This is a genomic window from Pseudomonas brassicacearum, from assembly GCF_003732175.1.
GTDB lineage: Bacteria > Pseudomonadota > Gammaproteobacteria > Pseudomonadales > Pseudomonadaceae > Aquipseudomonas > Aquipseudomonas brassicacearum_G.
The window spans coordinates 230,687-285,777 of sequence record NZ_MOBI01000013.1 but is presented as its reverse complement, the minus strand read 5'-3'; the positions used below and the strand labels follow the sequence as shown (position 1 = coordinate 285,777).

General features: G+C 59.0%; 56 protein-coding genes and 2 tRNA genes (2 of these 58 running past the window's edge). 34 read left to right on the top strand and 24 right to left on the bottom strand.

Going from position 1 to position 55,091, the window contains the following annotated elements; all coding sequences use genetic code 11:
* Window positions 1-1,327: the 3' portion of an NAD(P)/FAD-dependent oxidoreductase gene (locus BK658_RS12185; RefSeq protein ID WP_123582489.1), read on the top strand. The gene continues 287 nt to the left of window position 1, outside the view; only the last 1,327 of its 1,614 coding nucleotides appear in the window; its start codon lies off the left edge, out of view; the stop codon is at window positions 1,325-1,327.
* Between the two features lie 126 nt (window positions 1,328-1,453).
* Here the strand turns inward: BK658_RS12185 and BK658_RS12180 are convergent, their stop codons facing one another.
* Window positions 1,454-2,548, bottom strand: a complete 1,095-nt coding sequence (locus BK658_RS12180; protein WP_123582488.1) for a PLP-dependent cysteine synthase family protein — start codon at window positions 2,546-2,548, stop codon at window positions 1,454-1,456.
* 277 nt (window positions 2,549-2,825) lie between these two features.
* Between BK658_RS12180 and nhaA the strand changes: the two genes are divergently transcribed.
* From nhaA to BK658_RS12165, 3 genes are all read left to right on the top strand, one after another.
* A complete protein-coding gene (gene nhaA / locus BK658_RS12175) occupies window positions 2,826-4,013 on the top strand; it encodes a Na+/H+ antiporter NhaA (protein ID WP_123582487.1) in 1,188 nt (395 codons plus the stop codon).
* A gap of 121 nt (window positions 4,014-4,134) precedes the next feature.
* The gene (locus BK658_RS12170; protein WP_123582486.1) at window positions 4,135-5,358 is read left to right on the top strand and encodes a colicin E3/pyocin S6 family cytotoxin; all 1,224 of its coding nucleotides are present in this window, start codon (window positions 4,135-4,137) and stop codon (window positions 5,356-5,358) included.
* 7 nt (window positions 5,359-5,365) lie between these two features.
* On the top strand, window positions 5,366-5,620 hold the full coding sequence (locus BK658_RS12165; protein WP_123582485.1) for a colicin E3-like toxin immunity protein: 255 nt from the start codon (window positions 5,366-5,368) through the stop codon (window positions 5,618-5,620).
* Window positions 5,621-5,710: 90 nt separating this feature from the next.
* Here the strand turns inward: BK658_RS12165 and BK658_RS12160 are convergent, their stop codons facing one another.
* The gene (locus tag BK658_RS12160) at window positions 5,711-6,175 is read right to left on the bottom strand and encodes an outer membrane lipoprotein (RefSeq protein ID WP_123582484.1); all 465 of its coding nucleotides are present in this window, start codon (window positions 6,173-6,175) and stop codon (window positions 5,711-5,713) included.
* A gap of 168 nt (window positions 6,176-6,343) precedes the next feature.
* Between BK658_RS12160 and BK658_RS12155 the strand changes: the two genes are divergently transcribed.
* A complete protein-coding gene (locus BK658_RS12155; protein WP_123582483.1) occupies window positions 6,344-6,580 on the top strand; it encodes a hypothetical protein in 237 nt (78 codons plus the stop codon).
* Window positions 6,581-6,583: 3 nt separating this feature from the next.
* Here BK658_RS12155 and pdxH read toward each other — a convergent pair whose 3' ends face one another.
* The 5 genes from pdxH to dinG form a co-directional block, all read right to left on the bottom strand.
* Window positions 6,584-7,231 carry a pyridoxamine 5'-phosphate oxidase gene (pdxH, locus tag BK658_RS12150; RefSeq protein ID WP_123582482.1) on the bottom strand — a complete coding sequence of 216 codons (648 nt, stop codon included), beginning with the start codon at window positions 7,229-7,231 and terminating at the stop codon, window positions 6,584-6,586.
* Between the two features lie 40 nt (window positions 7,232-7,271).
* Window positions 7,272-8,306: an OmpA family protein gene (locus BK658_RS12145; RefSeq protein WP_123582481.1), complete on the bottom strand. Its 1,035-nt coding sequence runs from the start codon at window positions 8,304-8,306 to the stop codon at window positions 7,272-7,274.
* A gap of 143 nt (window positions 8,307-8,449) precedes the next feature.
* The gene (locus BK658_RS12140; RefSeq protein WP_123582579.1) at window positions 8,450-9,595 is read right to left on the bottom strand and encodes a serine hydrolase domain-containing protein; all 1,146 of its coding nucleotides are present in this window, start codon (window positions 9,593-9,595) and stop codon (window positions 8,450-8,452) included.
* A 168-nt stretch (window positions 9,596-9,763) separates the two neighbouring features.
* Window positions 9,764-12,151: a beta-galactosidase gene (locus BK658_RS12135; RefSeq protein WP_123582480.1), complete on the bottom strand. Its 2,388-nt coding sequence runs from the start codon at window positions 12,149-12,151 to the stop codon at window positions 9,764-9,766.
* 94 nt (window positions 12,152-12,245) lie between these two features.
* Window positions 12,246-14,390 (bottom strand): ATP-dependent DNA helicase DinG, encoded by a 2,145-nt coding sequence (dinG, locus tag BK658_RS12130; protein ID WP_019692164.1) that lies wholly within the window; start codon window positions 14,388-14,390, stop codon window positions 12,246-12,248.
* A 99-nt stretch (window positions 14,391-14,489) separates the two neighbouring features.
* Here dinG and BK658_RS12125 point away from each other — a divergent pair, with 99 nt between their 5' ends.
* Window positions 14,490-14,954, top strand: a complete 465-nt coding sequence (locus BK658_RS12125) for a CopD family protein (protein ID WP_123582479.1) — start codon at window positions 14,490-14,492, stop codon at window positions 14,952-14,954.
* 130 nt (window positions 14,955-15,084) lie between these two features.
* On the opposite strand, the gene BK658_RS12115 is transcribed toward BK658_RS12125, so the two are convergent.
* A complete protein-coding gene (locus tag BK658_RS12115) occupies window positions 15,085-15,843 on the bottom strand; it encodes a collagen-like protein (RefSeq protein ID WP_123582477.1) in 759 nt (252 codons plus the stop codon).
* Complete coding sequence (locus BK658_RS12110) at window positions 15,836-16,114, bottom strand: DUF1145 domain-containing protein (protein WP_123582476.1); 279 nt, start codon at window positions 16,112-16,114, stop codon at window positions 15,836-15,838. Before BK658_RS12110 ends, BK658_RS12115 begins: the two co-directional genes overlap by 8 nt.
* A 253-nt stretch (window positions 16,115-16,367) precedes the next feature.
* On the opposite strand from BK658_RS12110, the gene BK658_RS12105 reads away from it, so the two are divergent.
* From BK658_RS12105 to BK658_RS12090, 4 genes are read left to right on the top strand one after another with little or no spacing between them, the layout of a single operon-like run.
* A complete protein-coding gene (locus tag BK658_RS12105) occupies window positions 16,368-16,865 on the top strand; it encodes a DUF6231 family protein (protein WP_123582475.1) in 498 nt (165 codons plus the stop codon).
* A gap of 4 nt (window positions 16,866-16,869) precedes the next feature.
* Entirely contained in the window at window positions 16,870-17,346 is a 477-nt protein-coding gene (locus tag BK658_RS12100) for a YchJ family protein (RefSeq protein ID WP_019692159.1), read from the top strand.
* 45 nt (window positions 17,347-17,391) lie between these two features.
* A complete protein-coding gene (locus tag BK658_RS12095; RefSeq protein WP_123582474.1) occupies window positions 17,392-17,877 on the top strand; it encodes an LEA/WHy family protein in 486 nt (161 codons plus the stop codon).
* 5 nt (window positions 17,878-17,882) lie between these two features.
* The gene (locus BK658_RS12090; protein ID WP_123582473.1) at window positions 17,883-18,092 is read left to right on the top strand and encodes an SEC-C metal-binding domain-containing protein; all 210 of its coding nucleotides are present in this window, start codon (window positions 17,883-17,885) and stop codon (window positions 18,090-18,092) included.
* 116 nt (window positions 18,093-18,208) lie between these two features.
* Here the strand turns inward: BK658_RS12090 and BK658_RS12085 are convergent, their stop codons facing one another.
* Entirely contained in the window at window positions 18,209-18,766 is a 558-nt protein-coding gene (locus BK658_RS12085; protein ID WP_123582472.1) for a cysteine hydrolase family protein, read from the bottom strand.
* Between the two features lie 208 nt (window positions 18,767-18,974).
* On the opposite strand from BK658_RS12085, the gene BK658_RS12080 reads away from it, so the two are divergent.
* From BK658_RS12080 to BK658_RS12055, 6 genes are all read left to right on the top strand, one after another.
* The gene (locus BK658_RS12080; RefSeq protein ID WP_123582471.1) at window positions 18,975-21,425 is read left to right on the top strand and encodes a penicillin acylase family protein; all 2,451 of its coding nucleotides are present in this window, start codon (window positions 18,975-18,977) and stop codon (window positions 21,423-21,425) included.
* Between the two features lie 241 nt (window positions 21,426-21,666).
* Window positions 21,667-22,446 (top strand): transporter substrate-binding domain-containing protein, encoded by a 780-nt coding sequence (locus tag BK658_RS12075; RefSeq protein ID WP_071551559.1) that lies wholly within the window; start codon window positions 21,667-21,669, stop codon window positions 22,444-22,446.
* A 58-nt stretch (window positions 22,447-22,504) separates the two neighbouring features.
* Complete coding sequence (locus tag BK658_RS12070) at window positions 22,505-23,233, top strand: ABC transporter permease (RefSeq protein WP_019692154.1); 729 nt, start codon at window positions 22,505-22,507, stop codon at window positions 23,231-23,233.
* Window positions 23,230-23,940 (top strand): ABC transporter permease, encoded by a 711-nt coding sequence (locus BK658_RS12065; protein WP_123582470.1) that lies wholly within the window; start codon window positions 23,230-23,232, stop codon window positions 23,938-23,940. The genes BK658_RS12070 and BK658_RS12065 overlap by 4 nt, the downstream gene beginning before the upstream one ends.
* 27 nt (window positions 23,941-23,967) lie before the next feature.
* Window positions 23,968-25,086, top strand: coding sequence for a succinylglutamate desuccinylase/aspartoacylase family protein (locus BK658_RS12060; protein WP_123582469.1), 1,119 nt, complete (start codon window positions 23,968-23,970; stop codon window positions 25,084-25,086).
* A gap of 13 nt (window positions 25,087-25,099) precedes the next feature.
* Entirely contained in the window at window positions 25,100-25,864 is a 765-nt protein-coding gene (locus BK658_RS12055; RefSeq protein WP_123582468.1) for an ABC transporter ATP-binding protein, read from the top strand.
* A gap of 142 nt (window positions 25,865-26,006) precedes the next feature.
* Here BK658_RS12055 and BK658_RS12050 read toward each other — a convergent pair whose 3' ends face one another.
* Window positions 26,007-26,225 (bottom strand): hypothetical protein, encoded by a 219-nt coding sequence (locus BK658_RS12050; protein WP_123582467.1) that lies wholly within the window; start codon window positions 26,223-26,225, stop codon window positions 26,007-26,009.
* A gap of 107 nt (window positions 26,226-26,332) precedes the next feature.
* Window positions 26,333-26,899 (bottom strand): dCTP deaminase, encoded by a 567-nt coding sequence (gene dcd / locus BK658_RS12045; protein WP_103315463.1) that lies wholly within the window; start codon window positions 26,897-26,899, stop codon window positions 26,333-26,335.
* 354 nt (window positions 26,900-27,253) lie between these two features.
* Between dcd and BK658_RS12040 the strand changes: the two genes are divergently transcribed.
* The 5 genes from BK658_RS12040 to BK658_RS12020 all read left to right on the top strand — a co-directional run bounded on the left by BK658_RS12040 (window position 27,254) and on the right by BK658_RS12020 (window position 32,392).
* Complete coding sequence (locus BK658_RS12040) at window positions 27,254-27,463, top strand: cold-shock protein (RefSeq protein WP_002554837.1); 210 nt, start codon at window positions 27,254-27,256, stop codon at window positions 27,461-27,463.
* Between the two features lie 196 nt (window positions 27,464-27,659).
* Window positions 27,660-27,974, top strand: coding sequence for an MGMT family protein (locus tag BK658_RS12035; RefSeq protein ID WP_259740077.1), 315 nt, complete (start codon window positions 27,660-27,662; stop codon window positions 27,972-27,974).
* Between the two features lie 43 nt (window positions 27,975-28,017).
* Window positions 28,018-29,580 (top strand): AmpG family muropeptide MFS transporter, encoded by a 1,563-nt coding sequence (locus tag BK658_RS12030; protein WP_123582465.1) that lies wholly within the window; start codon window positions 28,018-28,020, stop codon window positions 29,578-29,580.
* A gap of 125 nt (window positions 29,581-29,705) precedes the next feature.
* Complete coding sequence (locus BK658_RS12025) at window positions 29,706-31,421, top strand: proline--tRNA ligase (protein ID WP_123582464.1); 1,716 nt, start codon at window positions 29,706-29,708, stop codon at window positions 31,419-31,421.
* 17 nt (window positions 31,422-31,438) lie between these two features.
* Entirely contained in the window at window positions 31,439-32,392 is a 954-nt protein-coding gene (locus BK658_RS12020) for a hypothetical protein (protein WP_123582463.1), read from the top strand.
* A gap of 90 nt (window positions 32,393-32,482) precedes the next feature.
* Here the strand turns inward: BK658_RS12020 and dinB are convergent, their stop codons facing one another.
* A complete protein-coding gene (dinB, locus tag BK658_RS12015) occupies window positions 32,483-33,544 on the bottom strand; it encodes a DNA polymerase IV (RefSeq protein WP_123582462.1) in 1,062 nt (353 codons plus the stop codon).
* Window positions 33,545-33,843: 299 nt separating this feature from the next.
* Here dinB and BK658_RS12005 point away from each other — a divergent pair.
* The 5 genes from BK658_RS12005 to BK658_RS11985 all read left to right on the top strand — a co-directional run bounded on the left by BK658_RS12005 (window position 33,844) and on the right by BK658_RS11985 (window position 39,305).
* A tRNA-Met gene (locus BK658_RS12005) sits at window positions 33,844-33,920 on the top strand.
* Between the two features lie 222 nt (window positions 33,921-34,142).
* Window positions 34,143-34,219 (top strand) — tRNA-Met (locus BK658_RS12000).
* A gap of 278 nt (window positions 34,220-34,497) precedes the next feature.
* Complete coding sequence (gene mprF / locus BK658_RS11995) at window positions 34,498-37,140, top strand: bifunctional lysylphosphatidylglycerol flippase/synthetase MprF (protein WP_123582460.1); 2,643 nt, start codon at window positions 34,498-34,500, stop codon at window positions 37,138-37,140.
* Window positions 37,140-38,435 carry a virulence factor family protein gene (locus tag BK658_RS11990; protein WP_123582459.1) on the top strand — a complete coding sequence of 432 codons (1,296 nt, stop codon included), beginning with the start codon at window positions 37,140-37,142 and terminating at the stop codon, window positions 38,433-38,435. The genes mprF and BK658_RS11990 overlap by 1 nt, the downstream gene beginning before the upstream one ends.
* Before the next feature lie 543 nt (window positions 38,436-38,978).
* Window positions 38,979-39,305 carry a DUF3077 domain-containing protein gene (locus BK658_RS11985; RefSeq protein ID WP_123582458.1) on the top strand — a complete coding sequence of 109 codons (327 nt, stop codon included), beginning with the start codon at window positions 38,979-38,981 and terminating at the stop codon, window positions 39,303-39,305.
* Window positions 39,306-39,364: 59 nt separating this feature from the next.
* Here the strand turns inward: BK658_RS11985 and BK658_RS11980 are convergent, their stop codons facing one another.
* On the bottom strand, window positions 39,365-41,206 hold the full coding sequence (locus BK658_RS11980; RefSeq protein ID WP_404943177.1) for a potassium transporter Kup: 1,842 nt from the start codon (window positions 41,204-41,206) through the stop codon (window positions 39,365-39,367).
* A gap of 385 nt (window positions 41,207-41,591) precedes the next feature.
* On the opposite strand from BK658_RS11980, the gene rimO reads away from it, so the two are divergent.
* From rimO to tsaA, 5 genes are all read left to right on the top strand, one after another.
* Window positions 41,592-42,926 carry a 30S ribosomal protein S12 methylthiotransferase RimO gene (gene rimO / locus BK658_RS11970; RefSeq protein WP_103315472.1) on the top strand — a complete coding sequence of 445 codons (1,335 nt, stop codon included), beginning with the start codon at window positions 41,592-41,594 and terminating at the stop codon, window positions 42,924-42,926.
* A 115-nt stretch (window positions 42,927-43,041) separates the two neighbouring features.
* Window positions 43,042-43,515: a GNAT family N-acetyltransferase gene (locus BK658_RS11965; protein ID WP_123582455.1), complete on the top strand. Its 474-nt coding sequence runs from the start codon at window positions 43,042-43,044 to the stop codon at window positions 43,513-43,515.
* 82 nt (window positions 43,516-43,597) lie between these two features.
* Window positions 43,598-44,308 carry an rRNA pseudouridine synthase gene (locus tag BK658_RS11960; protein WP_123582454.1) on the top strand — a complete coding sequence of 237 codons (711 nt, stop codon included), beginning with the start codon at window positions 43,598-43,600 and terminating at the stop codon, window positions 44,306-44,308.
* 67 nt (window positions 44,309-44,375) lie between these two features.
* Entirely contained in the window at window positions 44,376-44,843 is a 468-nt protein-coding gene (locus BK658_RS11955; protein ID WP_123582453.1) for a YehS family protein, read from the top strand.
* 2 nt (window positions 44,844-44,845) lie between these two features.
* Window positions 44,846-45,544, top strand: coding sequence for a tRNA (N6-threonylcarbamoyladenosine(37)-N6)-methyltransferase TrmO (gene tsaA / locus BK658_RS11950; protein WP_123582452.1), 699 nt, complete (start codon window positions 44,846-44,848; stop codon window positions 45,542-45,544).
* Window positions 45,545-45,655: 111 nt separating this feature from the next.
* Here the strand turns inward: tsaA and fpr are convergent, their stop codons facing one another.
* The gene (gene fpr, locus BK658_RS11945) at window positions 45,656-46,435 is read right to left on the bottom strand and encodes a ferredoxin-NADP reductase (RefSeq protein WP_003189055.1); all 780 of its coding nucleotides are present in this window, start codon (window positions 46,433-46,435) and stop codon (window positions 45,656-45,658) included.
* A gap of 136 nt (window positions 46,436-46,571) precedes the next feature.
* Between fpr and BK658_RS11940 the strand changes: the two genes are divergently transcribed.
* Entirely contained in the window at window positions 46,572-47,498 is a 927-nt protein-coding gene (locus BK658_RS11940) for a LysR family transcriptional regulator (RefSeq protein WP_123582451.1), read from the top strand.
* 124 nt (window positions 47,499-47,622) lie between these two features.
* On the opposite strand, the gene BK658_RS11935 is transcribed toward BK658_RS11940, so the two are convergent.
* The 3 genes from BK658_RS11935 to BK658_RS11925 all read right to left on the bottom strand — a co-directional run bounded on the left by BK658_RS11935 (window position 47,623) and on the right by BK658_RS11925 (window position 49,696).
* Window positions 47,623-47,985: a diacylglycerol kinase gene (locus BK658_RS11935; RefSeq protein ID WP_123582450.1), complete on the bottom strand. Its 363-nt coding sequence runs from the start codon at window positions 47,983-47,985 to the stop codon at window positions 47,623-47,625.
* A 75-nt stretch (window positions 47,986-48,060) separates the two neighbouring features.
* Window positions 48,061-48,711 (bottom strand): response regulator transcription factor ErdR, encoded by a 651-nt coding sequence (erdR, locus tag BK658_RS11930; protein WP_071551583.1) that lies wholly within the window; start codon window positions 48,709-48,711, stop codon window positions 48,061-48,063.
* A gap of 226 nt (window positions 48,712-48,937) precedes the next feature.
* Window positions 48,938-49,696, bottom strand: a complete 759-nt coding sequence (locus BK658_RS11925) for a tRNA-uridine aminocarboxypropyltransferase (RefSeq protein ID WP_123582449.1) — start codon at window positions 49,694-49,696, stop codon at window positions 48,938-48,940.
* 190 nt (window positions 49,697-49,886) lie between these two features.
* Between BK658_RS11925 and BK658_RS11920 the strand changes: the two genes are divergently transcribed.
* Window positions 49,887-50,312 (top strand): PA3611 family quorum-sensing-regulated virulence factor, encoded by a 426-nt coding sequence (locus BK658_RS11920; protein WP_123582448.1) that lies wholly within the window; start codon window positions 49,887-49,889, stop codon window positions 50,310-50,312.
* Window positions 50,313-50,320: 8 nt separating this feature from the next.
* Here the strand turns inward: BK658_RS11920 and BK658_RS11915 are convergent, their stop codons facing one another.
* Window positions 50,321-50,515, bottom strand: a complete 195-nt coding sequence (locus BK658_RS11915) for a hypothetical protein (protein ID WP_123582447.1) — start codon at window positions 50,513-50,515, stop codon at window positions 50,321-50,323.
* Between the two features lie 507 nt (window positions 50,516-51,022).
* On the opposite strand from BK658_RS11915, the gene BK658_RS11910 reads away from it, so the two are divergent.
* Window positions 51,023-52,141, top strand: coding sequence for an LOG family protein (locus tag BK658_RS11910; RefSeq protein ID WP_123582446.1), 1,119 nt, complete (start codon window positions 51,023-51,025; stop codon window positions 52,139-52,141).
* A 42-nt stretch (window positions 52,142-52,183) separates the two neighbouring features.
* Here BK658_RS11910 and recX read toward each other — a convergent pair whose 3' ends face one another.
* The 5 genes from recX to BK658_RS11885 form a co-directional block, all read right to left on the bottom strand.
* Window positions 52,184-52,651, bottom strand: a complete 468-nt coding sequence (recX, locus tag BK658_RS11905) for a recombination regulator RecX (RefSeq protein WP_054595967.1) — start codon at window positions 52,649-52,651, stop codon at window positions 52,184-52,186.
* An 8-nt stretch (window positions 52,652-52,659) separates the two neighbouring features.
* Complete coding sequence (gene recA / locus BK658_RS11900) at window positions 52,660-53,712, bottom strand: recombinase RecA (RefSeq protein ID WP_054595966.1); 1,053 nt, start codon at window positions 53,710-53,712, stop codon at window positions 52,660-52,662.
* Between the two features lie 83 nt (window positions 53,713-53,795).
* A complete protein-coding gene (locus tag BK658_RS11895) occupies window positions 53,796-54,296 on the bottom strand; it encodes a CinA family protein (RefSeq protein WP_123582445.1) in 501 nt (166 codons plus the stop codon).
* A gap of 82 nt (window positions 54,297-54,378) precedes the next feature.
* Window positions 54,379-54,915 carry a lysis system spanin subunit gene (locus BK658_RS11890; protein WP_123582444.1) on the bottom strand — a complete coding sequence of 179 codons (537 nt, stop codon included), beginning with the start codon at window positions 54,913-54,915 and terminating at the stop codon, window positions 54,379-54,381.
* Window positions 54,897-55,091, bottom strand: partial view of a glycoside hydrolase family 19 protein gene (locus BK658_RS11885; RefSeq protein WP_123582443.1) — the final stretch only. It continues 369 nt past the right edge of the window; the window shows 195 of its 564 coding nt (coding positions 370-564); its start codon lies beyond the right edge, outside the window; it ends in the stop codon at window positions 54,897-54,899. The genes BK658_RS11890 and BK658_RS11885 overlap by 19 nt, the downstream gene beginning before the upstream one ends.

The following is a 55,091-nucleotide window of genomic DNA, read 5'->3' as shown; positions in this document are numbered from 1 at the left end:
GAGCCAACGGCCGATCGTGGTCGGTTTCGGCCCGTGCGGGATTTTCGCCGGGCTGCTGCTGGCGCAGATGGGCTTCAAGCCGATCATTCTCGAGCGCGGCACAGAAGTGCGTCAGCGCACCAAGGACACCTGGGGTCTGTGGCGCAAAAGCGTGCTGAATCCCGAGTCCAACGTGCAATTCGGTGAAGGCGGCGCGGGGACATTCTCTGACGGCAAGCTGTACAGCCAGATCAAGGATCCCAAGCACCACGGCCGCAAAGTCCTGCACGAGTTCGTCAAAGCCGGCGCGCCGGAAGAGATCCTCTACGTCAGCAAACCGCACATCGGTACGTTCCGTCTGACGGGCGTCGTCGAAAACATGCGTGAGCAGATTCGTGCGCTGGGCGGTGAAGTCCGCTTCCAGCAAAAAGTCTCTGACGTGCTGATCGAAGACGGCCAGTTGACCGGTATCGAACTCGCCAGCGGCGAACAGATCCACTCGAAACACGTGATTCTTGCCCTCGGCCACAGCGCCCGCGACACCTTCCGCATGCTCCACGGCCGTGGCGTGTTCATGGAAGCCAAGCCGTTTTCGGTAGGTTTCCGTATCGAACACCCGCAATCGCTGATCGACAGCGCGCGCCTGGGCAAATACGCCGGTCACCCGAAACTCGGTGCCGCCGACTACAAACTGGTGCACCACGCCAAGAACGGTCGCTCGGTCTACAGCTTCTGCATGTGCCCGGGCGGTACGGTGGTGGCGGCGACTTCCGAGCCGAACCGTGTGGTAACCAACGGCATGAGCCAGTATTCGCGTAACGAACGTAACGCGAACTCCGGGATTGTTGTGGGCATCACCCCGGAAGTCGACTATCCGGGCGGCCCATTGGCAGGGATCGAGTTGCAGGAGCGTCTGGAGTCCCACGCCTTTGTGCTGGGTGGGAGCAACTACGAAGCACCGGCGCAACTGGTCGGCGATTTCATCGCAGGCAAGCCATCGACGGCGCTGGGCAGCGTCGAACCCTCCTACAAACCCGGGGTTGCGCTGGGCGATCTGGCGCTGGCGTTGCCGGCGTTTGCCATCGACGCCATTCGTGAAGCCTTGCCGGCTTTCGAGAAGCAGATTCGCGGCTACTCGCTGCACGACGCGGTGCTGACCGGGATCGAAACCCGCACGTCTTCGCCGCTGCGGATCACCCGTAACGAGTCGATGCAGAGCCTGAACGTCAAAGGCCTGTTCCCGGCCGGTGAAGGCGCCGGTTATGCCGGCGGGATCCTGTCGGCGGGTGTCGACGGGATTCGTATTGCCGAAGCGGTGGCGCGGGATATCCTCGGTATCGAGGCTTAACACAGTAGATCGTTCCCACGCTCTGCGTGGGAATGCCTCACCGGACGCTCTGCGTCCGCTCTTGGGACGCAGAGCGTCCCTGGCTGCATTCCCACGCGGAGCGTGGGAACGATCAATCCGCAGCGATCAGATATTGGCGCGCAACACGCTGGTCGGCAGCAGTTCACCGCGCTCGACACTGGCCGCAACGGCCGCGATCAAACCACTCAACTCATACCCCTGAGCCTTCAGCCAGTCCTGATCGTAATAGGTGGTCGCGTAGCGTTCGCCGCCATCGCACAGTATCGCCACGATCGAGCCACTCTCCCCCGCTGCCACCATTTGCTGCGCCGCCATCAAGGCGCCGATCAGGTTAGTCCCGCTGGAACCACCCACCCGCCGCCCCAAGCGCTGTGCCAGGTAATGCATGGCCGCCAGTGACAGCGCGTCCGGCACTTTGACCATCGCATCGATGACCTTCGGCAAGAATGACGCCTCGACCCGTGGCCGGCCAATGCCTTCGATCCGCGAACCGCAATCCAGACGCAAGCTCGCGTCGCCGGTCTGGTAATACTCGAAGAACACCGAACGCTCGGCATCGGCACACAACACGCGGGTGCAATGCTGGCGATAACGCACGTAGCGCCCCAGAGTGGCCGTCGTACCGCCGGTGCCAGGGCTGGAAATCAGCCAGCTCGGTTCAGGATGACGTTCGAAACGCATCTGCTGAAAGATCGACTCGGCAATGTTGTTGTTGGCTCGCCAGTCAGTGGCACGCTCGGCATAGGTGAACTGGTCGATGAAATGGCCGTCGTGCTTCCGGGCCAAGCGCTCGGACTCGGCGTAGATCTGCGTCGGATCTTGCACCAGATGGCTTTTGCCACCGTAGAACTCGATTTGCGCAATTTTTTCCCGGGAGGTCGTGGCCGGCATCACGGCAATGAACGGCAAGCCGAGCAAACGCGCGAAATACGCCTCGGAGATCGCCGTCGAGCCGCTGGACGCCTCGATCACCGGCGCCCCAGGCTTGAGCCAACCATTACACAGTGCGTAGAGAAACAACGAACGCGCCAGCCGATGTTTGAGGCTACCGGTGGGGTGACTGGATTCATCCTTGAAGTACAACTCGATGCCCGGCAATCCCGGCAGTGGCAAAGGGATCAGGTGCGTATCGGCGCTGCGCTGGAAGTCGGCTTCGATGATCCGGATGGCTTCGCGAGCCCACTGACGGTTGTCGCTCATGGTCTTTTTCTCATTGAATCGAATAGGCGTAAGGAAACCTGGCGGTGACAACAGGCAATGGATTGACCGTGTCGGAAGGCTCAATCAACAAGCTTAGGAAAAAACCCGCATAACGCACAGGTACAGCTGAGGCCCAATACGTCAGCCAACTGCTAGGCTCAGCGCCACAACCTTGGTTGTAACGACATATAACAAAAAAGAATATAACTTTTGTTTTAACAACTAACCGTACGGGTTAGGGTGGTCCACCTTTTGAATCGATAGATGGAGAGCGACCTTGCCTCTGCGTAGCACTTTCACGCGTTTCTTTCAGTTGGAAGCTGCCAGCGGTCTGTTATTGATTGCCGCTGCAGCTCTTGCCCTGATTATCAACAACTCACCGCTGTCCTGGCTCTATAACGGCCTGCTGGACACTCCCGTGGTTGCCCAGATCGGCGCCCTGAAAATCGCCAAGCCGCTGTTGTTATGGATCAACGACGGCCTGATGGCGATGTTCTTCCTGTTGATCGGCCTTGAGGTCAAACGCGAAATCCTTGAAGGCCATCTGTCCAAACCATCGCAGATCGTCCTGCCGGGCGCAGCGGCCATCGGCGGCATGGTCGTGCCAGCGCTGATCTACTGGTTCCTCAACAAGGACAACCCGTCAGCCCTGGGTGGTTGGGCGATCCCGATGGCCACTGATATCGCTTTCGCCCTCGGCGTGCTCGCCTTGCTGGGCAAGCGTGTACCGGTCTCGCTGAAGCTGTTTTTGATGACCCTGGCGATCATCGATGACCTGGGTGCAATCATCGTCATCGCGATCTTCTACTCCGGCGCATTGTCGACGCTGTCGTTGATGCTGGCCGCTGCCTGTCTGGTGGCGCTGGTGGCGATGAATCGGCTAGGCGTGGTCAAGCTCGGCCCCTACATGATCATTGGCCTGATTCTATGGGTATGCGTACTCAAGAGCGGTGTCCACGCCACACTGGCCGGAGTAACACTGGCGTTCTGCATTCCGCTACGGACCAAAAACGCTGAACCGTCACCGTTGCTGAGCCTGGAGCACGCGCTGCACCCTTGGGTGGCCTTCGGTATCCTACCGCTGTTCGCTTTCGCCAATGCCGGTGTTTCACTGGCTGGCGTCAACCTTGAGAGCTTCACCCACCATGTACCGATGGGCATTGCCGCCGGTTTGCTACTGGGCAAGACCGTCGGGGTCTTCGGCCTGACCTGGCTAGCCGTCAAAACCGGCATCGCAGCCCTCCCCGCTGGCGCCAATTGGGGTCAGGTACTCGGCGTGGCGATCCTTTGCGGTATCGGTTTCACCATGAGTCTGTTTGTCGGCTCCCTGGCCTTTGTGCCGGGCAGCAGCGAATACGCCGGTATGGACCGCATGGGCATTCTCACTGGCTCGATCCTCGCCGCACTGATCGGTTACGCGGTGACCGCAGCGGCCAGTAGCAAGAGCGCCGCGCTGACCTCTTGAACATCAAAGACAGAACCCAGGTACATCCAGGACTAGTCCTACAGCCACGATAAGCCACGTTCGATAACGTCGTGCAGCCCTTCACAGGGCTGCCGATGGACAAACCGAACAAGGACAATCAGTGGCTGGCAACAAGGACATCCCCAGGGTTCCCAACCCACCGTCAGGCGATGGGCATCACATTACCCATCGCTACATGACTGCCACCGAACTGGCAGAACGTGACGCAAGACAAAAATCCTACGACGACATGCTCGCAAGGCAAGCGGCCTTCGAAAAGCATCGCCAGCTCGCCGTAAAACCGCCCCCTCCTATCCGGGCCGGATGCGTCTTCGCCAAGTCCTGCAAGCTGCCGAATGCAATCATCGATTACTCGAGCCCTTCGGGAGCCGTCCCCACCGATAGCCTGAAAGACTACGGCGAGCTGATCCTTCTCGGCGCGCGCGAGGCGGATGAATCTGGCCGGGTACCCCTTCAGAAAATCAGTGGCAGCGCACTACCCGCCGGCATTGGCAGCCTGGCCCTTGGTGGCTCGGCCTTTGGCTCTACTGTCGCAGTCACGGCGGGCACGATTGCCGGCACCCTGCTCGGACTGGTGGCTTTGATCTGGCCATCAAATCTGGGCGACAGCTCGCTCTACACCGAAGACCAGTTGCGCGACCTCAAACAAGCTCGCACTCGTGTCCGTCTGCGAATCGAGCAACTGGCCGACGGCAGTCTCAAGGGCTACGCCTTCTACACCGGCAAGAACCGCGACTGGGAGATGGTCGACGTCGTTCAATTCAGCCAACGCGACAGCCGGCAAGTCGCAGATCTCGGCGAGGGTATCGAACTGATCTGGACACCGGCCATGGATCCCTCCAGCACCTTGGGCATCCCGGCCTTGGAAGCGGCGCCACCGGCACCGCACATCTGGGTCTTTCCCCCGACACCCGCCGCCGACAGCATCATCGTCAACCCGATCTACCCGCCTGAGTACAAGGATTTCATTCTGGTGTTTCCGGCGGATTCGGGGGTGGCGCCGGTTTATATTGTGGTGAGTGTTACCGGAAGACGGATTCCCAACCCAGATCACGACTATCACTCTGCGCCTGAAACAGAGGAAATTACTGGTTTTGTGGGTTTGAAAGCAGCGAAGAAGAAAACCCCACGACAAGGAGGCGGCGGGCTTCGAGAGCGTTGGATTGATACCAAAGGTCGTACAATTTATGAATGGGATTCTCTTCATGGCGAGCTTGAAGCCTACCGCGCAAGTGATGGCAGCCACCTGGGCTCATTCGACCATTTAACTGGCGAGCAAATTGATCCGCCCAAAAAGAACCGCAGCATTAAAAAATACTTGTGAGGACTGCATGGGGCTGAAAATCAGGTTGGACTGGTATGACAAGCAAACGGAAATCGCACAAGGGAAGGAATACTCTGCAGACCTAGGAGACGACGGGGCAATAATCGACGCACTAGGCTTGATGTCCGAAAGTGAAATTTATGATGGTGGGTTTGATGTTGCTGCGACCTGGATACCGACGCTCCAACCTCTGTTCAATCATCAAATTGATAGCTCTGTTTTCGACTACCAGATCGCGTTTCGATATCGACAAGTATGGTGACTCGTTAGATTTACTCATTGTTGCTTAACAACAAAAACACAAAACCCCGACCAGTTACCTGATCGGGGTTTTGTTTTAACCGCGCAAATTTTAGTGCGAAACGCGGCTGGTACCACCGACGGTGGAGATGCGCACACGTTCGCCAACACGGAATACTTCGTTTGGCTGAACTTCCTGAACGTAGGCGCGCATGCTGCCGTCGTCTTCGCGAACGGTGATTTCCACGCCTTGGGTACGGGTCACGCCTTCTTCGATGGCAGAACCCGCCAGGCCGCCGGCTACTGCGCCGATTACCGCCGCAACGATGCTGCCTCTGCCACCGCCAATGGCGCTACCGCCGACGCCGCCAACAACCGCACCGGCTGCACCGCCGATCGGGGTTTTGGTGCCTTCGATTTTCACCGGACGCAGGGACTCGATGGTACCCATGCGGATCGTCTGCACCCGACGTGCTTCGTCGCGGGAGTAGGAGTCACCGGTCAGGTTCGATTGGCAACCGGTGAGCAGCATCGCCATCGTAGAAAAAGAAGCAACCAGCAAAACAGACTTACGCATAGCATCAACTCCAAAGGACAGGTATTCATTAAACTCCGCAGCTTGACGCCTGTCACGGCACCGCCCGGATAAAATTGGTTTCATTCAGGTGCAGTACAGTCGCACTTGAGAACTCATCACACAGTAGCGCCAAATTCCAGAATCTGCGCCATTGCACCAAGGATTTCCATGGATTACTTCATCATTGTCGCCACCACCGTTGCCGGACTGTACTTCCATGGGTGGCTGTACGTGAGGATCAAACGCTGGATGGACCGTGATCTGGCGCTGGCACTTGCCGGTAATGACGAGCGGAAAAAGGCGTTCATGCTGCAACAATTGGCCATTGCCCGGCAGCAGAATATCAAACGTCGGGATCTGCCACAGTGGCTGGAGGCGGCGGCTGCCACCTACCCCACTGTGTAACATTTACGGCGCGAGGCGCTCGCGACTCCAGTCCGCGCCTTGCAGACGATAGTTCAGACGATCATGCAAACGGCTCGCCCGACCTTGCCAGAACTCGATGCGCTCTGGCAACAAACGATAGCCGCCCCAATGTTCCGGGCAATGCGGCTGGCTATCGCTGAAACGCTCTTCAGTGACTTTGAGCAGCCCTTCCAACTCGGCACGATCGGCAATTATCTGACTCTGCGGAGACGCCCAGGCCCCCAGGCGACTGCCCAGTGGCCGTACCTGGAAATAGGCATCGGATTCCTGCGGCGTTACCTTCACCACCCGACCCTCGATACGCACCTGGCGCTCCAGGGTCGGCCAGAAGAAGGTCATGGCAGCAAACGGATTGCCCGTCAGCTGCTGACCCTTGGCACTGTCGTAGTTGGTGAAGAAGGTAAAACCCTGATCATCAAGCCCCTTGAGCAACAGGATCCGGCAATGCGGGCGACCGTCCTGATCAACTGTGGCCAGGGTCATGGCATTCGCCTCGACCGGAGGCTGTTCGGTATTCACCGCCTCGGCAAACCACTGATGAAACAGCGCGAATGGCTCGGCCGGGGCCTGAGCCTCGGTCAAACCATCGCGAGTGTAGTCACGACGCATATCAGCCAGAGTCCGGGTCATTGCGTATTCCTTGTGCTTGATCAATCAGTTCCTGGCCTGATTACTGGCCGCTGGTGTTTTTTTCCGCGGTGTCCGCTTTGGCTGCAGCTGGCTTCTTGGCCGGCTGTTTTTTGGCCGGAGCTTTCTTCGCCGGAGCCTTTTTCGAGGCAGCGCCTTTCTTCTTCGACGTCGCTTTTTTCTCGGCAACAGCTGGCGCTGCAGGCTTGGCGGGCTGCACTGCAACCATTTCCACCGGTGGCGGGGTCGGCTGGCTGTACTTGTTCAGCAATGCCAGCATGGTGGTACGCTGGGTCAGCATGATTTCCACACGACGGTTCAAGGCACGGCCCTGGGCACTGTCATTGGCGGCGCGCGGCATCAGATCACCCATACCACGCAACATCAGACGATCCCCCTTCAAACCACCGAGGCTGAAGATCGATGCAACGGAAGTCGCACGGTCCTTGCTCAGCTGTTTAGCCTCGTCATGCGTCCCCGTGTTGTCACCATGGCCCAGTACGAGCACGGAAGTCTTGGTATCACCTTCTACCACCTTGGACACCTTGGTGAACTCACCCAGGGCCGAAGGCAGCAACATCGCCGGACGTTTCGGGTTGAAGGCGTCATCCACCGGAACGACTACGACCAACACGTTCTCGCGACGCTCCACTTGCAGACGGCTGCCCTGAACGGCAGCACGCAAGCGAGGCTCGTAGCTGTCCAGCCAGGCCTGGGTGATTTTCGGGTCAGGCATTGGTACATCTTTGATATCGGCCTTGGTGATGGCCTTCGGCTGGTCGCCGAACGGCCACCACCATTTGCTTTCGCTATCGGCTTTGGCTGCTGCGGCAGCTGAAGAGCCTGGAACTGCAGCCGGGGTGGTTGGCGCAGCAGCATTTGCAGTCGATTTGGCCTTCGCCGCTGCAGCGTCTTCAGCGGCCTTCGCATCTGGTTTGGCAGCGGCTTTGTCCGCGACCTTGTCCGAACCGGAACCGAAAGACCACCAGTGGCCCCCGTCTGCATCATTTTGTGGGGTTTGCGCGCAACCGGTAATGCTGAGACACAGTGCCAAGGCTAGAGATTTGTTCAGTGACATGGGGATATCCACAAAATGAGATAAGAAGCTATGGGCCGCTACGACCCGTATAAAACAGACGCTTTGAAACTATAGAAGCCACAGGGTTCCGCCCTGCGACCATTGGGCAAGTTTTTTTCAAAAAAATGCCTTGAAGCTACCCTTTACAGACAGGCGGCTAAAACCCGCACAAGCTTCTGCGCACGTGGGTCCATCAACACGTATGGCCCAAGGGTATTGGTCACAAAACCGAAGGCCACGTCATGTTCCGGGTCAGCGAAACCGACGGAGCCACCAGCACCCGGATGACCAAACGCTCGAGGGCCGAGGCCAAAGGTCGCGTTGGGTACGTCCGGTTGATCGAGCATACAGCCCAGACCAAAACGGGTCCGGGTCAATAAAGTCTTGTCTTCGCCCAGGCTGTGCTCGCGAGTCAGTTCCTGGAGCATCTCGCTTTCAAGCAGGCTGCCATCGAGCAGACCGCTGTAGAACCCGGCAAGACTGCGGGCATTGCCGTGGCCATTCGCTGCCGGTTGTTGCATACGACGCCATTCGGGCTTGTTGGTACTGGTCATGATTGATGGCGGGTTGGTAAACGCCAGAGTGGTCATGGCCTTCGGCTCACGCATCGTCACTTGCAGCAAGCGCTGCGCCGCCGCATCGCCGACATTGCCCTTGCCACGCGCGATGTGCGCCACGCGATGGAACTCTTCATCCGCGAGGCCGACATGGAAATCCAGCCCCAATGGTCGTGCAACACGTGCCACAATCGACTCGCCCGGACTACGGCCATCGGCGCGACGCAGCAGTTCCCCGACCAGCCAGCCATAAGTGATCGCCGCATAACCATGGCCTTCACCGGGCGTCCACCAAGGGGCTTCAGCGGCTAGCGCGTCGACCATGGTTTGCCAGTTGTAGAGCGCTTCAGGTGGTAGCAGCTCGCGCAAGGCCGGCAAACCGGCCTGATGGCAGAGCAACTGACGCAAGGTGATCGCCTCCTTGCCGGCAGCGGCGAATTCCGGCCAATACCTGGCGACCGGAGCATCGAGCTGCAACTTGCCTTCGGCGACCAGTTGCAGGGCGGTCACCGCGGTAAAGGTCTTGGTGCAGGAGAACAGGTTGGCAATGGTGTCGCTGTGCCAGGCCTCGTGACCGTCCTTGTCGGCAGTACCGGCCCAGAGGTCGACGACGGTCTCACCGCCGATTTGAATGCACAGTGCCGCACCACGTTCCTGGGGATCGTCAAAGAGTGCTGCGAAAGCTTCACGCACCGCTTCAAATTTAAGCTCGTAATGACCCTGAATCAGCACCCGTAACTCTCCGAAAAAACGTTTTGACACAATGACCTGCATTGTTCCAGCCCTTGAGCGATTTGGGAACAGGGGCAGGCTGGGTGATTGCCTTTACCGTTGATCAGTCAACGATCAAAAGATCAAAAGATCGCAGCCTGCGGCAGCTCCTACAGAGGCTGCGAAGTCCTAATGACCATTGGCGGAATGCCCACCTGCATGGCCGGCGCCCTGCCCTGCGCCCTTGCTGTCGCGGCCTTTTTTCCCTGCTGCGTCTTCATGACCGGCACTGTCGGCTTTATCGGCCGCAGCCTTGGCCTTCTCGGCTTCTTTGCCGAGCTGATCGACGGCCTGCAAGTTGGCCTTGCGCACACTCTCGACAAAGCCCTGAAACGGCAGATCCGTGATCCCGACCAGACCGAAATGGCCGTTTTCACCGTCCAGCAGACGGCCGGTCACCGGTTGATCGAGGTACTGGAACCAATGCACGCCGACAATCGACGGTTCACTCACCGCTTGCTTGACGAAGTTGGCGTAGGCCGGCCCACGGTCTTCTTCCTTCGCCAGCTCTGTTACACCGCCCCAGAACGGACCGCGATCACGCGAGCCGAAGTTGAACTCGGTGATCAGCACCGGTTTGTCCAACGCCTGTAGCTTGGCGAAGTCATAACCGTCCTGAGGTTTAAGCGTGTACATGTTGAAGCTCAGGACGTCGCAATACTGCGCGCAAGACTCGACAGCCTCAGGTGTGCTGATGGCAAACCGACCACCGAGCAGCAGGTGGTTGGGTGCGTGCCATTTCAGCGAATCGGCAATGGTCTTGAAGTAGGTATCGGCAAAGACTTTCTGGAAATACTTGAAGTCGGCTTCGATTTCCGGGTGTTCCGCACTTGGCAGCGGCGGCACGAACCCCGGGTCTTCCATCAATTCCCAGGCCGGCAGATCAATGCCCCAGGCTTTCGACAGGCCCGCCTGGTTACGGTATTTATCCCGCAGTTGCTTGAGGAACGCCCGTTTGGCCGGCACGTCGGTGGTCATTTTCAAAGTACCGTACGCCAAGGCATAACGGGCCTTCGGGTCATCGCCAGGACCGGCCCAGGCCAGTTCGTTATCGGCGAAGTAACCGATCAGCCATGGGTCGTCGCGGTGATCGCGTGCCGCAATGGCCACGGCGCGCTCGGTGGCCATGGCGAAACGCGGGTCGAACGGATCGGGCATGCCGCCCCACCAGTCGGTGCCGGTGCTGATACTGGCGTAATCGCCGACGATAGACAGCGGCAAGGTGTAGGGCACACGGTCGTTCAAGCCCAGCGCCGGAGCGCTCCAGTCGCCGATGGTGTTGAAACCCCAGGCTTGCAGGCGGTCAAGTGTATGGTGGGTCCAGCGCTTTTCGTCGAACGTGTGTGGAGCGCATGGGGTTGTGGCGGCGTCTGCCTTGGCTTCCTCAGCCTTGGTTGCACTCGCGACCGCACACGGCTGGCCATAAGTGCGCTGCAGGTTGGCACCGTAGAAGTCATACCAGCGACCGGTATTGAACCCACGCCCCTGATCGGCACCATTGCCACTGCGGTTGTCGCCTTCACCGTAATGGCTGGCCAATGGCTCGTCGTTAGCGGGCAACGACTCGAACATGGCTTCGCGCCCGGCGACATAGGTCTGGCTGGCATCGGCGGCAACCGTATTGACCCCCAGGGAATAGAACGGGTGACCTTCCGGTGTCACCAGATACCAGCGACCATCACGCTTTTCCGTACGGAAGAAGCCGCTGGCCTTGAACGCCGGACCTTTGCTCCAGCCACCGAATGTGTCCAGGGACGAACGCTCACGCTCGGCCAGCCAGGTTTTCAGTTGCTGTTGTTCTTTATTTGCTGCGGCTTTGAGCTTCTCGTCGCTGGTGACTTTTTCCGGCCATTTCGCTCGCGTGGACTGACCATAAGCATCCACTAACGAACCGTAGGCCGCTTTGACCACCGCCTCGCCGTCCTGCACGCCAAAGCGCTCAAGCATGATGCTCTGGGCGACTTTTGGCTGATCCATCGACAGCGTCACCGACACCACCTGGCTGCGATCCAGTTCACCCGTGCTGCTGGCCAGCAATACACGCTGGCCTTCGACAGTGATCGGCATCGGCGGCCCGGCTTTCAGGCCCTGGCTCAACGGCGAACTCGGTGTCAGGGGCACCAACAGGGTTTGCGCCGGCCCGGCCGGCAGATCGATGCGGCTGACCAGGGTCTTGCCGTCGTTGCTCTGGATTTTCACGTAGAGCGTCACGGCCCAGTTCATCGCGCTCTGGATACGCAGGCTCATGACACCAGACTGCGACCAGTCCCAGGCGCCGCTTTGCGGAGTCAGGCGCAGGTTCGGTTGAACCGCCGGGTTGAAGGTCACCCGGCGCAGCACTTCACCTTCGGCCGTTTGCTCCGCATTGGACTGCGGCAGGCTGGCGTCCTGAGTCGCCACCTGGACCACATCGGCGGGCCGGACAAAGTTGAACAGCGTCTGTTGTCCAGCCGGAGCCGCCAACAGTGGCGCAGCGAACATCAGGGCAAAAACAGCGGGTAACGAACGGCGAATCATATGAACCAGGTTCTCCCTAACGACCGGTGAACGGCCTATGTGGAATCGGTGAAGGGGGATAGACAACGAAGTGGGCGATTTCGCCCACCGTGTCTCAAGATATTTCGCGGCGAAACGGCGGCAGCGCGTTGAGGATAGCTTTGCCGTAGCGTTGCGTGACCAGACGACGGTCAAGCAAGGTGATGGTGCCGCGATCTTCTTCGGTACGCAGCAGGCGCCCGCAAGCCTGAACCAGCTTGAGCGAGGCGTCGGGCACCGAGATTTCCATGAACGGATTACCACCTCGGGCTTCGATCCATTCGGCCAGCGCGGCTTCGACCGGATCGTCCGGAACCGAGAACGGGATCTTGGCGATCACCACGTGCTCGCAGTAAGCACCCGGCAAATCGACACCCTCGGCGAAACTCGCCAGACCGAACAACACACTGGAGTCACCGCCATCGACCCGCGCCTTGTGCTTGTTCAGGGTTTCCTGCTTCGACAGGTTGCCTTGAATGAACACTTGCTTACGCCAGTCGCGGTCCAGGCCGTCGAACACGTCCTGCATCTGTTTGCGCGAAGAGAACAGCACCAGTGTGCCGCGCGAGCCTTCGACCAGTTCCGGCAGGTCACGAATGATCGCCGCGGTGTGCGCGGCCGCGTCCCGTGGGTCGGCGCGCAAGTCCGGCACCCGCAGCACGCCGGCATCGGCATGATGGAACGGGCTCGGCACCACCGCCGTCACGGCTTTTTTCGGCAGACCGGCACGCATGCGGAAACGGTCGAAGGTGCCCAGTGCGGTCAAGGTGGCCGAGGTCACCAGCGCACCGTAAGCCACATTCCACAGGTTGCGTCGGAGCATTTCCGCCGCCAGGATCGGGCTGGCGTTGACCTCGATATCGAACAGCGAACCGCTTTCGGCCAGGGTCAGCCAGCGCGCCATCGGCGGGTTGTCTTCCGGGTCTTCGGCGGTGAATGCGGTCCACAGCTCCCAGTTGCCCTGAGAACGGGACAGTAGACTGCCAAACAGCGGATACCACTCTTCCGCCTGATTGCTGGCAATGCCGATGTTGACCTCGCCATCCATGCCTTCCTTGAGCAGCTCGGTGAGCCGGGTAAAGACATCGGTCAGGCGTGCAAAGCCTTTCTTCAGCTCAACGCCCATCTCGCGCATATGCTCGGGAATCACCCCGCCAACAAAACGATGACGTGGCCGTTCACGGCCCTCGACGTCTTCGCCGGGCTTGAACTCGGCAACCTGTTCGCAGGCGGTGAACATGAACTGCTGTTGGGTCTTGATCTCTCGCGCCAGCTCCGGCACTTGTTCGATCAGTTTGCCCAGATCGCCCGGCAGTGGATGCTGGGCCAGCAACTTGGTGAGGTTCTTGGCGGTCGTTTCCAGCCAGTCGGCGGTGGAACGCAAACGCGTGTAATGGGCGAAGTGGCCGATCGCCTTGTCTGGCAGGTGATGGCCTTCGTCGAACACGTAGATGGTGTCGCGCGGGTCGGGCAGGACGGCACCGCCGCCCAAGGCCAGGTCGGCGAGGACCATGTCGTGGTTGGTGACGATCACGTCAACCTTGCCCATGCCTTCGCGCGCCTTGTAGAAGGCGCACTGACCGAAGTTGGGGCAATGACGGTTGGTGCACTGGCTGTGATCGGTGGTCAGGCGCGCCCAGTCCGCATCTTCAAGGGCGGTGGACCAACTGTCGCGGTCGCCGTCCCATTTATTGCCAGCAAGCTTTTCGATCATGCTGGTGAACAGCTTCTGACTGGCTTCATCGACCTCGATCTTGAAGCCTTCCTCTTCGAACAGCTGCGCGGTAGCGGTTTGTGCGTGACCTTCCTGCAACAACATGTCGAGCTTGGACAGGCACATGTAGCGGCCACGGCCCTTGGCCAACGCAAAGCTGAAATTCAGCCCGCTGTTGCGCATCAGGTCCGGCAGGTCCTTGTAGACAATCTGTTCTTGCAGGGCGACGGTCGCCGTGGCGATCACCAGGCGCTTGCCGGCGGCCTTGGCAGTCGGAATCGCCGCCAGGCTGTAGGCCACGGTTTTCCCGGTACCGGTGCCGGCTTCCACCGCGACAATCGCGGGGTCGCCACTGCGCCGGCCTTCGTCGTCGGTGTCGATGTCACCGAGGACCTTGGCAATTTCGGCGATCATCAGGCGCTGGCCGTAACGCGGCTTGAGGCTCTTGGCTTCGAGAAAACGCGAGTAGGCGCCCTGGATCGTGGTTTTGAGTTCAGTGCTGATCATGGATTGTCGGGCGCAAAAAACGCTGGATAAATTTTCAGTGGTTCGGATCGGCGGCTATCATACCCCGCTAATTAATCCCGCGCAGAACGGAGTACCCCAATGACACCTTTCGCCCTCATTTATACCCTGCATGTACTGGCGGCCCTAATCTGGGTCGGCGGCATGTTTTTCGCCTGGATGGTCCTGCGCCCGGCCGCCATGAAGGCACTTGAAGGGCCTGCGCGATTAAAGCTCTGGGTAGAAGTGTTTCAAGGTTTTTTTGTCTGGGTCTGGGTCGCCGTGGTGATCTTGCCGATCAGTGGCGTCGGGCTGATTCACCTGCGCTTCAGCGGCTTTGAAACCGCACCGCGTTATGTACAGATAATGATGGGGCTGTACCTGGTGATGACCGCGCTGTTTATCCGGATTCAGGCGCTGAATCTGCCGGAGTTGCGTAAAGCCGTGCTGGCCGAGGATTGGCCGGCGGGTGCGGCGATGCTAGGCAAGATTCGGCGTCTGGTGGGAATCAATCTGTTGCTGGGATTGTTGCTGGTGGCGGTGGCCTCGGCCCGGCCGATGTTCTGACTCCCCTCGCCGATCGTTCCCACGCTCTGCGTGGTAACGCCTCCAAGGACGCTCCGCGTCCCCTGTGACGCAGAGCGTCACGGGCTGCATTCCCACGCAGAGCGTGGGAACGATCAGTTACACAGGCTGCTTACAACCGCTGAACCGTCACGGCACCTGCCGCTCCGGCAGGACCTGGCTGACCTTGCGCACCAGCGCGACCGCTTTTACCGCCGTCGGCACGGTAGACGAAACAACCCTTGGCCTTTCCGCCTGCGCCTGGCTTGCCACCGGCACCCGCCACGCCTCCGGCACCACCGTCGACCAGCACTTTGATCTGCTGCGCCGGGTAATTACGTGACAACTCTACCCGGACCTGCGCGCCCGGCGCCCCGGCATGACCATCACCACCATTATCGCCATCCGCCCCATGTCCGGCCTGGCCCCACGTGCAGCCCGGCTCCTGGCCGTTGCCGCCATCGAGCCCCACGTATCCCGGCGCACCGGCACCGCCACGGGCATCCACCGACAACTCGGGAGCGTTCAGCGAGGCAATCCGCAGATTCAGGTTGCGCCCGGCGCGGGCGGCCTTGAGGTAAGTGCCCGGCGCGCCTCGCGAGGTGATCTGGCTGCCACTGGCAAGCTGCGCACGGCTGATATTCAGTTGCAGAGCCTGTTCGCTGGGGACAATGGCGATCCGTGCCTCGCGGCCCAGACGCAACTCGCCAATGCTCAGTTCGGTCACGTTCGAGGGGATCAGCAGCGTGCCATTATCGGCGACTTCCAGGCGCTCCAGCTGCAAGGTGCTGGCGGTATTGGGCAAACGCAGCAGCGAGTTGGTCTCGACCGTGACCACTTGAGCCATCGCCATTGGGCTGATCAAGGCGGCGAGCAGGCAGAACTTACGCATGGCGAACCTCTCCGGCGGCAGGGGTTGCAAGGGTTTGCACATGGAAAATACCGACAACGAGGATCTGCAAGCGATCACGCCACGGATGAGCCCGCTCTTTAAGGTTACGGTTATAGAGCACCAGCTCCACAACATGGGTCATCAGCAACAGGCTACCGGCCAGATTGATCATCAGATGAAACGGACTGATCAACGGGCTGATCAGATTGACCAGCACCACCAGCCAGAACAACAGGGTCAAACCCTTCCCCAAGCCCCAAAGCACCTTCATGTACGCCCCCGCAGATCATTATTCTTTGCGCGCACAGTAACGACTTCCGCAACGGATAAGCCAGAGGCCAACGAAAATTCTTCCGAACGGGCGGTTTAGAGCGTCGCAACTGTCGATCAGCAGCCAGTCCGCCCGTTCGACCCGACGGCTTTTCGCCCCGTGTTTACAGCAGGCCCCACCATTGCCTGTAATCCGGCTCTAGGCCCTGACGCCGGGGCAGGCTAGTCTTCGCACATCTGATTGAGGATCTTCGATGACCACAGGTATTTCTTCGCGCACGCCCCAGCAAGCGCTCGCCGCCTTGCTCGACCGCTATGCGCCACAACGTCTGTTGCTGATCGGCGCCAGCGACTTCCCGGCGCTCGAAGCTTTCAAGCTCGCGCACCCGGATGCCTGCGTCGCTCAAGTCGCACCCGGCCCACTGCCACCTGCCCTGGCCGCACAACGCTTCGACCTGGCGCTGGCGCTCGACTGTCTTGAGCATCTGCCCAAACGCGATGGCCTGAACCTGCTTGGCGGGATTCGCAATCTCAACGCCAGCCGCATCGCGGTGCTTGCGGACCTGAAAGCCTGCGGCTGGCAAGAAACCGACTTCTTTTCCCTGGCACTGCAGGCCAGCGAACGCTTCCAGCGTGACGAACAGGTCTTGACACTGTTTACCTACGATCTGCTTGACTACAAACAAGTACCCGACTGGCTCAACTCACGGTTCTGGGCCAATCCGGAAAACTTCGGAAAATACTGGTGGTAACACGATGAGTACGTCCATTTGCCCGTGCGGCAGTGGCACCCTGCTGGATGCCTGCTGCGGCCACTACCACGCCGGCCACCCCGCGCCGTGCGCCGAAGCCTTGATGCGTTCGCGCTACAGCGCCTATGTGCTGGGCCTGATCGACTATCTGGTGGCCACTACCTTGCCCGCCCAACAGGCAGGCCTCGATCGTCAGTCGATCAGCGACTGGAGTGCGCAAAGCACCTGGCTTGGCCTTGAGGTGGAAAGCTCCGAGGTCTTCGGCGGCCAGCCTGAACATGCATTCGTCACTTTCACCGCACGCTGGCACGACAGCACCGGCGAGCACAGCCACCGCGAACGCTCATCCTTTGTGCAAAACGCCGGGCGCTGGTACTTCATTGATCCGACCGTGCAGCTCAAGGCCGGGCGCAATGATGCATGCCCCTGCGCCAGCGGGCAGAAATTCAAGAAGTGTTGTGCGAGTTATTTCACCGTTTGAGGCGATCTTTTGGGGCTAGACTGGGGTTCAAGGAGAAATACCACCATGAGCCATCAGCAGCGCGCCTTACGAATTGTCACCCTGTTCATGCTCCTGAGCCTCAGCGGCTGCGCATCCTGGTTCGCTAACGACACCCTCGACCCGCAAGTCCATCTGCTCAAAGTCGAAGTGGTGCGCGCCAAACTCCTTGAGCAGAAATTCATGCTCTACTTTCGCGTCGATAACCCCAACGACTCCGATCTTACGGTTCGCGGCCTGGTGTACCGGATTCATTTAAACGAGTTCCTGCTGGCCGAAGGCGAGTCCAGCAAATGGTTCACTGTCGACCCGAAAAGCAGCAGCTATTTCGAGGTGCCGATCCGTACCAACCTCTGGCAACACCTGCGTGAGGTGGTGAAAATGCTGAAGAAACGCGACCAGCCGATTCCTTATCATCTGGAAGGTGAGTTGAAAACCGGAATATTCATCGGCAATGACGTGCACCTGGCCCGTTATGGCGAGATAATTCCCGGCGATTTTATTCCGGAGTAACCTCGATGACCCAGCAACCCCATGTCCATGGCCCTGACTGCAACCACGATCATGAACATCACGACCACCATGATCACGACCATGGCCATGTTCACGGCCCGAACTGCGGCCACGCTCACCAGGAGCCGGTGCGCAACGCGTTGAAAGACGTTGGACGCAACGACCCTTGCCCATGCGGCAACGGCAAGAAGTTCAAGAAGTGCCACGGCGCTTGATGCGTTAACACAACGCGTACTTTGTAGAAGCGTGGCTTGAGCGCGATAGTCGATAACGCGGCCTGCCTGATGCACCGAGGTGCCCCGTTCGCGGGCAAGCCACGCTCCCACAGGTTCTAATCAGCTGTCAGAATCTCGGCTGTGCGAACCACCGTCGCATATTCCCCGTGCAGATTGCCCAGCGACATGGCATGCACCTCCTGCGCCGAATGCTTCTTGCCGAAGAAGTCGACCTTGTCGAAGGTGTAGCAGGCGTCTTCCACGACCCAGGTTTCAAACCCCAGATTGCCCGCCGTACGCGCCGTGGACTCGACCGAGTTATGGGTCGCCACGCCGACAATGATCAGTTGCTCGATCCCCGCCTCACGCAACCCCGCTGCAAGCGTCGTTCCGCTGAACGCATCAGGAACCTGTTTCTGGATCACACGCTCGCCCGATCGCGGCTCGAATCGCTCCTGAAACTCGACACCCGACTGCTGCGGCCAGAACACCGACTCCGGCGAGCGGGACAAATGCTGCACATGAATCACCGGGCGTGCGATGCGCCGCCATTCATTCAACAACTCGGCCATGCACTCCTCGGCGTCTGGATTGTTGCGCGGTCCCAGTTTGGGGTGGTGAATACCTTTTTGCTGATCGATCAGGATCAACGCTGCGTTGGTTTGAAGCTCCATGGCAATTTTCTCCTGGCGAGCCATCGAAATCCCGACACTTGAGCACCACCTTTTCCACTAGGCAAGTCATGGAACGGTAACGCTGCGCGTCAAATTCTGTGATTTATCGGACAAACCTTGAAATAAGATCGGCACCCGCTTGCGCGGCCTTCTCCTGCTCACTAACGTAGCGCCTTTATTGCGCCTCTACTCCCGCAGGAGCTTTGCCATGGCCTCGCCAGCCTTTACATCTTTTCTTCCCCGGTTCGGCGTTGCCGCAGCAGTGGCCAGTGTGCTCAGCCTCACCGGTTGCCAGACCTGGAATGCCCAGGACAGCCTGCCACCCACCGCAGGCGTGCAGCCGCTCAAAGGCTTGGCGCAGAACGTTTCAGTGCGGCGCAATGCCATGGGCGTGCCGCTGATCGAAAGCAACACCTTCCACGACGCGCTGTTCACCCTCGGCTACGTACACGCCAGTGATCGCATCACCCAGATGGTCACCATGCGCCTGCTGGCCCAGGGTCGCCTGTCGGAGATGTCCGGCGCAGAGATGCTCGACGCTGACCGCTACATGCGTGCAGTCAACCTGAAGAAAAGTGCCGACGAACTCTACAAGGCCTCCTCGCCACGCCTGCAACGCTTCTTTGAAGTCTATGCACGCGGGGTCAACGCCTACCTGTTCCGCTATCGCGACAAGCTGCCGTCAGACCTGGCCGCCACAGGCTACAAGCCTGAATACTGGAAACCGGAAGATTCGGCGCTGATTTTCTGCCTGCTGAACTTCAGCCAGTCAGCCAACCTGCCGCAGGAAATCGCCTCGCTGGTGATGGCGCAAACCGTCACGACAGACAAACTCCCGTGGCTGTTGCCGTCGTATCCGGACGAAAAGCTGCCACTCGCCGAAGCTGAAAAGCTTAAAGGCGTGAAGCTCAACGGCACGATCCCGGGCCTGGGCGAACTCAGCAAAGCCGGCGACCAGTTGTCCGCATTGAATCTGCTCGGGGCCACGGCGTCGAACAACTGGGCGATTGCCCCGCAGCGCAGTCGCAGCGGCAAGAGCCTGCTGGCCAGCGACAGCCAACTCCCGATTAGCGTGCCGTCGCTGTGGAACTACGTGCAGATCCGTTCACCGAAGTACCAGGCGGCTGGGGTTTCCATTGCCGGCCTTCCGATGGTCCTCGCCGGTTTCAACGGTAAGGTGGCGTGGAGCATGACCGCGGTCATGGGCGATAACCAGGACCTGTTCCTTGAAAAGCTCAAGCGTCAAGGCAATGGGCTGAGCTACGAAGTCGCTGGCAAATGGCAACCGGTGACAGTTCGCAACGAAACCTATTTCGTCAAAGGTCAGCGGCCGATTCGCGAAGCCGTGTATGAAACCCGCCACGGCCCGCTGCTCAACAGCGCCCAAGGCACTGCACTGGGCAATGGTTTCGGCCTGGCGTTGCAGATGCCGAATTTTACCGACGACAAGAGCCTCGACGCCTTCTTCGACCTGTCCCGTGCACAGAGCGCAGAGAAAGCCTCGGACGCCAGCCGTGAAATCCGCGCTATCGCGCTGAACATGGTGTTCGCCGATGCCAGCCACATCGGCTGGCAAGTCACCGGGCGCTTCCCGAACCGCCGCGAAGGTGAAGGTGGGTTGCCATCGCCGGGCTGGGAAGGTCGTTACGACTGGGACGGTTACGCCGACCCGATGCTCCACCCTTATGACCAGGACCCGGCCCAAGGCTGGGTCGGCACCGCCAACCAGCGGGTCATCCCCCATGGTTACGGCATGCAGTTGTCCAACTCCTGGGCCGCTCCTGAGCGTGGCGAGCGCATCGCCGAGCTGGCGGCTGCAGGCAAGCACGACAGCCGCAGCATGATCGCGATGCAGTACGACCAGACCACGCTGTTCGCCGCCAAACTGAAAAAGATGTTTGAAGCCCCGGGCATGTCCCAGCCGCTCAAACAGGCGATCGACGCACTGCCTGCTGCCGAAGCCGGCAAAGCGCGCGAAGCTTACAGCCGCTTGATGGCGTTCGACGGTAAGCTCAGCCCGACCTCCACCGACGCAGCGATCTATGAACTGTTCCTGCAAGAAAGCATGAAGCAGATTTTCCTCGACGAGCTCGGCCCAGAGTCCAGCCCAACGTGGAAAGCCTTCGTCGCCAACGGCAAATTGTCCTACTCGGCCCAGGCCGACCATTTGCTGGGCCGCGAAGACAGCCCGTTCTGGGATGACCTGCGCACGCAGCAGAAAGAAGACAAACCGACCATTCTCGCCCGTAGCCTGGCTGCGGCCATTACCGCCGGCGAGAGCCAGATGGGCGCCGATCACAAAGCCTGGCAGTGGGGCAAACTGCACCACTACGAATGGAAAAACAGCCGAGGCCAGACCGTGCGCGGCGCCATGTCAGCCGGAGGTGACCACACCACATTGAATGCTGCCGCCTACACCTGGGGTCAGGATTTCAATGTGACGCTGGTGCCGGCCATGCGCTTCATTGTCGACTTCGGCCAGGCCGAGCCGCTGATGGGCCAGAACAGCACCGGCCAATCCGGCAACCCGGCCAGCCCGAACTATATCGACAGTATCGACCCGTGGCTCAAAGGCCAATACATGAGCTTGCCGATGCAACCGCAGAACTTCGACAAGGTGTATGGCAAAACGCGGCTGACCCTGGTACCGGGTAAGTAACACGAGAGTGATCTGTGACAGGGGAGCTTGCTTCCTCGTCACGGATCGCCCTACGTTGGTGCGACAAATTGTTAGCGCCCGTTTTTGGGCACGATTCCTTTCCAGACGTGTCTTGAATCATCTTTTAAAACGCTTGTTCGGGACTCTGGTTCGGAAATTGCTACTTTCATAAGGTCTTACGCTTTCCAGTAACAATAATTTCGCGCCACAAGCGCTCAAATTGGTTCTTAGGGATTTAATAATGAAAAAAGCATTGCTGACCCTTTCTGCACTGGCGTTGTGCATGGCCGCTGGTTCCGCACTGGCCAAGGAATACAAAGAACTGCGTTTTGGTGTTGACCCTTCCTACGCTCCGTTCGAGTCCAAAGCCGCCGACGGCAGCCTGGTGGGCTTCGACATCGATCTGGGCAACGCGATCTGCGCCGAACTGAAGGTCAAGTGCAAATGGGTCGAGAGCGATTTCGACGGGATGATTCCGGGCCTCAAGGCCAATAAATTCGACGGCGTGATCTCCTCGATGACCGTCACCGAAGCCCGCGAAAAAGTCATCGACTTCTCCAGCGAGCTGTTCTCCGGCCCTACCGCACTGGTCTACAAGAAAGGCTCCGGCATTTCTGACGTGGCTTCGCTCAAGGGTAAAAAGGTCGGCTACGAGCAAGGCACCATCCAGGAAGCCTATGCCAAGGCCGTACTGGACAAGGCTGGCGTGACCACCCAGGCCTACGCCAACCAGGACCAGGTCTACGCCGACCTGACTTCCGGTCGTCTGGACGCCTCGATCCAGGACATGCTGCAAGCCCAACTGGGCTTCTTGAAGTCGCCACAAGGTGCTGCTTATGAAGTCAGCAAGCCGGTCAACGATCCTTTGCTGCCAGCCAAAACAGCTGTCGGTATCTCGAAAGGTAACAAAGAGCTCAAAGCCCTTCTCGATAAAGGTATCAAAGCGTTACACGATGATGGCACCTACACGACCATTCAAAAGAAACACTTCGGTGATCTGAATCTGTACAGCGGCAAATAATGCCCGGCGCCCATCTTCGTGATGGGCGCTTTTTTCACGTTATCGGGTCGCAGATTTTATGTTTGAACAGCTGTTACAAAACCTCGGGCTTTCTGCCTTCAGCTTGAAGGGCTTTGGCCCGCTGCTGATGCAAGGCACCTGGATGACCATCAAATTATCGGTGTTGTCGCTGCTGGTGGCCGTGTTGCTCGGCCTGCTCGGCGCCACCGCCAAACTCTCCAGCGTCAAACTGCTGCGGGTTCCTGCCCAGGTCTACACCACACTGATTCGCGGCGTGCCGGACCTGGTGCTGATGCTGCTGATTTTCTACAGCCTGCAAACCTGGCTGACCTCCCTGACCGACCTGATGGAATGGGAGTACATCGAAATCAACCCGTTCAGCGCCGGGGTCATCACCCTGGGCTTCATCTATGGCGCGTATTTCACCGAGACCTTTCGCGGCGCGATCCTCGCCGTTCCACGGGGTCAGGTCGAAGCCGCCACGGCTTATGGCCTCAAACGCGGCCAGCGGTTTCGCTTCGTAGTGTTCCCGCAGATGATGCGCTTCGCCCTGCCGGGCATCGGTAACAACTGGATGGTGATGCTCAAGGCCACTGCACTGGTGTCGATCATCGGCCTGGCGGACCTGGTCAAAGCGGCTCAGGACGCCGGTAAAAGCTCCTATCAACTGTTTTACTTCCTGGTGCTGGCCGCCTTGATTTACCTGCTGATCACCAGCGCGTCGAACTTTGTCCTGCGCAGGCTTGAACGCCGTTATGCCGCCGGTGCCCGGGAGGCCGTACGATGATCGAACTTCTACAGGATTACTGGAAACCGTTCCTTTATACCGACGGTTACCACATTACCGGCCTGGCGATGACCATGTGGCTGCTCAGCGCCTCGATCTTCATCGGCTTTCTGGTGTCGATTCCGCTGTCGATTGCCCGGGTTTCCAACAAGCTCTATGTGCGCTGGCCGGTGCAGTTCTACACCTACCTGTTCCGTGGCACACCGCTGTATATCCAGTTGCTGATCTGCTACACCGGGATCTACAGCCTGGCCGCAGTCCGTGCACAACCGGTGCTCGATGCGTTCTTTCGCGATGCGATGAACTGCACCATCCTGGCCTTTGCCCTGAACACCTGCGCCTACACCACGGAGATTTTCGCCGGAGCGATTCGCAGCATGAACCACGGCGAAGTCGAAGCCGCCAAAGCCTATGGTCTGACGGGCTGGAAGTTGTATGCCTACGTGATCATGCCGTCGGCCCTGCGCCGTTCGTTGCCGTACTACAGCAACGAAGTGATTCTGATGCTGCACTCGACCACCGTGGCCTTCACTGCCACCGTCCCGGACATTCTGAAAGTCGCTCGCGACGCCAACTCGGCGACCTTCCTGACCTTTCAGTCATTCGGCATTGCCGCGCTGATTTACCTGACCGTCACCTTTGCGCTGGTCGGCCTGTTCCGACTGGCCGAACGCCGATGGCTGGCGTTCCTCGGACCGTCTCACTAGCTCTCCAGCTTCAGGACACAAAAGCAAATGCGCCACCAGATCCATGACCTGCTTGCCCCACTGCCGGGCACTGCACGACAGATCCACAGCTTCCACTTCGGCCCGACCCAGGCCAAAGGCAAGATCTACATCCAGTCCTCGCTGCATGCCGACGAAATGCCCGGCATGCTGGTGGCCTGGCACCTCAAGCTGCGTCTGGCGGAGCTCGAAGCCGCCGGCCGTCTGCGCAGCGAGATCGTGCTGGTGCCCGTGGCCAACCCGATTGGCCTCGAACAAGTGCTGATGGACGTACCACTGGGGCGCTATGAGCTGGAAAGCGGACAGAATTTCAACCGCTGGTTCGTTGACCTCGGTGAAGAAGTTGGTAATGAGATCGAAGGACAACTCAACGACGACTCGCAACACAACCTCGAGTTGATCCGCAGCGGCCTGCGCAATGCGCTGGCTCGGCAAACCGCCAGCACCCAACTGCAATCCCAGCGCCTGACCCTGCAAACACTGGCCTGCGACGCAGACATGGTGCTGGACCTGCATTGTGATTTCGAAGCCGTTGCACACCTGTACACCACGCCCGAGGCCTGGCCACACGTCGAGCCACTGGCGCGCTACATCGGCGCCGAAGCCAGCCTGCTGGCCACCGACTCCGGCGGTCATTCGTTCGACGAGTGTTTCACTCTGGTCTGGTGGCAAATGCAGGAGCGCTTCGGTGAGCACTTCAACATTCCGCTGGGCAGTTTCTCGGTGACCGTCGAATTGCGCGGTCAAGGCGACGTCAATCATCCGCTGGCCAGCCTCGATTGCCAGGCGCTGATCGACTATCTGGTTCATTTCGGCGCAATCGAAGGTGAAGCAGCGCCCTTGCCCGAACTGCCCTACCCCGCCACTCCACTGGCCGCAGTAGAACCGGTTGCAACCCCGGTTGGCGGTTTGCTGGTGTACAGCGTGCTGCCGGGCGAGTACCTGGAGGCAGGACAACTGATCGCCGAAATCATCGACCCGATTGGCGACCGCGTGACCCCGGTTCATTGCGCCAACGCCGGCCTGCTCTACGCCCGTTCGACTCGCCGGATGGCCACCGCAGGCATGGTGATCGCCCATGTTGCAGGCCTCGAAGCCTATCGCACCGGCTACCTACTTTCGCCTTGAGGATGCATGCCCCATGTACAAACTGACCATCGAAGGCCTGCATAAATGCTACGGCACTCATGAAGTGCTCAAAGGCGTTTCGCTCAAGGCCAAGACCGGTGACGTGATCAGCCTGATCGGCGCCAGCGGCTCGGGCAAAAGCACCTTTTTGCGCTGCATCAACTTTCTCGAACAACCCAACGACGGCGCCATGAGCCTGGACGGTCAAGCGATCCGCATGATCAAAGACCACCATGGCATGCGTGTGGCCGATGAAGCCGAGCTGCAACGAATCCGTACCCGACTGGCAATGGTGTTCCAGCACTTCAACCTGTGGAGCCACATGACGGTGCTGGAAAACATCACCATGGCCCCGCGCCGGGTGCTGGGTGTCAGCAAGAAGGACGCCGAAGATCGCGCCCGGCGTTATCTGGACAAGGTTGGCCTGGCGGCGCGCGTGGCGGATCAATACCCGGCATTCCTGTCCGGCGGCCAGCAACAACGGGTGGCCATTGCCCGCGCACTGGCGATGGAGCCGGAAGTCATGCTGTTCGACGAACCGACCTCGGCGCTGGACCCGGAACTGGTGGGTGAAGTGCTCAAGGTGATCCAGGGCCTGGCCGAAGAAGGCCGGACCATGATCATGGTGACCCACGAAATGAGCTTCGCCCGCAAAGTCTCGAATCAGGTGCTGTTCCTGCACCAGGGGCTGGTAGAGGAAGAAGGCGCGCCTGAAGACGTGCTCGGCAACCCGAAAAGCGAACGCCTCAAGCAATTCCTCAGCGGTAACCTCAAGTAACCCCAGATTCTGTGGGAGCGTGGCTTGCCCGCGATAGGGCAACGCAATTTATCTGATAACCCGCGTTATCGTTCATCGCGGGCAAGCCACGCTCCCACAAGGATCAAACCAACCTCGGGCCATTGAGTTTCGATGCGGGAAATCAGGCAACTGGCGCGGGAGGCGGCTTATCCGGCAAGGTGGGTTCGCCAGGCTCGCCTGGTTCCCTCGGTTGTTCGTTCGGGGTATCGGGGTCGGGCTGACCAGGGATTCCGCCGGCCTGCGTGACAGGCGGATGCGCCAGCAATGACCAGGCCAGCACGCCCACTTGATTGGGCTCAAGCCTTGCCAGTTCGGCACTTATTCGCGGATCGATCTTCATGAAGCACTCCTGAGCGATGGCCCGGTGCGCCTTGCGCGCATCGGAGCAGTACACCCCATAGAGTGTACGCCCGCCCAGGAATTCCAACGGTTTGTCAGACGGCTGACTCAGGTACGCGGCAGGGTCACGCCACGCTGGCCCTGGTACTTGCCGCCACGGTCCTTATAAGACACTTCACACTCTTCGTCGGACTCGAAAAACAGCATCTGCGCCACGCCTTCATTGGCGTAGATCTTCGCAGGCAATGTGGTGGTGTTCGAGAACTCCAGGGTCACGTGACCTTCCCACTCCGGCTCCAGCGGCGTGACGTTGACGATGATGCCGCAGCGAGCGTAGGTGCTCTTGCCCAGGCAGATCGTCAGTACATTGCGCGGAATACGGAAGAACTCGACGGTACGCGCCAGCGCGAAAGAGTTTGGCGGAATGATGCACACGTCGCTTTTGACGTCGACGAAGCTCTTCTCATCAAAGTTTTTCGGATCGACAGTCGCCGAATTGATGTTGGTGAACACCTTGAATTCATCGGCGCAACGCACGTCATAGCCGTAGCTCGATACGCCAAAGGAAATCAGCCGGTCGGAGCCTTCGCCACGCATCTGGCGCTCTACGAACGGCTCGATCATGCCGTGCTCTTGCGCCATGCGGCGAATCCACTTGTCCGATTTGATGCTCATGGCGGGGTGTCCTGAATAGCGAGGTGGAAAAATTCTGTCCGGCATCTTACCGGGGCGCGCCGCCGGTTCAAAGTCCGGGGCACAATTCTCGCCGATCCCCCACGATTTCCGGGCCTTCGCAGCAATACAACGCACCGTCAGTCATGAAAACAGAGAAACCTTCGCAAAGACCATTGGCACGTTCAGGAAAAAGGGTTAAGGTGGCGCCACTGTGCTGCTTGTGTCACTGAGAATCTCTACACGATATGTTGAATTTCGATCCAACCATCTACAAGAATTTTTCCTGCTCTTTGCACTCAGTCTCGGCCAGGGTTCTTCCTGAGTCGCAGTTATCTTTGTTCAAGGAGTTACACCATGTCTAATCGCCAAACCGGTACCGTTAAGTGGTTCAACGATGAAAAAGGCTTCGGCTTCATCACTCCACAATCCGGTGACGACCTGTTCGTTCACTTCAAAGCTATCCAATCCGACGGCTTCAAAAGCCTGAAAGAAGGCCAACAGGTTTCTTTCATCGCTACCCGCGGTCAGAAAGGCATGCAAGCTGAAGAAGTTCAAGTTATCTAACTTGTCCTGATTTAGTAAAAAGCCCCGCCCTCAAAAGCGGGGCTTTTTTGTGCCCGTCTGTTTTTACCGAGCCACACCCGATTTGGCGAGATTTTCATTCGCTCACGGAAGACTTACTCTGGAAGCAGCCTCAACACTCTCATCAGGAAGCGGCAACGTGACTGACCCCAACCACGAAACCGAAACCCCGGCACAGATGCGCCGAACCACGCTCTACCTGACCCTGGCCCAGGTTCCGGAAGGCAAAGTGGTGAGTTACGGTCAGCTCGCCGAACTGGCAGGCCTGGGGCGGGCAGCACGCTGGGTGGGACGCACATTGAGTCAATTACCCGGCGACACCAAACTGCCCTGGCATCGCGTATTGGGTGCCGGCGGTCGCCTCAGCCTGCCAGTGGGAAGCCCCTCCGGCGATGAACAGCGGGCACGCTTGCGCATGGAAGGTGTCAGTATCCTGAACAATCGTGTTGATATTCAGCGTCATGGCTGGCGCCCAGTAGAGCACAGCGGTTAGAGTGCGCGCTTTGTTTTCGCAATTTTGAGGCAGACTCCAGCCCATGCCCCGTAAAACCTGGCGCGCCGCGCTCGCTGCTTATGCCAGCCCCTCGACGCTCGTACTATTGCTACTGGGTTTCGCCGCTGGCCTACCCTATATGCTGGTGTTCTCAACGCTATCCGTCTGGCTGCGTGAGGCCGGCGTAGCCCGTGAAACGATTGGTTATGCCAGCCTGATCGGGCTGGCCTATGCGTTTAAATGGGTGTGGTCGCCACTTCTCGACCAGTGGCGCCTGCCATTACTCGGCAAACTCGGCCGACGACGCTCCTGGCTGGTCCTGGCGCAAATACTGCTGGTCCTCGGCCTGATCGGCATGGGTTTCTGCGACCCGCAAAAGCACCTGTCCTGGCTGATTGCGATTGCTGTCCTGGTCGCGTTCGCCTCTGCCACCCAGGATATTGCCGTCGATGCCTATCGCCTGGAAATTGTCGATGACACGCGCCAGGCTGCACTGGCGGCCAGTTATATGTCCGGCTATCGGGTCGCGGCTCTCCTGGCGACAGCCGGCGCACTATTCATTGCCGAAGGCTTCGGCTCCACCGGCTTCAACTACAAACACTCAGCCTGGACCGGCACCTACGCGCTGTTCGGCCTGCTGATGATACCGGCGCTGGTGACCACCCTGCTCATGCGCGAGCCTCCCGTGCCGCTGCGTACCCAGCTGTCCGCCGGGCGCTACAGCTTTGCGCACCAACTCGTGTCGGTATTCGTACTCATCGTTTTGCTGGTATCCGTGCCCGCGATGTTTACCCAGCTCTACAACACTGATTTCGCCAGCGTCATCACGGGTGCCATGAGCCCATTGGATCTGCTGCTGGAAGATCGGGCATTTCTACGAGCGCTGCTCTACATCATCCTGACCAGCCTGTGCCTCTCCACCATGGGCCGCCGGGGCCTGGCCCCGGTGCTGACGCCCGTTAACGACTTCGTTGTACGCTACCGCTGGCAGGCCTTTCTGCTGCTGGGCCTGATCGCCACCTATCGAATGTCCGACACCGTGATGGGCGTAATGGCCAACGTGTTTTACATCGACCTGGGCTTCACCAAGGATCAGATCGCCGGCGTCAGCAAGATCTTCGGCCTGATCATGACCCTGATAGGCGCCGGCATGGGCGGCCTGCTGATCGTGCGTTTCGGAATTCTGCCGATTCTGTTCATCGGCGGGTTCGCGTCAGCCGCCACCAACCTGCTGTTCGTGATGCTCGCCGACATGGGCGCCAACCTGGAGATGCTGATCGTCACCATTTCCCTCGACAACTTCAGTTCGGGCATGGCGACCTCGGCCTTCGTCGCCTACCTGTCGAGCCTGACCAACCTGAAGTTTTCGGCGACCCAGTACGCCCTGCTCAGCTCGATCATGCTCCTGCTGCCACGCCTGATCGGCGGCTACTCCGGGGTCATGGTAGAGAAATACGGCTATCACAACTTCTTCATCATCACGGCGCTGCTTGGCGTACCGACCCTGCTGTTGATCGCCCTGCACTGGTTCCAGGAAAACCGCCGCGAAGGCCCGACACCAACGCCCGAGCCGGCCCAGACCGCTACCACTGTCGAAGAATCATAGCCTCTTGAGTGCGGAGTTTTCTCCGCACTCAAGCCACACCGCCGGCCGCAATCCTGTACGCCAGCAAATCTCACCCGTACAATGCTTCGTCATTTCTAGTCTTCAGCAACCGACAACGGCCTACCATGCGTACCAGTCAATATTTGCTCGCCACACAGAAAGAAACGCCTTCCGATGCGGTCGTCGTCAGCCATCAGTTGATGCTGCGCGCCGGCATGATCCGCAAACTCGCCTCCGGCCTGTACACCTGGCTGCCGATGGGCTTGCGAGTGATGCGCAAGGTCGAAGCCGTCGTTCGTGAAGAAATGAACGCCGCCGGTTCTCTCGAAGTGTTGATGCCGAGCACTCAACCGGCTGAGCTGTGGCAGGAATCCGGTCGCTGGGAAGAGTACGGCCCTGAACTGCTGCGCTTCAAGGATCGTCACGGTCGCGACTTCTGCGCCGGCCCGACTCACGAAGAAGTGATCACCGACCTGATGCGCAACGAGTTGAGCAGCTACAAGCAGCTGCCGATCAACCTGTACCAGATCCAGACCAAATTCCGTGACGAAATCCGCCCACGCTTCGGCTTGATGCGCGGTCGCGAATTCATCATGAAGGACGCCTACTCCTTCCACGCTGATCAGGCATCGCTGCAAGTCACTTACGACCGCATGCACCAGGCGTACTGCAACGTGTTCACCCGCCTGGGCCTGAAGTTCCGCCCTGTAGAAGCCGACAACGGCTCCATCGGCGGCGCCGGCTCCCACGAGTTCCACGTACTGGCCGAATCCGGTGAAGACGACATCGTCTTCAGCAACGATTCCGACTACGCAGCGAACATCGAGAAAGCTGAAGCCGTGCCACGGGAAACCTCGCGCGCCGCACCGTCTGAAGAACTGCGACTGGTCGACACCCCGAACGCCAAGACCATCGCGCAACTGGTCGAAGGCTTCAACCTGCCAATCGAAAAAACCATCAAGACCCTGGTGGTTCACGCTGAAGAGAAAGGCAAGCTGATTGCCCTGATCATCCGTGGTGACCACGAACTGAACGAAATCAAGGCCGCCAACCAGCCTGGCGTCGCCAGTCCACTGGTCATGGCCTCCGAAGCCGAACTGCGTGACGCCATTGGCGCCGGCGCCGGCTCCCTTGGCCCGCTGAACCTGCCGCTGCCAATCATCATCGACCGTTCCGTCGAACTGATGAGCGATTTCGGTATCGGTGCCAACATCGACGACAAACACTACTTCGGCGTGAACTGGGAGCGCGATCTGCCAGTACCGACCGTTGCCGACCTGCGTAACGTCGTGGCCGGCGACCCTAGCCCTGACGGCAAAGGCACCCTGGAAATCAAGCGCGGCATCGAAGTCGGGCACATCTTCCAGCTGGGCAACAAGTACAGCAAAGCGATGAAGTGCGAAGTGCTCGGCGAAAACGGCAAGCCGGTCACCCTGGAAATGGGTTGCTATGGCATCGGCGTGTCCCGCGTGGTAGCGGCGGCCATCGAGCAGAACAACGACGAGAAAGGCATCATCTGGAGCGACGCCCTCGCGCCATTCCAGATTGCCCTGGTGCCTCTGCGCTACGAAACCGAGCAGGTTCGCGAAGCGACCGACACGCTGTACGCGGAACTGACTGCGGCCGGCTTCGAAGTACTGCTGGACGATCGCGACAAGAAAACCAGCCCAGGCATCAAGTTCGCGGACATGGAGCTGATCGGCATTCCTCACCGGATCGTGGTCAGTGACCGCGGCCTTGCCGAAGGCAACCTGGAATACAAGAGCCGTACCGAGGCCGAGCCGCAAGCGCTGCCGGTCGCTGACGTGCTGTCGTTCCTTCAGGCTCGTATCCGCCGCTGACACCAGATAGAGAAGTCATGTTCAAGCGAAACACCTTAAACCTCGGTGGTGCCGCCCTGTGCGGCACCCTGTTGCTCAGCGGCTGCGCCAATCAGATGTCACAACGCAGCGAGCACGAGGAACGCATCGAGCGCAAACTGCTCGATCACAGCCTGCAGATCGATGTCGGTGAGCCTAAGGTGCTTGAGCTGCCGCAACGCCGGGTACGGATTCACGAGCAGAAGACCTTCGAAGTCACCGAGTACGATGTCACCCGGCGCTATGATCGCTACACGCCTTACCAACCCTGGCGCAAGGTCTACGAGATTCCGCTGGGCGCGGTGGCTTTGGTGGGCGGCGTCGGCGCGAACATCGCCAACGTGTTCGCCCTCGGTAACTTGCCAGACAGCATGACCAAGGACTGGATCAGCACAGGCATTGCCGGGCTCAACCCATTCATGAACGTGCAGTCCCACGGTCGCGCACAACAGAACCTGGCCGGCATCGATGAAGTCCAGCGTGATAAGCGCATGGAATACTCGAGCCTGCCATGGAGCGAGCGCCCGGTAGAGGTCAAGGCCGGCACACAGACCTTCGAGCTCACCACTGACTGCAACGGCGTGTTGCGCTTGAACCTGCTCGACAGCCCGTTCGCGGAACAGGACCTGAATCGTATCGGCAAGCTGCAGATCACTGTCGAAGATGCTCAGGATGACGTGCATACCGACTCGTCGCTGACGATTAGCAGCACCCTGCGCAGCAAGCTGCTGGAAGCTCATGCGCTGATTTACGATGACCTCGAGGACGACGAAGTGAGCCAGTGGGTACATCGGGTCAAACGCCTGTCGGAGCTGGGCCTGGAAGAAGAAGCCAGCGAGCTGGAACAAAGCCTGATCGAACTGACCCGCAACGATCCCGAGTTGCAAAGCGAGTTTCTCAAGTCGCTGACCAAGGATGCCGGGCGTTTGGTGGCGGATCCGGGCGCCAATTGATAGCTTAAAAAGATCGCAGCCTTCGGCAGCTCCTACGTACTTCTGCTTGCGTAGGAGCTGCCGAAGGTTGCGATCTTTTGCTTTTAACCGTCACCGCTCAAACAAATCCAACTGCTCGAACCCGCCACGCAGATCCTGCAAGCGCACGCCAATCCCCAACAAACGCACAGGCTTGCCACCCCTATTGAACGCCTGAGTCAGCAACAACTGATAGCTACCCAGGTCACGCCCTGCCCCGGCCTGCTCAAGCGTCGTCTGGGTAAAGTCATGGAACTTCACTTTGACGAACGGCTTGCCCGGTCGGTAGCTGCTATCGATCCGCGCCATACGCCCGTTCAGGGTTTCCAGCAGGTCGGGTAGCTTATCCAGACAACTGACCAGATCCGGCAGATCCACATCGTAGGTATTTTCGACACTCACCGACTGCCGACGACTGTCGTTCTGCACCTGTCGATCATCGATCCCACGCGCCAGACTCCACAGACGCTCGCCAAAACTGCCAAATTCGCGCACCAGCGCCAGCTTGTTCCACTCACGCAACTGCAGGCAATCGGCAATACCGAGCTTCGCCAGCTTGTCGGCCGTGACCTTGCCGACACCATGCAGCTTGCTCACCGGCAACTGCGAGACAAAGTCCTCGACCTGATCCGGCGTTATCACAAACAATCCGTTGGGCTTTTTCCAGTCACTGGCGATTTTCGCGAGAAACTTGTTCGGCGCTACACCCGCCGAGACGGTGATATGCAGCTGATTAGAGACCCGGCGCCGAATGTCCTGGGCAATTCGCGTGGCACTGCCGGCGAAATGCGTGCTTTCGGACACGTCGAGGTACGCCTCATCCAGCGACAGTGGCTCGATCTGGTCGGTGTAATCACGAAAAATCGTCTGAATCTCTTTCGACGCCTCTCTATAGGCATCCATGCGCGGCTTGACGATGACCAGGTCCGGGCACAGCTTCAAGGCATGCCGCGAGGACATGGCCGAGCGCACCCCATAAGCCCGCGCTTCATAGTTGCACGTCGCGATAACCCCGCGATGATCCGCCGAGCCACCCACCGCCAGCGGCTTGCTCGCCAGAGTCGGGTCGTCGCGCATCTCGATGGCAGCATAGAAGCAGTCACAATCGACGTGGATGATTTTGCGCTGCGTCATATAAGGCAGTGTTCAATGAAGGAAAAAGGACTACGGCGAGCCGGATCGCCAGTATCTCACTGACAACTGTATATAGCACCAGTGCCTGACTTCTTCTCTGATAGCAGAAGAAAACGCCTACGCTGGATTTATTTTTTTAATCGAAATGAACCCGTCAATAGAGCTGAAAGCCTTATACAGCAAGCCCTCAAGCCCTATTTGACTCCCTGACTGATACGCTAAGCGATTGAACAGGAACAGATTTTTCTCAATTAGCAATTGACAGCCCGGCGATCCTCTGTAGAATGCCGACACACAGACGCGGGATGGAGCAGTCTGGTAGCTCGTCGGGCTCATAACCCGAAGGTCGTCGGTTCAAATCCGGCTCCCGCAACCAAACATCAAAAAAGGCTACTCGAAAGAGTGGCCTTTTTTGTGCGCGTGTGTTTTTCGTCACCCCTCCTTCCCTCTCGTCGCCAGAGCCAGGAAAAAAACCTTTGCGCTTCTTATACTTAACCTGAGTGCAGCAACCGCTTGAAGCTAATTGACGTTAATTTGAGCAAGCGGACTATTAACGGTTGACACTCAGGCGATCGCCTGTAGAATGCCGCCACACAGACGCGGGATGGAGCAGTCTGGTAGCTCGTCGGGCTCATAACCCGAAGGTCGTCGGTTCAAATCCGGCTCCCGCAACCAAACATCAAAAAAGGCTGCTCGAAAGAGCGGCCTTTTTTGTATCTGTAGAAAAGTCCTTTCGCAACAATGATCTGGCAATGCATTACGAACCTTTGGCGCTCTTCAGAGTCCACCAGTTCAGGCTATGCTGAGTCGCAGGCAAGCCTCTCTACGATTGAATGTGCGCAATCCCCGATGCTCGGTGATACGCGTTAATATTTGTGATTATTTTTTTCTACAGGGATTGGTAACTTGGCTGGATACCCCCATCCTGTCGCGCACAATCCAAGAGGTGATTGATGCGCGCCAACTCGTCTGATTCACAAGACACCGTCACAGCGACACAACCGATCACGGCCACCCGTCTGCACTGGCTGGATCTGGTCAGCAAGTACCGACAGCCCATTGGCCTGGCGGTTACGTTGCTATTGTTCGCTATTGCGCTGATTGCCTGTCGCCATCTATTAAGCGAACTCGATCTCTACGCCCTGCACGATTCGATTCTGGAAGTGCCGAAACCCGCCCTGCTCGGCGCATTGGGTGCAACCATTGCCGGCTTCATCATTTTGCTCGGCTATGAATGGTCGGCCACGCGCTATGCTGGCGTGAGCTTGCCGCCGCGCACCATGATTCTGGGTGGCTTCACCGCATTCGCCATCGGTAACGCCATTGGCCTGTCGCTGCTGTCCGGTGGTTCGGTGCGTTATCGTTTGTACGCACGTCACGGGCTCGGGGCGTCGGAAGTCGCCCACATGACGCTGTTTGCCAGCCTGTCATTGGGCTGCGCTTTGCCACCGCTCGCAGCCCTGGCGACACTCAGCAACCTGCCTGCCGCGTCCACCGCGCTGCATTTGTCACAGCCGTTGCTGGGTGCAATCGCGATTGCCGTGTTGCTGCTCTGCTCGGTATTGGCCATCGGCCTCTACCGCCGCCGCCTGCCAGAACAACCGTATACGGACAATCTGCTGGTTCGCATCGGACGACGCACGCTACGCTTGCCGGGTCGCCGCCTGACTTTCCTGCAATTGGTGATTACCGCACTGGACGTGGCAGCCGCCGCGACCGTGCTGTATCTGCTGCTGCCGGAAGCGCCACCGTTCGGCGCCTTCCTGTTGGTCTATCTGCTGGCCCTGGCCGCTGGCGTGCTCAGCCACGTACCGGGCGGCGTCGGGGTATTCGAAGCGATTCTGCTCGCGGCCTTCGCCGACAAACTCGGCGCTGCGCCACTGGCCGCTGCCCTGCTACTGTATCGCCTGATCTATGTGGTTCTGCCGCTATTGGCCGCTTGCGTCCTGCTGCTGATCAATGAAGCACAACGCCTGTTCAACACCCGTCAATCGCTGCGCGCCGCCTCTGGCATGGCCGCGCCGGTACTGGCGATCCTGGTGTTCCTGTCTGGCGTGGTGTTGCTGTTCTCCGGAGCGACACCGGAAATCGACACCCGCCTGGAACACATCGGGTTCTTGATCCCCCATCGCCTGGTCGATGCTTCGCACTTCGGTGCCAGCCTGATCGGCGTGCTCTGCCTGCTGCTGGCTCAAGGCCTGCGCCGCCGCCTCTCGGCCGCCTGGATGCTGACCACCATCTTGCTGATGATCGGTGCCGTACTCTCGCTGCTCAAAGGCTTCGACTGGGAAGAAGCCTGCCTGATGATCCTGACCGCCAGTCTACTGGCGATCTTCCGTCGCTCTTTCTACCGCCCAAGCCGCTTGACCGAAGTGCCGTTCTCGCCGCTGTACCTGGTGGCCAGCCTGTGCGTGTTGGGCGCCTCGATCTGGCTCCTGCTGTTCGCCTATCAGGATGTGCCATACAGCCATCAACTGTGGTGGCAGTTCACCCTGGACTCCGATGCCCCACGTGGCCTGCGCTCGTTGCTCGGCGCAGCGGTCTTGCTGGTGGTGGTGTCTCTGACCTGGCTGCTGCGCACCGCGCGCCCGGTGATTCATCAGCCCGACGCTGCAGAGCTGGATAAGGCGCTGAAGATCCTGATGGCCTCCTCGCAACCTGACGGCGGCCTCGCCCTGACCGGTGACAAGGCGCTACTGTTTCACCCTAACGACGAAGCGTTCTTGATGTATGCGCGTCGTGGCCGCAGTCTGGTGGCCCTGTACGACCCGATTGGCCCGACCCAGCAACGCGCAGAAATGATCTGGCAGTTCCGTGACCTCTGCGACCTTCATCACGCCCGTCCAGTGTTCTATCAAGTGCGCGCCGAAAACCTGCCGTACTACATGGACATCGGCCTGACCGCGATCAAGCTGGGCGAAGAAGCCCGGGTTGACCTGCATCGTTTTGATCTCGAGGCCAAGGGCAAAGAGATGAAAGACCTGCGCTACACCTGGAACCGTGGCACCCGCGATGGCCTGTCGCTGGAAATCTACGAACCGGGTCAAGCCCCCATGGAGGAGCTGAAGGTCATTTCCGATGCCTGGCTGACCGGCAAGAACGTTCGCGAAAAAGGCTTCTCTCTCGGCCGTTTCAGCGACGATTACCTCAAGCACTTCCGTATTGCGATCATTCACTTTGAAGGTCGCCCGGTGGCATTCGCCAACCTGCTCGAGACGTATAGCCACGACCTGGCCAGCCTCGACCTGATGCGTGCACACCCGGATGCGCCCAAGCTGACCATGGAGTTCATGATGGTCGGCCTGATTCAACATTATAAAAATCATGGATATGCACGTTTCAGTCTGGGCATGGTGCCGCTGTCGGGTCTGCAACCCCGTCGTGGCGCGCCACTGACCCAACGCCTCGGCTCGATGGTGTTTCGCCGTGGCGAGCAGCTCTATAACTTCCAGGGGCTGCGCCGCTTCAAGGACAAATTCCAGCCTGACTGGGAACCTCGTTACATGGCCGTGCCCGCCGGACTCGATCCGCTGGTGGCACTGGCCGATACCGCCGCCCTGATTGCGGGCGGCTTGACTGGATTGGTGAAACGCTGATGATTCAACGCTCCTGGCGGTATGTATTGGCCACTCTGGTGGTGCTGGCTGTGATCCTCGGTGGCGGTTACTGGTACTGGAACCGCCCGGCACCCGAGCCCACCCTCGAACTGCTGACGCCCATTGATGGCCCGGCAATGACCCGTGTCATTCCCGGCACCACGCCGCGCGCCCAGGTGGTTGTCGCGGTGAACGAAGATCAGAAGCTCAGCGACAAGCAACTGATGACCCTGAGCCGTGGCGGTGCCGCGCAAATCGTTCAGGTGGTCCTGCCCACAGACTGCACCCAACAAGGTAATGCCCTGCAGGCAGCCTTCCAGCAGCTCAAGGGCCCTGCGACCCTGGTCAGCGGTATCGGCCCTGGCGCCATCCTGGCCTGGCGCTGGCTGGCCGAGCAGAAGGACGACAAGTCCCAGGCCGTTTCGGTGGACCTGGCCCTGGAAAAACCCGGCTGCACACAACAGCTGCCAAAAAGCGCAGCTCACGGCCACTGGCTGGTCGCATGGAACGATAACCCGGACGACACCAGCGCCGGCTTCGTGCGCGATCAACCCAATGCCGAAACCAGCATCAGCGACTACGACATCAACCTGCCGCAAGTCCTCAACAACGAACTGCGCAAGATCCTCGTCGGCGCTGACAAGGGTAACGGCGGCCTGAACATTCCAGTGGTCGAAGTGCCTGCTGGCCAGGCCAAGGACACCGTCACCCTGTTCCTTTCCGGTGATGGCGGCTGGCGCGACCTGGACCGTGACGTGGCCGGTGAAATGGCGAAGATCGGCTACCCGGTAGTCGGTATCGACACCCTGCGCTACTACTGGCAGCACAAGAGCCCTGAGCAAAGCGCCATTGACCTTGCCGAACTGATGCAGCACTACCGTCAGAAGTGGGGCACCAAACGCTTCATCCTGACGGGCTACTCGTTCGGCGCCGACGTCTTGCCAGCGATCTACAACCGCATGCCGGAAAGCGAACAGCAGCGGGTCGATGCAATCATCCTGCTGGCCTTTGCCCGCACCGGCAGCTTCGAAATTCAGGTCGAAGGCTGGCTCGGCAACGCCGGTAAAGAGGCCGCCACCGGCCCGGAAATGGCCAAGCTGCCGGCCGACAAGGTGCTGTGCATCTACGGCGCAGAAGAAATCGCCGAGAGTGGCTGCACCGACAAGACCGCTGTTGGTGAAGCCTTGAAGCTGCCAGGCGGCCACCACTTCGACGAGAACTACCCGGCCCTGGCCAAACGCCTGGTCGACGCGATCGTGAAACGTCAGGCCAAGGACAAGGTCGCAGGACAGTGACCTGAGCCGAGCTCAACAAGAAGCCCCCGCTACCGCAAGGTAACGGGGGCTTTTTTGTGAGCACTGTCCTCAGTCCCAGGACAAAGGACAGTCGCTAACCCAGGCCAAATGAACAGTCAACGCACTATCGCTGGAAAAACAACTGCTCAAGCACCCCTACGACTTGTAAATCGCTCGCCGCGTTTACTTTCGTTTACTTAAGGTGTCGCAATATCGGATGACGCCCGCAGACGTTGTAGGCAAACTCCGAATCTCGTATATGGGCACTTTGATGCCTTGTTGCGTTTTTCTTCGACGGGATACTCTCCGGACGTCGCTGACCATTCAGCGATCGGGCTTGGAAACCCGTCGAAATTAGCTGCAACAGCGTACCCTTCACGATTGCAAAGGCTTCTTAGCCTGCGCTCTTGAGTCATGGCGGCTGTGCGCGGGACGTCTTCGGACGTGCCGGTTTCCTAATTTTCCGGTTTTCCAACCTGCGCACAGCCGTCACCCATTCGCTTGGAAACGAATGTGACAGCTCCCTCAAATTAGGAATTACACATGACCAAAGTAGATACGCCCTCACCTTCAGAACTGAAAACCATCGGCTTGACCCCTCTCATCTACTGCTCGGACCAGGCCTTATTCAACGTCCGTGCCGGCGTCCCCATCGTTGATGCATTGGCACAGGCCTCCGATCTGCTGTTTCTCGCCAGATCCTTTGCTCAGGATGCCGCCTTCGCAAAAGACACCGACCGCCATGCCTGGGCCGCGCATTATCTGACGGCAATGAGTAAGGCGGTGATTGATGATGTGGTAAAGGTCCTGACCCCGCGACCTGCCCGGACAAAGACCAAATCCGAAGACCCGCGGCCTGAAAGCAACTAAAGGCACAGAGACGAAAAAGCCCCCGTTACCAAACTGGCAACGGGGGCTTTTTGTGAGGCTTACATTTCTACCTGTGTACCCAGCTCAATCACCCGGTTCACCGGCAACTTGAAGAACCGCAAGTTGCCGTTGGCGTTTTTCAGCATGAAGGCGAACAACGCCTCACGCCAGCGAGCCATGCCGACAAGCTTGGAGGTGATGACCGTTTCCCGGCTGAGGAAGTACGTCGTACGCATCGGGCTGAAGTCCAGCTCATCGAGATGGCACAGCTTCAGCGCTTGCGGCACATCCGGTTCGTCCGTAAAGCCGAAGTGCAGGATCACCCGGTAGAAGCCCTCACCGTAGGAGTCGACCTCAAACCGTCGCTGCGTCGGCACCCGTGGAATGTCCTCGTAAACCACCGTCAGCAACACCACCTGCTCATGCAGCACCTGGTTGTGCAGCAAGTTGTGCAACAGCGCATGGGGCACCGCATCCGGCCGCGCGGTCAGGAACACCGCCGTACCCTGGACCCGGTGAGGTGGCTGCACGCGAATACTGCTGATGAAAATCGGCAATGGCAGACCGCCCTCATCCAGTCGATCCACCAGCAGCTCTTTACCGCGCTTCCAGGTGGTCATCAGGATAAATAGCACAATCCCCGCCAATACCGGGAAGGCGCCGCCCTGCACGATTTTAGGCACGTTGGCAGCGAAGTACAGCCCGTCCACCAGCAGGAAGCCGACCAGGATCGGCACCGTCAGGATAGGCGACCATTTCCACAGCAACAGCATGACCGCCGCCACCAGAATACTGGTGATCAGCATGGTCCCGGTGACCGCCACACCGTAAGCCGAGGCCAGAGCGTTGGAAGACCCGAAACCCAGCACCAGCAAAATAACGCCGACCATCAGCGTCCAGTTCACCGCGCCGATGTAGATCTGGCCTTGCTCGGCACTTGAGGTGTGCTGAACGTGCATGCGTGGAATGTAACCGAGTTGAATCGCCTGACGGGTCAGGGAGAACGCACCGGAAATCACCGCCTGGGAAGCGATCACCGTTGCCAGCGTCGACAGCACGACCAATGGAATCAATGCCCAGCCCGGTGCCAGCAGATAGAACGGGTTACGCGCGGCGTCCGGGTTCTCCAGCAGCAAGGCGCCCTGCCCAAAGTAGTTGAGCACCAGTGCCGGCAGCACCAACGCGAACCAGGCACGGGCAATCGGCTTGCGACCAAAGTGGCCCATGTCCGCATACAACGCTTCAGCACCGGTCAACGACAGCACCACCGCGCCAAGAATAGCGATACCTATGCCAGGATGAACCTCGAAAAAGCGTACGCCCCAGACCGGATTCAGCGCTTGCAGCACCTCCGGGTACCGGGAAATGCCAAGGCCTCCCATGACACCCAGCACCACGAACCACAACACCATCACCGGACCGAACAATTTGCCGATGCGGTCAGTGCCGTGTTTCTGGATCAGGAACAACCCCACCAGTACGATCAGCGACAGCGGCACGACCCAGCGTTCGAGACCCTCGAATGCCAGCTCCAGACCTTCCACCGCCGACAATACGGAAATCGCCGGGGTGATCATGCTGTCGCCGTAGAACAACGCCGCGCCGATCAAGCCCAGGATCACCAGCACCGATTGCAGCCGCGGATACGATGCCGAGGCTCGCCGCGCCAGCGCGGTCAGGGCCATGATCCCGCCTTCGCCCTGGTTGTCGGCACGCAGAATGAACAACACGTACTTGATCGAGACGACCCAGATCAGCGACCAGAAAATCAGCGCCAGAATCCCGAATACGCCGTCATGGTTGGCTTGCACCCCATAGCCGCCGGTAAACACCTCTTTGAGGGTATAAAGCGGGCTGGTACCGATATCGCCATAAACCACCCCGACCGCCGCCACCAACATTCCCAAGGGCTTTGCTGCCCCGGAATGCGCTGAGCCTACTGCCTGACTACTTGCCTGACCCATCAACCACTCCTGCCACCAAGACCGGGGCTTCATGTAAAAAGCACGACGCGAACAAGCGCCTGCGCTTTGCCAACCTGCGCAGACTGCCGTGCAGCATGCGCTGTTTTACTTATTGATACAGGCGATTTATTGACTGAAAAAATACGCCTGGGTGTAACGGCGCGAAGCATAGCGCAGCACTCGTCGTATTTCCCTCCATAAAGCTGGTCAAGTGCGCCGACCATCGCTAGAATTGCGCACTTTTTGATCAGAGGCACTTCAAGTGCCCGTCTGTCGCCTTGCCGTTTTCGGCTGGAGGCGTCACAAAACACCGAGGTTAGACATGTCCACCACAACGCCGGCCAACCCTAAAGTTGGTTTCGTATCCCTGGGTTGCCCGAAAGCACTGGTCGACTCCGAGCGCATCCTTACCCAACTGCGCATGGAAGGCTATGACGTCGTGTCGACCTATCAGGACGCCGACGTCGTGGTGGTCAACACCTGCGGCTTCATCGACTCGGCCAAGGCCGAATCCCTTGAAGTGATCGGCGAAGCTATCAAGGAAAACGGCAAGGTCATCGTCACCGGCTGCATGGGTGTCGAAGAAGGCAACATCCGCAACGTACACCCAAGCGTGCTGGCCGTCACCGGTCCGCAGCAGTACGAGCAAGTGGTCAACGCCGTGCACGACGTCGTGCCACCGCGCAAGGACCACAACCCGCTGATCGACCTGGTGCCGCCGCAAGGCATCAAGCTGACGCCGCGTCACTACGCCTACCTGAAGATTTCCGAAGGCTGCAACCACAGCTGCAGCTTCTGCATCATCCCGTCGATGCGCGGCAAACTGGTCAGCCGTCCGGTGGGCGATGTGCTCGACGAAGCCCAGCGCCTGGTCAAATCCGGCGTTAAAGAGCTGCTGGTGATTTCCCAGGACACCAGCGCCTACGGCGTTGACGTCAAGTACCGCACCGGTTTCTGGAATGGCGCGCCGGTGAAAACCCGCATGACAGAACTCTGCGAAGCGCTCAGCACCCTCGGCGTCTGGGTTCGCCTGCATTACGTTTACCCGTACCCGCACGTCGACGAACTGATCCCGCTGATGGCCGCCGGGAAAATCCTGCCGTACCTGGACATCCCGTTCCAGCACGCCAGCCCGAAAGTCCTCAAGGCGATGAAACGCCCGGCGTTCGAAGACAAGACCCTGGCGCGCATCAAGAACTGGCGCGAGATCTGTCCGGACCTGATCATCCGTTCGACCTTCATCGTCGGCTTCCCAGGCGAAACCGAAGAAGACTTCCAGTACCTGCTGAACTGGCTGACCGAAGCCCAGCTCGACCGCGTCGGCTGCTTCCAGTATTCGCCGGTTGAAGGCGCCCCGGCCAACGATCTGGATCTGGAGATCGTTCCGGATGACGTCAAGCAAGACCGCTGGGATCGCTTCATGGCGCACCAGCAGGCCATCAGCTCGGCGCGCCTGCAAATGCGCATCGGCCGTGAAATTGAAGTGCTGGTCGATGAAGTCGACGAGCAAGGCGCGGTCGGCCGTTGCTTCTTCGACGCCCCGGAAATCGACGGCAACGTATTCATCGACAACGGCAGCAACCTCAAGCCGGGCGACAAGGTCTGGTGCAAAGTGACCGACGCCGACGAATACGACCTGTGGGCTGAACAGATCTAAACGCAAAAAAAATGAAAAGCCCCGCCCTCTTCACGAGATGCGGGGCTTTTTTACGTCTATCGTATTGTTCAGCAAGAGGATTTAACCTCACGCACAGAACAAGGGGCAGGCGGACATGCGCCATCATTCGGTCATCCACACACCGAAACACAGCGACTACGAAGAACTGACCCGGGTCTGGGAGGCATCGGTCCGCGCCACGCATGATTTTCTACCGGACAGTTACATCGAGCTGCTGAAAAATCTGGTGCTTACTCGCTATCTGGATGCCGTCATGCTGATCTGCACCCGCGACCGACACCAGCACATCACCGGGTTCGCCGGCGTTGCGGCAGGCAAGATCGAAATGCTCTTTATCGCCCCCGAACACCGTGGCGAGGGCCTGGGCAAACAACTCCTGCACTACGCCATGGAACACCTCAACGCCGATCAACTGGACGTCAACGAACAGAACCCGCAAGCCTTGGGGTTTTATTTCAAACAGGGTTTCGAAGTCATCGGACGCTCGGAAGTCGATGGCATGGGCCAGCCTTATCCACTGCTGCACATGCGTTTGAAGCAGGCCAATCAACAGGCGCGGCGCGGCTAAAAGCCACACAAGGCAAATGGACCCGCGATTAACCGGCGCGAGGCAGGTACAATGCCTCCCCCCTTTTGTAACGGCCCCTGTCATGACTGACCCGATTCGTCTCTCCAAACGCCTCATCGAGCTCGTCGGCTGCTCCCGTCGGGAGGCTGAGCTGTTCATTGAGGGCGGCTGGGTCACCGTGGACGGCGAAGTCATCGATGAGCCGCAGTTCAAGGTCGACACCCAGAAAGTCGAACTCAACCCCGAAGCCAAGGCCACCGCACCGGAACCGGTAACCATCCTGCTGCACGCGCCAGCGGGCATGGATGCCGACACCGCCCTGCAACTGATCGGCCCCGAGACCCTGAGCGAAGAACACCGCTTCAGCAAACGTCCGCTCAAGGGCCACTTCCTGCGCCTGACCGCCAGCGCCGACCTGCAGGCCAACGCCAGCGGGCTGCTGGTATTCACCCAGGACTGGAAGATCCTGCGCAAACTCACTGCCGATGCCAGCAAGATCGAGCAAGAGTATGTGGTCGAGGTCGAAGGCGACATGGTCGCTCACGGGCTCAACCGCCTGACCCACGGCCTGTCGTACAAAGGCAAGGAACTGCCAGCGGTCAAAGCCAGCTGGCAGAACGAAAATCGCCTGCGCTTCGCGATGAAAAACCCGCAACCGGGCATCATCGCCCAGCTCTGCCAGGCTGTCGGCCTCAAGGTCGTCGCCATCCGCCGCATCCGTATCGGCGGTGTTTCCATCGGCAAGGTGCCGGTGGGCCAATGGCGCTATCTGTCTGCCAAAGAGAAATTCTAAGGCGGCCACACATTTCGGCGTCGCCGTTAACGGCAACGCCCACAGCTGAATGATCAGGACTGCACACATGATTCATAATGACGTACTGCGCAGCGTGCGCTACATGCTCGACATCAGCGACAAAAAAGTCATCGAGATCATCAAGCTCGGCGGCATGGATGTCACCCTGCCCGACCTGGTGACGTACCTCGACAAGAAAGAAGAAGACGAGGAAGGCTTCGTACGCTGCCCGGACGACGTCATGGCGCACTTCCTTGATGGCCTGGTGCTCTTCAAGCGCGGCAAGGACGAAAGCCGTCCACCGCAGCCGATCGAGCTGCCAGTCACCAACAACATCATCCTGAAGAAACTGCGCGTGGCCTTCGAACTGAAAGAAGACGACATGCACGCAATCCTCAAAGCCGCCGAATTCCCGGTCTCCAAGCCTGAGCTGAGCGCACTGTTTCGCAAGTTCGGCCACACCAACTATCGCCCTTGCGGCGACCAGTTGCTGCGCAATTTCCTCAAGGGCCTGACCCTGCGCGTTCGCGGCTGATCATGAGCTACAGCGTTTCTCCGATTGGCTTCGTGCGCTCCTGCTTTAAGGAGAAGTTCGCCATTCCGCGTCAGCCGCAACTGGCTCCGGCCGCTCGCGGCACTCTGGAACTGGTGGCGCCGTTCGATCAGGGTGATGCGGTGCAAGGCCTGGAGCAGGTCAGCCATGTCTGGCTGCTGTTCCTGTTTCATCAGGCACTGGAAGACAAGCCGCGACTCAAAGTCCGCCCACCGCGCTTGGGCGGTAACAAGTCCATGGGCGTGTTCGCGACGCGCGCGACCCATCGCCCCAATGGCATTGGTCAATCGGTGGTCAAGCTGGACAAGGTTGAAGCCAATCGCCTGTGGATCTCTGGCATTGACCTGCTGGACGGTACGCCGATTCTCGACATCAAACCCTACGTGCCCTACGCCGATATCATCCCGGGTGCGTCCAACGAGATCGCCAGCGCCGCGCCGCAACTGATTCCGGTGCAGTGGGCGGATGCAGCCTTGCAACAGGCTCATACCCACGCCCAGCGCCTTGAAGAGCCCTTGGTCGAGCTGATCGAGCAATGCCTGGCGCAAGACCCACGCCCGGCTTACCAGACACCTGCACCCGAACGCGAATACGGCGCACAGTTCTGGGACCTGGACGTACGCTGGCATTACCCGGAAGCCGGGCTGATTCGCGTCCTCGAAGTCATCCCTGCGAAAACCTGAACGCCAGAAACGCAAAAGCCCGCGCAACCTTCTCAGGCAACGCGGGCTGATCGTTCCCACGCTCTGCGTGGGAATGCATCCTGTGACGCTCTGCGTCACCGGAACAACAACTTACTTCTCGACGAACGCACGCTCGATCAGGTAGTCACCGGGCTCACGCATACGCGGCGAAACTTTCAGGCCGAAGCTGTTCAATACTTCGCTGGTTTCGTCGAGCATGCTCGGGCTGCCGCAGAGCATGGCACGGTCATCTTCAGGATTGATCGGCGGCAGGCCGATGTCGCTGAACAGCTTGCCGCTGCGCATCAGGTCGGTCAGACGACCTTCGTTTTCGAACGGCTCGCGGGTCACGGTCGGGTAGTAGATCAACTTGTCACGCAGGGCCTCGCCGAAGAATTCGTTCTGCGGCAGGTGCTCGGTGATGAACTCGCGGTAAGCGACTTCGTTGACGTAACGTACGCCGTGGCACAGGATCACTTTTTCGAAACGCTCGTAGGTTTCCGGATCCTGGATGACGCTCATGAACGGCGCCAGACCGGTGCCGGTGCTGAGCAGGTACAAATGCTTACCAGGCTTCAAATCGTCCAGCACCAGGGTGCCGGTCGGTTTTTTGCTGATGATGATCTCGTCGCCTTCCTTCAGATGTTGCAACTGGGAAGTCAGCGGACCATCGGGAACCTTGATGCTGAAGAACTCGAGATGCTCTTCCCAGTTCGGGCTGGCAATCGAGTAAGCGCGCATAAGCGGGCGGCCGTTGGGCTGTTGCAGGCCGATCATCACGAACTGGCCGTTCTCGAAGCGCAGGCCCGGATCGCGGGTGCACTTGAAGCTGAACAGAGTGTCGTTCCAGTGGTGAACACTGAGGACACGCTCGTGGTTCATGTTGCTCATGTACGGGGAACTCCTGGATATTTTGTCTGCGCATGCTCTGCGCCAAGAGAGCAGCGCGCAATTGCATCGCATTCTAATGGCAGCGACAATATCTGTTAACTGGATTATTAAGATAAGGGTTATCGGTTATATAGATATGCGATTTACTCTACGTCAACTTCAAGTCTTCGTCGCCGTCGCTCAGCAAGAGAGTGTGTCTCGTGCTGCGGGTCTGCTCAACCTTTCACAGTCGGCGGCCAGCACCTCGATCACCGAACTTGAGCGCCAATCCAGCTGCCAATTGTTCGACCGCGCCGGCAAGCGGCTGAGCCTCAACGCCATGGGCAAACAACTGTTGCCGCAGGCAGTGGCCTTGCTCGACCAGGCCAAGGAAATCGAAGACCTGCTCAACGGCAAGTCCGGTTTCGGCTCGCTGGCGGTCGGCGCCACCCTCACCATCGGCAACTACCTGGCGACCTTACTGATCGGCAGCTTCATGCAGCTTCATCCGGAGAGCCAGGTGAAGCTGCATGTGCAGAACACTGCCAACATCGTGCAACAAGTCGCCCACTATGAAATTGATCTGGGTCTGATCGAAGGCGACTGCAGCCACCCGGACATCGAGGTACAAAGCTGGGTCGAGGATGAGCTGGTAGTGTTTTGCGCCCCGCAACATCCGCTGGCCGCCCGTGGCCAGGCAAGCATGGAGGAGCTGACGCACGAGGCGTGGATCCTTCGCGAGCAAGGCTCCGGCACGCGCCTGACCTTTGACCAGGCTATGCGTCATCACCGAAGCGCCTTGAATATCCGGCTTGAGCTGGAACACACCGAAGCGATCAAGCGCGCAGTGGAGTCTGGCTTGGGAATTGGCTGTATTTCGCGGTTGGCGCTACGCGACGCGTTCCGCCGCGGCAGTCTGGTGGCGGTGGAAACGCCGGATCTGGATCTGGCGCGGCAGTTTTATTTCATCTGGCACAAACAGAAATATCAGACGTCGGCCATGCGCGAGTTTCTCGACCTGTGCCGCGCTTTCACCGCCGGGGTTCAGCGCAGCGACGAGATCGTTTTGCCGACGATTGCCTAGGGTGAAAACTCGCCGAGCGGCGATCAGGCAAGGCAAAAACAGGCGAGGAAGCGGAGTTTAGGCACCTAAATGAGCATTCCGAGCCTGTTTTTAACGCAGTCTGGTCGACGCGCAGGCAGTTTTGTCAGAGCAGAATCACCGCCCACACCATCACGATCATGCTCAGGGCCATTAACTGAGCAGCGCTGCCCATGTCCTTGGCATTTTTCGACAACGGGTGCCGCTCGAGGGAAATCCGGTCAATTGCCGCTTCCACGGCCGAATTGAGCAACTCGACAATCAGCGCCAGCATGCAGACGGCAATCAGCAAGGCACGCTCGACGTGGCTGACATTCAGCACAAACGCCAGCGGAATCAGGATGACATTGAGCAGCACCAGTTGACGGAAAGCGGCTTCGCCAGTGAACGCTGCACGCAGGCCGTCGAGAGAATAACCACCTGCATTGAGAATGCGCTTGAGACCGGTTTGACCTTTGAAAGGCGACATAAAGTAGGCAACTGAACCAGAAGGAGTAGAAAAGCTAGATCAACAGAAGTTAAAAAAGCGTGAATGGAAGCGCCGTTAGTGGCTCGAAATTGACTCAAGTTGTTGCAACAGCAACGCCGCCTGAGTCCGGGTACGCACACCCAGCTTGCGGAAGATCGCCGTCACGTGCGCCTTGATCGTCGCCTCCGACACACTCAACTCGTAGGCAATCTGCTTGTTCAGCAGACCTTCGCAGACCATGGTCAATACACGGAACTGCTGTGGCGTCAGACTGGCCAAGCCTTCGCTGGCAGCCTTGGCCTCGTCCGAAACGCTGACCGCTTCAAATGCCTGCGGCGGCCAGAAGACATCGCCATCCAGCACAGAGCGCACCGCTTGCTGAATCACTTCCAGTGAACTGGATTTGGGAATGAAACCGCTGGCCCCGAATTCACGGGAACGCACCATGATCGAGGCTTCTTCCTGAGCCGAAACCATCACCACCGGGATCTGCGGGTATTGACCGCGCAACAGCACCAGCCCTGAGAACCCGTACGCGCCCGGCATGTTCAGGTCCAGCAGCACCAAATCCCAGTCAGCCTTTTCCGTCAGACGGGCTTCCAGCTCGGCAATGCTCGCCACTTCCACCAGACGAACCTCGGGGCCAAGGCCCAGGGTCACGGCCTGGTGCAGCGCGCTACGGAAGAGAGGGTGGTCATCGGCAATCAGGATTTCGTATGTGGCCATCTTTCAAATGATCCTGTTTTTTATGGCAGACCTGATGCATTCAGGTATCGCCAAGGCAACTCGAGGTACCGCCAGACAGCGGCACCAACAGGGCACGTTCAACGCCAAGAGCCCATAAAACCGGCGTTTCAATCTTCGCCCGCACCCCAATCGGCGCCAAGGATGCCCAGCGAAGCCTGGGTGGTCAAGCCGCAAACCTGTGGTTACCTGTCAGTATGGGCGACTCTCAGGACATGACCGGCGCTGTGTGTTCAACGAAAGGCAGCAATTCTGTATGGGCCGGGGTCGAGACATTCATTTCCAGCTGATGTTTGGCATCGAGGTAATGCTGGCTGAACACATCGAAATAGGCACCCAGTGCCGATGCAGCGTCTACATCCCCTGCCAGATCCAGGCACAACGCAGCCACTTCCGCGGTGCACAGGTGTTCGCTTCGGGTAGACCTTCGCAGGCGGTACCGCGAGAGCTTTTCGGGGAGCAGGCTGAGAATCGGAAACCTGTCGAAATAAGGGCTTTTCCGAAAAATCTTTCTCGCCTCGGTCCAGGTTGCATCCAGCAGGATGAACAGCGGGCGCTTCCCGCCGATAGTCTCAACCGTATGAGTCACACGTTCGGGAGCAACGTATTCGCCGGGAAAGACCAGATAAGGCTGCCATTGCGGGTCGGACAAAAGCTTGATCAACTGCGGGTCGACTTCAGTCCGCGACCAGATAAAGGCAAAGTTATCCCTGACCACGTCAGCGATCAGCCAGCCGGTATTGCTCGGCTTGAACACTTCCTTCCTGGTCATGATCAGGCAAACCCCGGCCTGTGATCCGACCTGGGGACGCCAGTTACACAGGCAGTGACTCTCGATCACCCGGCACGTATGGCAACGGGGCGCCCGTGAACCGCGGGCCAGAAAAGGCTTGGTACTCTCCTCTTCTCGCTCATCACGCAGACGGGCTACGGCGTTCGTGGCAAAACGTGGGGCGGTATTGCTCATCGAAGGCAGCACCGGCAGGGAAGGAATATCGACACAAAAAACACTCGGCAAGGCAGGAAGTCGCAGCAGTTTACCAGAGCGGCTCGCCCAAACCTGTACCGCCTACCCCCCGCTCGCCTATAATCCGCCGCCACTGAACGCACCGCCATGTGGCTGGTCGAAGCACCCGTCACTGAACCAGGAGAGTTTCATGCTGCGCCTTATCGTCCCCACCGCTGCCCTTCTGCTGGCCCTGCCCTTCAGCGCTCAAGCAGCCTCCCTGAATGACTTGAATCTGGGCAAGATGCTGGAAAAGGTTGCTGCGGAAAGTAACGTCGGCCTGCCTCGAGAAATCAATGAGAACCTTCTCGACCAAGGTTATACGGTTGATGGCAAACAGCTGATCGACCACATTAGCGTGCAATCTGCTTATGCCGACGAAATGCGTGCCAATCCGAAAGTGGTTTATCTGCAACTGGGCGCCAGCGTTTGCCGCAACGCGAACTACCGCAAGCTGATGGCCAAGGGCGCGATCATGCGTTACGACTTCTCGGAAAACAAAACCAATCGCCCTGTAGGCTCGGCCAGCTACCAGGAATCGGATTGCCCTGCGCAAACGACACAAAAGAAAAAGTAATCACTTAATCAGCGAGAACCTGCGCGTCGTTGCTCATCATCGGCGCGCAGCTCTGCCACCAGCGCATGCAAATACGGCGAGCGCCACTCTTGGCCTTCCAGGCGCCGACGACATTCCTCTTCAAGGCTCACGTGATTGCGCGCGGCCGCCGACTGCAGCAATCGATACAGTTGCGCATCGATCTCCAGAATCACCAGGCTCATAGCCTGCCTCCTTGCACTTGATCGCCCATCATTGCGCGATGATTTCCTACCCGCTCCTGAAGCCTTGCGCCTTGCCCTGGACGCAATGCTGTCGTGTTGTGTCTGTAACTTAGTAAATCAGAGCCATGGCCGTCCGACACAGGTTCTGACGGGCGGTGACAGTCGGTTGTGAGCTCGCAATAAGTGATTGCCAGCGAAGACTTTCGAAGACCATGATCAAGTCAGCGCGACTCACCACAAACGTCTAGATTCAATGTATTGATGTTTAATGTTCAGGGCAGAAAAGGGGCTGCCCACTCAGAGTCCTGTCGTGCGAGCGTTTCTTTCATCCAAGGGATAAAACAGAACCCGTCTGGATGACTCGACCGCCACTTCAACGCTTCATGGTCAGGTCAAGTCGGGTGTAGTGCCCAGCCCTCTTTGCGGGCTGAGAGCGACACAAGCGGTGTCGCGGCTCAGGCGAATTTCTCGTTCGAGCCGAAGGTTCTGTGTAGAAGGAGAAGTTGAATGCCTTACCAACCGAATGACCTTCTGGTGCGTCATTTTCAAAGCATCGGCGTCGATCTCACCAGCAAGATCGAAGAGCAACTCAACCTGGTTTCACCCAATAGCCCGAATATTCCGATTTATCGCGACATGATGTTGACTGTCTTGCGCATGGCGCAAGAAGACCACAATCGCTGGAACGCCAAGATCACCCAGCAAACCCTGCGCGAACTTGAGCACGCCTTCCGTGTGCTGGAGCAGTTCAAGGGACGGCGTAAAGTGACCGTTTTCGGCTCGGCACGTACGCCGGTTGAACATCCGCTGTACGCCCTGGCCCGGGAACTGGGCGCAAAACTCGCCCAATCGAACCTGATGGTCATCACCGGTGCCGGCGGCGGCATCATGGCCGCCGCCCATGAAGGTGCAGGTCGGGATAACAGCCTTGGATTCAATATCACCCTGCCCTTCGAGCAGCATGCGAATCCGACCGTAGGCGGCACTGCCAACCTGCTACCGTTTCACTTTTTCTTTACCCGCAAACTGTTTTTCGTCAAAGAGGCCGACGCGCTGGTGCTCTGCCCCGGCGGCTTCGGCACGCTGGACGAAGCCCTGGAAGTGCTGACCCTGATCCAGACCGGCAAAAGCCCGCTGGTTCCCGTGGTGTTGCTGGATGCTCCTGGCGGCAGCTTCTGGGAAAGTGCGCTGGACTTCATCCGCAGTCAACTGGAGGCCAACCGTTACATCCTGTCGAACGACCTGAAGCTGATTCGTCTGGTGTACACCGTCGATGACGCTGTGGCGGAAATCAATCAGTTCTACAGCAACTTCCACTCCAGCCGCTGGCTGAAACATCAGTTCGTGATCCGCATGAATCACAAACTCAACGACCATGCGCTCGAGCATATACAGGAGGCCTTTGCCGACCTGTGCCTGAGCGATCACTTTCATCAACATACTTACGGTGGCGAGGAGCACGACGAGGCCCAGTTCAGTCATCTGGTGCGACTGTCCTTCACGTTCAATGCCCGTGATCACGGACGCCTGCGTGAACTGGTCGACTACATCAACCAGCCGGAAAACTGGGCCACGGCTCAGCCCCAGACGCCACAGCGCAAACGGGAACAGATCAAGGTTACTTGAGCAAAAAAAGGCCTGACTATCTCAATAGTCAGGCCTTTTCAGTCAGTCATCCATTCCTCGGCCGCTGAACAAGCGGCCAATCATTTCCATGGAGTATCCCCGATAGGCGAGGAAGCGCCCTTGCTTGGCGCGCTCGCGGGCGTCTATCGGTAAATGCCCGGCAAACTTGCGTCGCCAGGTCTCCTCCAGGTTTTCTTGCCAACTGATTCCGCTTTCACGCAGGGCGAGTTCGATATCGGCACGTTGCAAACCACGCTGACTCAACTCTTCGCGAATACGCAAAGGGCCGTAGCCGGAACGGGCACGGTAGGAAACGAAGCTTTCGAGGTATCGGGATTCAGACAGCAGCCCCTCTTCCGTCAGACGGTCGAGTGCTGTATCGATCATTTCATCAGAAGCGCCGCGCTGACGCAGTTTACGCGTCAGCTCGACTCGACCGTGCTCGCGTCGTGCGAGCAGGTCCATTGCGGTTCGCCGCACCGCGACGAGGGTATCGAGTACGGCGGTCATCGGATCAATCAGATATCAGCGTCAGCCAGATCATCGGCAGTCTCTTTGACCGGCGAAGCCTTGACGTCTGGAGTCGGCGTCAGCAGCTTGTCGCGAATCTGCTTCTCAAGAGTGGCAGCGATGTCCGGGTTATCCTGCAGGAACTTGGCCGAGTTGGCTTTGCCCTGGCCGATCTTGCTGCCGTTGTAGGCATACCAGGCACCAGATTTCTCAACAAAGCCGTGCAATACGCCAAGGTCGATCATCTCACCGTTGAGGTAGATACCCTTGCCGTAAAGAATCTGGAACTCGGCCTGACGGAACGGCGAAGCCACCTTGTTCTTGACGACTTTGACGCGGGTTTCGCTGCCGACCACTTCATCGCCTTCTTTCACCGCGCCGGTGCGGCGGATGTCCAGACGAACCGAAGCGTAGAACTTCAGCGCGTTACCACCGGTGGTGGTTTCCGGGCTGCCGAACATCACGCCGATTTTCATCCGGATCTGGTTGATGAAGATCACCAGGCAGTTGGCGTTCTTGATGTTACCGGTGATTTTACGCAGCGCCTGGGACATCAGACGGGCTTGCAGGCCCACGTGCATGTCACCCATTTCACCTTCGATTTCGGCCTTCGGAACCAGGGCCGCCACGGAGTCGACGATAATCACGTCAACCGCGTTGGAGCGCACCAGCATGTCGGTGATTTCCAGGGCTTGCTCGCCGGTATCCGGCTGGGAAACCAGCAGGTCGTCGACATTGACGCCCAGTTTGCCGGCATATTCCGGGTCCAGGGCGTGCTCGGCGTCGACGAATGCGCAGGTCGCGCCGGCTTTTTGAGCCTGGGCGATCACGGACAGTGTCAGCGTGGTTTTACCGGAGGATTCAGGACCGTAGATTTCAACGATACGGCCTTTTGGCAGACCGCCAATGCCGAGTGCGATATCCAGACCCAGAGAGCCAGTGGAAATAGCCGGGATCGCCTGACGGTCTTGATCGCCCATACGCATCACGGCACCCTTGCCGAATTGACGTTCGATCTGACCCAGGGCCGCAGCCAAGGCTTTCTTCTTGTTGTCGTCCATTAAAGTCCTCACGTAATCAATAAGGCCTGACGGCCAACACCTGTATAAGTAGCCAGTATTATTCCACAGCGTTTCGGGATCGCCTACCCCTCATTTGAGATTTCTCCGGCGGTATACTGCAGCAACCCCTCTAGCGCGGCCTTCACCGTTTGTCGGCGGACTTCACCGCGGTTGCCGGGGAAGTGTCGGCACTCTGAATACACGGCATCTCCGATCCCCCAGGCCAGCCACACGGTGCCCACCGGCTTGTTCGACGTGCCGCCGTCCGGTCCTGCAATACCGCTGACCGCCACGGCAAAACGCGCGCGACTCTTGTGCTGGGCGCCACGCACCATGGCTTCGACCACTTCACGAGTGACCGCCCCGACCTCAGTGAACAACTCGGCGGGCACATTCAGTTGCTGGGTCTTCTGGCGATTGGAATAGGTGACGTAACCCGCCTCGAACCACGCCGAGCTACCGGCAATCCGGGTGATCGCTTCGGCGATCCCGCCACCGGTGCAGGACTCGGCCGTACTGACGTGGGCATTGAGAACCTGTAAACGCCGGCCTAGTTGCGCGGCAAGCTGGGTGATTTCGTTCACGACTCTCTCCTTGATCAGGCGGGCATGCGCACTACCGTACACGAGCGAATCACGCTTGCAAGACGCAGGCTGGATCAAAATGTTAGCGAACAAGCGCTCTGACATAGGCCTGACAGGCCTGCAAGGCAATCAGTCCGCGGTCGCCTGTGTCGGTGATGCCGATAATTCGTTGAGCATGCGCCGGCTCAAGTCGGGCTCGTAGGGTTCCATGAACCACGCCGCCGGTGCCGGGGGCGGCTGACACACCACAACCGGTGTCGGCATCACGGGGGTCGACAAGGACTGACAGGCGCAAATCAGCAGTGGCAAGACGGTCGCGCAGGCGACCTTGATCACGTTGTGCATCACTCAAGGCCTTTGAATAGGTTTGATCGCTGGCGTGAAGACGCTGCTCCAGGGCCAGACGCTTGTCCTGTTCGGTGCGCTGTTGATTCGCCGCCGCCAGGGTCAGTTGGTTCAGCGCCTCGCCGTGCAACCTGGCTTGTTCCGCCAGTTGCCGACCGTAACGCCAATCCTGAAGGTGCCAGGACGCTGCCGCGGCACCGCCAGCCACAATGGCCAGTAGCACAGCGACGCCGATCACCCGGTAAGAAACCGGCATCAGACCGAAGGCTGGCATAACACCGCCCTCGCCCGTGTCCAGAGCTGTAAACGCTCTTCCAGCCCATTCAACCCGCCGTTGATCCGGCGGGTGATGCTGTTGAACTGGTCACGATCGGCCAGTTCATTCAAACCGTTCAGCTCCCAGAACCAGGCCGCCGATTCGGCCGCCCATTGAGGCTGCTCGAGCAACTC

What these genes read in the sequence shown, in the direction of transcription:
- BK658_RS12180 (WP_123582488.1), bottom strand. Translation starts at nt 2,548, where the DNA reads ATGAGCGACAACCGTCAGTGGGCTCGCGAAGCCATCCGGATCATCGAA.
- BK658_RS12165 (WP_123582485.1), top strand. Translation starts at nt 5,366, where the DNA reads ATGGGGCTGAAAATCAGGTTGGACTGGTATGACAAGCAAACGGAAATC.
- BK658_RS12160 (WP_123582484.1), bottom strand. Translation starts at nt 6,175, where the DNA reads ATGCGTAAGTCTGTTTTGCTGGTTGCTTCTTTTTCTACGATGGCGATG.
- BK658_RS12155 (WP_123582483.1), top strand. Translation starts at nt 6,344, where the DNA reads ATGGATTACTTCATCATTGTCGCCACCACCGTTGCCGGACTGTACTTC.
- pdxH (WP_123582482.1), bottom strand. Translation starts at nt 7,231, where the DNA reads ATGACCCGGACTCTGGCTGATATGCGTCGTGACTACACTCGCGATGGT.
- BK658_RS12145 (WP_123582481.1), bottom strand. Translation starts at nt 8,306, where the DNA reads ATGTCACTGAACAAATCTCTAGCCTTGGCACTGTGTCTCAGCATTACC.
- BK658_RS12135 (WP_123582480.1), bottom strand. Translation starts at nt 12,151, where the DNA reads ATGATTCGCCGTTCGTTACCCGCTGTTTTTGCCCTGATGTTCGCTGCG.
- dinG (WP_019692164.1), bottom strand. Translation starts at nt 14,390, where the DNA reads ATGATCAGCACTGAACTCAAAACCACGATCCAGGGCGCCTACTCGCGT.
- BK658_RS12125 (WP_123582479.1), top strand. Translation starts at nt 14,490, where the DNA reads ATGACACCTTTCGCCCTCATTTATACCCTGCATGTACTGGCGGCCCTA.
- BK658_RS12115 (WP_123582477.1), bottom strand. Translation starts at nt 15,843, where the DNA reads ATGCGTAAGTTCTGCCTGCTCGCCGCCTTGATCAGCCCAATGGCGATG.
- BK658_RS12110 (WP_123582476.1), bottom strand. Translation starts at nt 16,114, where the DNA reads ATGAAGGTGCTTTGGGGCTTGGGGAAGGGTTTGACCCTGTTGTTCTGG.
- BK658_RS12105 (WP_123582475.1), top strand. Translation starts at nt 16,368, where the DNA reads ATGACCACAGGTATTTCTTCGCGCACGCCCCAGCAAGCGCTCGCCGCC.
- BK658_RS12100 (WP_019692159.1), top strand. Translation starts at nt 16,870, where the DNA reads ATGAGTACGTCCATTTGCCCGTGCGGCAGTGGCACCCTGCTGGATGCC.
- BK658_RS12095 (WP_123582474.1), top strand. Translation starts at nt 17,392, where the DNA reads ATGAGCCATCAGCAGCGCGCCTTACGAATTGTCACCCTGTTCATGCTC.
- BK658_RS12090 (WP_123582473.1), top strand. Translation starts at nt 17,883, where the DNA reads ATGACCCAGCAACCCCATGTCCATGGCCCTGACTGCAACCACGATCAT.
- BK658_RS12085 (WP_123582472.1), bottom strand. Translation starts at nt 18,766, where the DNA reads ATGGAGCTTCAAACCAACGCAGCGTTGATCCTGATCGATCAGCAAAAA.
- BK658_RS12080 (WP_123582471.1), top strand. Translation starts at nt 18,975, where the DNA reads ATGGCCTCGCCAGCCTTTACATCTTTTCTTCCCCGGTTCGGCGTTGCC.
- BK658_RS12075 (WP_071551559.1), top strand. Translation starts at nt 21,667, where the DNA reads ATGAAAAAAGCATTGCTGACCCTTTCTGCACTGGCGTTGTGCATGGCC.
- BK658_RS12070 (WP_019692154.1), top strand. Translation starts at nt 22,505, where the DNA reads ATGTTTGAACAGCTGTTACAAAACCTCGGGCTTTCTGCCTTCAGCTTG.
- BK658_RS12065 (WP_123582470.1), top strand. Translation starts at nt 23,230, where the DNA reads ATGATCGAACTTCTACAGGATTACTGGAAACCGTTCCTTTATACCGAC.
- BK658_RS12060 (WP_123582469.1), top strand. Translation starts at nt 23,968, where the DNA reads ATGCGCCACCAGATCCATGACCTGCTTGCCCCACTGCCGGGCACTGCA.
- BK658_RS12055 (WP_123582468.1), top strand. Translation starts at nt 25,100, where the DNA reads ATGTACAAACTGACCATCGAAGGCCTGCATAAATGCTACGGCACTCAT.
- BK658_RS12050 (WP_123582467.1), bottom strand. Translation starts at nt 26,225, where the DNA reads ATGAAGATCGATCCGCGAATAAGTGCCGAACTGGCAAGGCTTGAGCCC.
- dcd (WP_103315463.1), bottom strand. Translation starts at nt 26,899, where the DNA reads ATGAGCATCAAATCGGACAAGTGGATTCGCCGCATGGCGCAAGAGCAC.
- BK658_RS12040 (WP_002554837.1), top strand. Translation starts at nt 27,254, where the DNA reads ATGTCTAATCGCCAAACCGGTACCGTTAAGTGGTTCAACGATGAAAAA.
- BK658_RS12035 (WP_259740077.1), top strand. Translation starts at nt 27,660, where the DNA reads ATGCGCCGAACCACGCTCTACCTGACCCTGGCCCAGGTTCCGGAAGGC.
- BK658_RS12030 (WP_123582465.1), top strand. Translation starts at nt 28,018, where the DNA reads ATGCCCCGTAAAACCTGGCGCGCCGCGCTCGCTGCTTATGCCAGCCCC.
- BK658_RS12025 (WP_123582464.1), top strand. Translation starts at nt 29,706, where the DNA reads ATGCGTACCAGTCAATATTTGCTCGCCACACAGAAAGAAACGCCTTCC.
- BK658_RS12020 (WP_123582463.1), top strand. Translation starts at nt 31,439, where the DNA reads ATGTTCAAGCGAAACACCTTAAACCTCGGTGGTGCCGCCCTGTGCGGC.
- dinB (WP_123582462.1), bottom strand. Translation starts at nt 33,544, where the DNA reads ATGACGCAGCGCAAAATCATCCACGTCGATTGTGACTGCTTCTATGCT.
- mprF (WP_123582460.1), top strand. Translation starts at nt 34,498, where the DNA reads ATGCGCGCCAACTCGTCTGATTCACAAGACACCGTCACAGCGACACAA.
- BK658_RS11990 (WP_123582459.1), top strand. Translation starts at nt 37,140, where the DNA reads ATGATTCAACGCTCCTGGCGGTATGTATTGGCCACTCTGGTGGTGCTG.
- BK658_RS11985 (WP_123582458.1), top strand. Translation starts at nt 38,979, where the DNA reads ATGACCAAAGTAGATACGCCCTCACCTTCAGAACTGAAAACCATCGGC.
- BK658_RS11980 (WP_404943177.1), bottom strand. Translation starts at nt 41,206, where the DNA reads ATGTTGGTGGCGGCGGTCGGGGTGGTTTATGGCGATATCGGTACCAGC.
- rimO (WP_103315472.1), top strand. Translation starts at nt 41,592, where the DNA reads ATGTCCACCACAACGCCGGCCAACCCTAAAGTTGGTTTCGTATCCCTG.
- BK658_RS11965 (WP_123582455.1), top strand. Translation starts at nt 43,042, where the DNA reads ATGCGCCATCATTCGGTCATCCACACACCGAAACACAGCGACTACGAA.
- BK658_RS11960 (WP_123582454.1), top strand. Translation starts at nt 43,598, where the DNA reads ATGACTGACCCGATTCGTCTCTCCAAACGCCTCATCGAGCTCGTCGGC.
- BK658_RS11955 (WP_123582453.1), top strand. Translation starts at nt 44,376, where the DNA reads ATGATTCATAATGACGTACTGCGCAGCGTGCGCTACATGCTCGACATC.
- tsaA (WP_123582452.1), top strand. Translation starts at nt 44,846, where the DNA reads ATGAGCTACAGCGTTTCTCCGATTGGCTTCGTGCGCTCCTGCTTTAAG.
- fpr (WP_003189055.1), bottom strand. Translation starts at nt 46,435, where the DNA reads ATGAGCAACATGAACCACGAGCGTGTCCTCAGTGTTCACCACTGGAAC.
- BK658_RS11940 (WP_123582451.1), top strand. Translation starts at nt 46,572, where the DNA reads ATGCGATTTACTCTACGTCAACTTCAAGTCTTCGTCGCCGTCGCTCAG.
- BK658_RS11935 (WP_123582450.1), bottom strand. Translation starts at nt 47,985, where the DNA reads ATGTCGCCTTTCAAAGGTCAAACCGGTCTCAAGCGCATTCTCAATGCA.
- erdR (WP_071551583.1), bottom strand. Translation starts at nt 48,711, where the DNA reads ATGGCCACATACGAAATCCTGATTGCCGATGACCACCCTCTCTTCCGT.
- BK658_RS11925 (WP_123582449.1), bottom strand. Translation starts at nt 49,696, where the DNA reads ATGAGCAATACCGCCCCACGTTTTGCCACGAACGCCGTAGCCCGTCTG.
- BK658_RS11920 (WP_123582448.1), top strand. Translation starts at nt 49,887, where the DNA reads ATGCTGCGCCTTATCGTCCCCACCGCTGCCCTTCTGCTGGCCCTGCCC.
- BK658_RS11915 (WP_123582447.1), bottom strand. Translation starts at nt 50,515, where the DNA reads ATGAGCCTGGTGATTCTGGAGATCGATGCGCAACTGTATCGATTGCTG.
- BK658_RS11910 (WP_123582446.1), top strand. Translation starts at nt 51,023, where the DNA reads ATGCCTTACCAACCGAATGACCTTCTGGTGCGTCATTTTCAAAGCATC.
- recX (WP_054595967.1), bottom strand. Translation starts at nt 52,651, where the DNA reads ATGACCGCCGTACTCGATACCCTCGTCGCGGTGCGGCGAACCGCAATG.
- recA (WP_054595966.1), bottom strand. Translation starts at nt 53,712, where the DNA reads ATGGACGACAACAAGAAGAAAGCCTTGGCTGCGGCCCTGGGTCAGATC.
- BK658_RS11890 (WP_123582444.1), bottom strand. Translation starts at nt 54,915, where the DNA reads ATGCCAGCCTTCGGTCTGATGCCGGTTTCTTACCGGGTGATCGGCGTC.